We start from the raw sequence: 41,318 nt of genomic DNA on the forward strand, positions 1-41,318 counted from the left end.
TGCTGGAGCGTTACGGGAAGGAGGTGAATATCAAAGCGTGTATGCATGAGGCGCTGGGACACCCCATGCAACACGTAATTGGGACATAGCCATAAAAAAACAGGGCCCGCAGGCCCTGTGTCATCAGATGAGGCTGGTTGCCTGCTCCAGCCAGGCGAGATCTTCGCCCTCGAGCAGCGGGCTCAGGCGGCGGAACACCTCGACGTGGTATTCGTTGATCCAGCGGAATTCGGCCGGGCTCAGCAGGCTGCGGTCGATCAGGCGGGTATCGAACGGCACGTAGGTCAGCCGCTCGAAGCCCAGCATCGGCAGCTCGCCAACCTGTTCCAGCTCGGTCACCACCACCAGGTTCTCGCAGCGGATACCGAAGCCATCTTCACGGTAGTAGCCCGGCTCGTTGGAGAGCACCATGCCCGGTTGCAGGGCGACCATGCTCCCTTTCGGCGCGATGCGCTGGGGCCCTTCGTGGACGCTCAGGAAGTGGCCGACGCCGTGGCCGGTGCCGTGGTCATAGTTGTAACCGGCTTGCCACAGCGGCATGCGGGCCAGCACGTCGAGCTGGATGCCGGCGGTGCCGCGCGGGAAGCGGGCCTGATCCAGCGCGATATGGCCCTGCAGTACGCGGGTAAACATCGCTTTCTGCTCGTCGCTCACCTCTCCCACCTTGATGGTGCGGGTGATGTCGGTGGTGCCATCCATATACTGGGCGCCGGAGTCCAGCAGATAGAGGCTGTCCTGGCCAAACGCGCGCGGGGTGCCGTTAGTGTGGTGGTAGTGGCACATGGCGGCGTTGGGGCCGAGTGCAGAGATGGTATCGAAGCTCGGCTCGACGTAGTGCTCCTGCTCGCGGCGGAACGCCTCGACCTGATCGGCCAGGGTGCCTTCATCCACTCCTTCGAACTCGCCGGAGGCGACCAGCCGATCCAGCCAGGCAAAGAAGCGGGTCATGGCCACGCCATCGCGCAGGTGAGCGGCACGCATGCCGGTCAGCTCGATCTCGTTCTTGCACGCTTTCGGCAGCATGGTGGGGTCCTGCCCTGCCACCAGAATGGCACCCGCCTCTTCCATGATGAGCTGGGTCCAGGCGTTGGCGCTGTCCGGATCGGCCAGCACCTTCTGCTGATCTTCACCGATGCGTTGCAGCACGTCGCCCAGCTTATCGATGGGGTAGACGGAGACATCCTGGCCAACGTGTTGGGTGAAAGCGAAGCAGTCAATTTTGTCGGTATCGACGAAGAAATCCATGCTGGTGTTGGCGTAGAGCACAGCAAAGCCCAGCACCACCGGCAGCCGGTCGATATCGCGGCCACGCAGGTTGAGCAGCCAGTTGATGGGCTCGGCCTGGGTCAGCAGCACGGCATCCAGCCCGCGCTTGCGCAGGTCGGCCGCCAGCTGTTCACGTTTGGACTGGCTGGACTGGCCTGCCAGCTCCTCGCTGTAGAGGATGACCGGGCTCTTGGTCGGCTCCGGGCGATCGCTCCAGTACTGGTCGATGGGGTTCTGCTCGACGCGGATCAGCTCTATACCGCGGTCGGCCAGCACCGCCTTGGCATTCTTGTACCAGGTCAGGCTGTGCAGGCGGGCATCGAAGCCGACCCGGGAGCCTGACGGCAGTTGCTCGGCCAGCCATTGCACATGAGGATTCTCAATGAGGTGGAGGAATTCGAACAGTTCGGCGGGAGTTTGCATCCGCGCCTGCACCGTATAGCGACCATCGACAAAGAGGGCTGCTCGCTGGGCCATGATGATGGCGACTCCGGCAGAGCCGTTGAAACCGGTGATCCAGTCAAGCCGCTCGGCATAGGCGGGGATGTACTCGCCGAGGTGCTCATCATCGTGGGGGACGATAAAGGCGTCCAACTCCTGCATGGCCAGCTCGGCCCTGACTTGGGCGACGCGGGTTTCAATTATCTCGAAATTATTCATGTCGTTAGTGCCAGATGGTTGCTATATGAGTGTTCAGTTTTTATGGCCGCTGGCCAGGATCCGCTTGATCGACTGGCCCGCCGCTTCGATATGCTGCTTGAGCAGCACCACCGCCTCGTGCTTGCGCCGGGCGCGGCACAGTTCCAGCAATTGGGCGTGTTCACGCTCCGCCTTGTCCACGCCGTCGCTGGCAAAGAGCAGCTCGAAGCGGACATAGCGGTCACAGCTCAGATTGATCTGGGCGATGAGATCCAGTGCCTGGGGGCGACCGGCTGCCTGATAGAGGGTGGCGTGAAAGCTGTGGTTCAACTCGGCCCAATGTTCAATCTGGGTGCCTGACTCCAGGGCGTGATCAAACTGGGCGAGGATCGCCTCCGCTTGTGCGAAGGTGGCTTCCGTCATCTTGTCGACGGCGTGAAACAGGGTATCGGCTTCCAGCAGCGCTCGCAAATAAAAGAGCTCTTCGATGGCCGAGGCGTCCAGCATGGTGACCACGGCGCCGCGATGGGCTTCGAACTTCACCAGCCCCTGCGCTTCCAGCTGCATCAGGGCTTCGCGCACCGGGATGCGGCTCACGGCCAGCTCTTTGGCAATGGCATCCTGACGCAAGGGGGCGCCAGCGGGGAACTCCCCACGGAGGATCCGGCCACGGAGGTTTTCCATCACCATCTGGGTTCGGGTCTTGTAGGGTGGGGTCATGGTCGGGTCACGATTGGGCGTTACAGAATTGTATATTGTATAAAGTTTGGCTGAATCTAACCTGTCACAACAGGCAAAGGCAAGGTTTTGGCCCCTTTAACGGGGACGATGGCGGCGTTCGGGGCCGCCATAAAAATAAAAATGCCGATCAGCATGGCTGACCGGCATGATGTCACTGATACGACGCGAGCCTGTTACAGCTGCGGACCTGCCGCTACCAGACGTTTGCCCTCGTCGTTATCGGTGAAGCGCTCGAAGTTCTTGATGAAGCGCTGGGCCAGATCCTGCGCCTTGGCATCCCACTCGGCCTTGTTGGCGTAAGTGTCGCGCGGGTCGAGGATGGCCGGGTTCACGTCGTGCAGTGCAGTCGGCACTTCCAGATTGAAGATCGGCAGCACCTTGGTCTCGGCCTTCTCGATGGAGCCATCCAGGATGGCATCGATGATGGCGCGGGTATCCTTGATGGAGATGCGCTTGCCGGTACCGTTCCAGCCGGTGTTGACCAGATAGGCCTCTGCACCGGCGGCTTCCATCCGTTTCACCAGCTCCTGACCGTACTTGGTCGGGTGCAGGGAGAGGAAGGCTGCGCCAAAGCAGGAGGAGAAGGTCGGAGTCGGCTCGGTGATGCCGCGCTCGGTACCGGCCAGTTTGGCGGTGAAGCCAGACAGGAAGTGGTACTTGGTCTGCTCCTTGGTCAGTTTGGAGACCGGGGGCAGCACGCCGAAGGCGTCAGCAGTCAGGAAGATCACCTTGGTGGCGTGACCTGCCTTGGAGACCGGCTTGACGATGTTGTCGATGTGATGAATGGGGTAGGAGACGCGGGTGTTCTCGGTCTTGGAGCCATCATCGAAGTCGATGGTGCCATCGGCAGCAACGGTCACGTTCTCCAGCAGCGCATCGCGACGGATGGCGTGGTAGATGTCCGGTTCAGCCTCTTCGGAGAGCTTGATGGTCTTGGCGTAGCAGCCCCCTTCGAAGTTGAACACGCCGTGGTCATCCCAGCCGTGCTCGTCATCGCCGATCAGCTGACGCTTGGGATCGGTGGAGAGGGTGGTCTTGCCGGTGCCGGAGAGGCCGAAGAAGATGGCGACGTCGCCGTCCTGACCCACGTTGGCGGAGCAGTGCATGGAGGCAATGCCGCGCAGGGGCAGGAAGTAGTTCATCATGGAGAACATGCCCTTCTTCATCTCACCACCGTACCAGGTGCCACCGATGAGCTGCATCTTCTCGGTCATGTTGAAGGCAACAAAGTTCTCGGAGTTGAGACCCTGCTCTTTCCAGTTCGGGTTGGTGCACTTGGCACCGTTCATCACCACGAAGTCGGGTTTGAAGGTTTTCAGCTCTTCATCGCTCGGGCGGATGAACATGTTTTTCACGAAGTGTGCCTGCCAGGCCACCTCGGTGATGATGCGCACGGCCAGGCGGGTATCCGGGTTGGCACCGCAGAAACCGTCGATCACAAACAGGCGCTTGCCGGAGAGCTGTTTGGTGACCAGCCCTTTCAGATGTGACCATACTTCGGGGGTAATCGCTTTGTTATCGTTTTTACCCTGGTCAGACCACCACACAGTATCCTGGGTAGTGGCATCTTTGACGATATATTTATCTTTCGGGGAGCGACCGGTGAAGATTCCGGTGTTTACATTGACGGCGCCCAGCTCGGTCACCACACCGCGCTCGAACCCTTCCAGGTCAGGGCGTGTCTCTTCCGCGAAAAGCTGCTCGTAAGAGGGGTTGCGAACGATTTCTTGGCTGTTTTTGATGCCGTACTGGTCCAGTCCTAATTGTTGGGCCAGGGTGGGTTCTGCCACGATTGTCATTGTATTCTCCTGGGTTCAGAGGTTGGTAGGGTTCTATCTGACGGTCATCCTATCACTTAGGTGGTAGAGTTTAGCGATCGCCATCAAACTTTATAAAATAGGGTGTTTTTTTGTTATTAAAGTTAAAGGCGGGTTTTGCCCGCCTTTAATTAGTGTAACTTGTTTGCATCATTGCCGGGAGCCCTGCTGAACAGGGTTTCGACATCGATCCCATTAAATTGGTACTGGGCGCCGCAATAATCACAGTGCATGTCGATCTTGCCGAGTTCCTGCACCATCTCCATTACCTCTTCCTTTTCTATCTGCAGCAGGGCCCCTTCGCAGCGCTCGCGGGAGCAGGTGCAGCGGAACTCGACCGCCTGCGGATCGAACACCCGTACCTTGTCCTGATGGTAGAGACGGTAGAGGATCTCCTCGGCTTCCAGACCGAAAAGCTCTTCATCCTTGATGGTGCTGGTGAGCTGGGTCAGGTGATCGAAATCGTTGCTGTGATCCTCGCTCTGGGCGGGCAGCTCCTGCAGCATGATGCCGGCAGCGCGCGGTTCGCCTTCGTGGTAACCGGTGCGGATCCACAGCTTGGTGGCCAGCTGTTCGGAGCGGGCAAAGTAGTGCTCCAGACAGCCAGCCAGGGTGTCGGCGTCCAGCGCGATGATGCCCTGATAGCGCTCGCCCTGCTCCGGGGTGATGGTGATGATCAGCTGGCCGTTGCCAATCAGGCTCTGCAGCTTGCCATCGCTCGGCAGCTCGCCTTCATAGCGGGCCACGCCGCGCAGCTGCTGGTTGTTGTCACCGTTGATCACGGCCAGACGCACCGGGCCATCGCCCTGCAGTTGCACCGTGATGGAGCCTTCAAACTTGAGGGTGGCGGTCAGCAGGCTGGTGGCGACCAGCAGCTCGCCCAGCAGTTTTTGCACCTGCACCGGGTAGTTCTGGGCTTCCACTACGTGGCGGTAGGTGTGATCCAGCTGGACTAGCTCGCCACGCACTTCGTACTCTTCAAACAGATAGCGATACAGCAGATCTTGGTTGCTCATCATGTATTCCTGGCTTTTCGGTGAGGTAAATCGGGCGGGCTGGGGTTGATGCCAGCCCGGTATCAAATCGGGGTCGGTCAGTATTGTTTGACCTTGAGCAACTGGCGTCGCTCCTGCTTGTCGGGGCGGCGCTCGGGGCTGGGGGCAAACTGGCTGTTGAAGCGGCGTGCCTCGCTGTTCTCGGCCCGTTTTTTCAGGCTCTCGGCGGTCTCTTCATAGAGCTGCTGGGCCAGCGGGGCCGATTTGCGCTGCTCGCTCAAGGCCAGCACCCGCACTTCGCGTTCGTCCTGCCCCTGCCAGAAGCGGATCAATGCACCCACTTCCACCTGTTTGCCCGGTTTGCTGCGCTGACCATTGTAGTGCACCTTGCCCCCGTCTATCTGATCCCGCGCAATGGAGCGGGTCTTGTAGAAACGGGCTGCCCACAGCCACTTGTCGAGACGAACCTCGAGGGCACTTTCTGCATGATTGGGCATGAACAGGCTCCATAACGGGGAAAAGAGGTGGTCGATTATACCAGAGCACGGGGTCGGGATAGAAACCGGGCCGCCGCCGCGCGGGGCGCAAACCATGTCAAGGTGATGCAACATATGGGCAGTTTGCTGATTCACAAGGGAAAGCCGCTGCTTTATCGGGTATTCATGGGGCAGGGAGGGGCCTCCATACCGCGCATATAAAGCTGCCGCCCCGATTGGGGGCGGCAGCGTTCACATCCGTTGACCACGGCTCAGTCAGAAGTGATCGTGCTGATCCGGCTTCTTCTGGTCGTGCGGCCCTTCGCTGTGGGCGATGGCGGTGCGGATGAGGTCAACCCCGGCACGGATAATCAGTACCCCCATGTTGACCAGCTTGACGCAGACCCACATGAAGGTGATGAGCAGGATCAGCTTGAGCACGGTCTGGAAGGCTTCCAGGAAGTTCTGCTCCAGCTGGGCGGTCAGGCCGTTGGCGCTGGTCATCAGCCAGGTGTAGACCTCGCGCACGAACGGGATACGGCTTGGCATCTCCAGCACATCCAGTGCGGCAGGGAGCGCCTGGAAGATGACGATGCTGCCGAACAGGATCAAAATGACACCGATGGCGATGCCGAGGAAAAAGCCGAACTGTCTCATGGAGGGCTCCAGCATTTGCTGCATGAAATTGAAGATAGCCGCCAATAGTAGGGAGTGCCCTCGCTCATCGCAATCTTCCGTGCACCGCCATCGCGGCGGGAACGGCGGCGATCCGGCCGCGACCATTGCCCAACTATCTGATTTCTGGGAGGCTTGTCGCCATTGTGCATAGGGAACGCAAATTGATGTCGAGAACCCTCTTTTTACTCTTGCTGGCGCTGTTTGCCGCTCTGCCAGCCCTGAGCGCCGAACCGGCGGCACCGACGGCGGCGGCCTGCGCCATTCGTCATCAGGATCAACTGCTGCTGGTGCAGGATCGCATCTCCTCCCGCTACAGCCTGAGCGGTGGCTATATAGATGGCGGTGAGAGCCCGCAGCAGGCGGCGCTGCGCGAACTCTATGAGGAGACCGGCCTGCGGGGGGAGGTGGTGCAGGAGCTGGGTCGCTGGCAGCGAGCGGTTATCTTCGCTTGTCGCACTCTGGAGCCTATCATCGCCCAGCAAGATTCCGATTTTGTCTCGCTGCTGAAGGCCCCCAATCTGGGCGGGGAGATCCTTAACGCCCGTCTGATCGCGGTGGACAAGCTGCCCCGCGAGCAGCGCCGCTTCCCCGATCAGCTCGACTGGCTGCAAGCCCGGCTTGGCGAGCTGCCCGAGAGCGAGGTGCGCTGGCAGGCCGATTTCGTGGCGCAGAGCAATGCGCTGCATCAGGCCGAGATCCCGCTGATGCTGCGCCTGCAGCAGTGGCTGGGGCCCGATGTCTGGTGGCTGTCGGTCAGCAATCTGTTTGGTTCAGGCGGCTTTCAGCTTGCCCTGATACCTTTGCTGCTCCCGCTGCTGGGGTGGCCACGGCTGCGCCAGCTGCTGTTCGCCATGCTCTGGCTTGGCTTGCTGGTGCAGGCAAGCAAGGAGGGGATTGGCTGGCCGCGCCCCTTCCATCTGCAACCTGAACTGGCGACTCACAGTGCTCAGGGCTTTGGCATGCCGAGCGGCCACACTGCCTCGGCCCTGCTGTTCTGGGGGGCGCTGCTTGGCTGGCTCTGGCCTGCCCGGCGGGGGCTGGCCTATTCGCTGGCCTTGCTGCTGGCGCTGACCACAGGTCTGGCGCGGGTCTGGCTCGGGGTGCACTTTATCTCCGATGTGGCGGCGGGGCTGCTGATTGGCTCCTTGCTGCTGGCGGTTCGCCCATACTGGCGGCTGGATCAGCGCTCCTCGGTCTGGGGCGTGCTGATCGCCGCCGCACTGGTTTGCGCTGGCCTGAGCCAGTCGGCCCATCTGGCCGGGATCGGGCTGGCGGCGCTGGGCCTCTGGCTTGGAGGGCGGGTCACGCTGGTGCGCGATGGTTATTCTCCGTGGCTGACCGGCGCCGTGGTGCTGGCGGGCATGCTGTTGATGGTGGCGGGCGCGTGGGCATTGCCGCTGCTGACCAGTAGTTCGCTGGCTATCCTGCTTGGTCAGTTTGTGCTCTTTTTCGGGCTGGGGCTCTGGTTGAGCGCTGGCCTCTGGTGGATACTATCTCTCTTGAAACAAGACTCTCGACCCAGGGGCGGATGCCCTGACAGGGAAACCCTATGAACATGAAAAAAGTGGATTTGGCCAAGATAACCCTGGGGGTGCTGTTTATCAGCATCCTGATTATCTCCTGTTTCCTGGTGTTGCAGCCCTTTCTGCCCGCGCTGGTGTGGGCCACCATGATCACCATCGCCACCTGGCCGTTGATGCTGATGGTGCAGCGGGTGTTGTGGGGCAAGCGGTCGCTGGCGGCCCTCTTTATGACGCTGGTGCTGCTGCTGATGTTCGTTATCCCGCTCTTTATGACGCTGGCCAATGTGGCGGAGAAGGCCCCCATGCTGATCGAGCTGGGCACCAGTATCAGCCACTCACCGCCGCCGGAGCTGCTCTGGCTGCAACAGATCCCGCTGGTGGGCGACAAGCTCTATGGCTTCTGGCAGCAAATTCTGGCGAGCGGTGGTCAGGTGCTGTTTGCCAAGCTGGCTCCCTACTTTGGCCAGACCGCCCGCTGGCTTGCCGCTCAGGCGGGCAATCTGGGGCTGCTGTTCGTTCACTTCCTGCTGACGGTCGGTATCTGCGGCCTGCTCTACCACTCGGGTGAAGTGGTGGCGACCGGCATTCGCCGCTTCGCCCACCGTCTGGCCGGGCAACGGGGCGACAACGCCACCGTACTCGCTTCACAGGCGATCCGTGCCGTGGCGATGGGGGTGGTGGTGACCGCGCTGGTGCAATCCTCGGTAGCCGGTATTGGCCTGCTGATTGCCGGTATCCCCTACGCCATGGTGCTGGTGGTGGTGATGTTCCTGCTGATCGTCGCCCAGATCGGCCCCTTCCCGGTGCTGCTGGCCTGTATCGGCTACCTCTACTGGAGCGGCGACACCACCTGGGGCACCTTCCTGCTGGTCTGGTCACTGTTTGCAGGCACCATGGACAACTTCCTGCGCCCCTTCCTGATCAAACGTGGCGCCAACCTGCCGCTCATCCTCATTCTGGTGGGGGTTATCGGCGGCTTGCTGGCGATGGGGATCATCGGTCTGTTTATCGGCCCCGTGGTGCTGGCGGTGGGCTACACCCTGCTGGATGCCTGGATCAAGGAAGATGACCAACCGGCGGCCGCGGCGGTTGAAGCGCCCAAGGCCGAGTGACGATTCAGTAAAAAGACGATTCGGTAACAAGACGATTCAGCCATCCATCGCTGATGCCAGGAGCCGCCCATAAGGGTGGCTCTGTTATTTGTGGTGATTGCGATTATGGCTATTTGTGGTGATTGCGATTATGGCGATAGTGTCAGGCTGGTAGATCCGCGCCAACCTGCACATCCCACATATTACCGTCTCATGTAGGTTCGATTAGCGAAACGTAATCGGACGATCGAGATGCCGCTGTTCCGGTATTTCCGTGAGTCAGCGGCATCTGGCAGAGGGGAAATGCGGGTGACTTATGGCGGTAAAGCAGAGCGGGCAAGCGGTATAAGCTGAATTTATGGGTTTGTGTTAAATGCCCCAATTTTTGCTTATACCGATGTCTGTCCAGCCCCTACGCCACGATTTGGCCCGTTACAGGCCTGTCACCGGCAATGGCCGATTTGTGCCAACCCGTATGCACCCTATATTGCCGTCCCACGCAGGTTTGATTAGCGAAGCTTGATTGGAGAATCGAGATGCCGCCGTTCCGGTATTTCCGTGAATCAGCGGCATCTGGCAGAGGGGAAATAGGAGTGGGCGTTATAGCGGGGGAATGGATTGACGCGAACGTCCGATTACGCCTGACGGCTAATCGAACCTACGGGCTAGGTGATCTTGTTCAATTCGTATTTCAGGCCTTCAAAAGCTTCAGAGAAATACTGGGCTTGATTCTTTATGTTAAAAATCGCGTTTTGCTCGTTAGGATACTCTGGAAGCATAAAAATATTATCTAAGTGAGCAATCATGCTTTGAAATTTTGTCGATGCCTCTTTGCATTCATAAGATGATAACCCAATAGACACTCCTTTTTCATAAATGTCATTAGCTATAGACTTGTTTGTTTCGATAAACTGACATAACTCCTGAAATAGCACATCTGTGCCTGAGTACAACTTAAATACGTGCTCTAGCTCAGCAAACAAATGTGATGATTTAATGAGCGCATCATTAACGAACTGAATAAATGTTTCTTTGGGCATCTCATTTTTATGATTGTATTCAGCTGTTGTTAAGTACATAGAGTTCCAGACAACATTTACCCCATCGCCTATCTCTTGCCCATTTTGAGAGGAAGGTCGGAATTTTTCTTCAAGATCACGATCTATCCACTCTGATTTACACAGATAGTTATTATTTCGTTCATCTTGAGGAGTTGGATAAATAAACAGCCAAACAACATCTGCCGGTTTGTTTTTCCAGGCGAATCTTGTGTGTTCACTTCGGTGATATTCGCACATTTTTATCTCTTCGTTTAAAGTGCGAATGATTGTAAGTAACTCAGCTTGACTATGCTCTTTAGACAATGTGACTCGTGCAGAATATCGTTTTGCACCACCAAGACTGTTATCTGATATTTTATTGATGGTGTAATCTGGGATGATTTCAACTAGCTTTGCAAGACGACGTAAGTCGTTGTTCATACCCGCATTTACTTCTTGCTGAAAAGGGATAATAACTTTCCAAGCTTTGCCTGTATAGCTAATAGTATGCTTAGTTATTGCTTGCCAGTATGCAATGTTATTGTCGATGTCACACAAAACAATTAAAACAGGCAGTGAATGATTAAGCCAATATTCTAAGTGTTCCATTTCGCCACGGTAGACGTAACCATCTTTTGTCGTTTCTTTAAACCAAGATGCACCCGATTTAATTTGCAATGCAATTAATCTTCCCGAAGCTAAATTTTCGTCAACTAGCTCAACGTGAGCATCTATCCCACAATCAACAATTGGTTGTTCCCGAAAAATGTATCCACATCTTTCGAAGAGTAAACCTGTGGTTTGAACCCCGATACGATCTGTTTGAGAGCTGCGACTATATTTCATTGCTTGAATTTTCCAATGATATCGAAAAGCTATATAACACCACTTCGTCCTGCTTCCAGCGAAAAGTTATTTTCAATCACAACATCGCAGCCAACCTCAGGGGTTGAACGCATTCGTTCAATATTCCCCTTTGGCACTGATTTTTTGCTGTTGAGCCAAAATACACTTCTGGAGCAGCAATGGAAAGTGCTATCCCGTCTCAGCTACTTGAATAACTCGGGAGTGTGATCGAGGTGACACGCCATATGGCGTAGTGGCCAATATACAGGGCTGCTGATCAGGAGCTTGTGGTTAACAGAAAGAGGCATGGATAAATAACCCGGGGCGTGGCAACGCCCCGGGTTATCAGTGGGTAGGAAAGGGTCAGACTGGCTGGTGGAGGGTGATGCAGTGAATACCGCCACCACCGGCGGCGACCGGATCGATATTGATCTGCACGATGTCGCGGCCGGGGTAGAGGCGGGTCAGCAGCTCGTGGCAGTAGCTATCGGCGGCCTTGTCGCCAAACTCGGGGGCGATCACCGCACCATTGATCGGCAGATAGTTGATATAACCGGCGGCAAAGTCGCGGCTGCGGCTAAAGCGGTTGTCCCGCCCATCGAGCGGGGGCGGCAGCACATGCAGCTCCAGCTTGTTGCCGTCCGCATCGGTGGCCTGCTTGAGGATGGCCAGATGCTGGCGGGTCACCTCGTAGTCGTGGGACTCCGGATCGTTGTCCAGATTGACCACCACCACCCCGGGGCGGACAAAGCGGGCGTAGAAATCGACGTGGGCATCTGTAATGTCCTTGCCCTTGATGCCCGGTAACCAGATGATTTTGCGCAGCCCCAGATTGGCTTTCAGCTCCGCCTCCAGTTGCGCCTTGCTCACCCCCGGGTTGCGGTTGCTGTTGAGCCAGCAGCTCTCGGTCATGATGGCGGTGCCGTTGCCATCCACCTCGATGCCGCCCCCCTCGCCAGTCAGCTTGCTCTGCAGATAGTGAGCATCCGCCTGCTTGCTGACCAGCTCGGCTACGCCCGCATCCTGTTCGTGCTCCTGCTTGTCGCCCCAGCCGTTGAAGTTGAAATCCACCAGCCCCAGTTCCCCTTCGCCGTTCTGGACGAAGACGCCACCGGTATCGCGCAGCCAGATATCGTCCAGCTCGGCGACGATAAAGCGGGTGTTCTGCTCGCCACAGAGCTTGCGGGCCAGCGCCTCCTCCTCTTCGCGGCAGAGCACACTCACATTGGTGTAAGGGGTCATGGCTTTAACCAGCCGCCCTATGGTGGCCTGCACCTCTTTGTAGTCGCGGCCCCAGATATCGGCGCTGGCGGCAAAGGCGACCCAGACTTGCGCCTGAGGGCCAGCCTCATCGGGCATATGGAACGGCTCGCCGCTGGCAGCATCCTCATCGGCATTGCTGCTGGCCGCGTGGGCCTTGCCCGGCAGGTTGCCGAGCCCGGCCAGCGCACCGATGGCCGCCAGCTGTTTCAATACGTTGCGTCGGGATGGCATCAAAAAACTCCTTGGCTAAGTGCTCTCTTTGCGGTGGCCGAATGACCGGGAGTGACCCGCGCTGTTAATCCAATCGCGCTGAGTAATAGACTATCCGTGCTCATGGCGGCGAACAAACGATCGATGTCCCATAAAAGGGATAAGTGCAGCCAATCAATGGCGCTCAAACCATGGCCCCGCAGGAGCATCAGGAGAGGTAAGGAGTGCCGCGCCTTCTGCCACTGGCTCGGCCAGCAATTGGCTGACGTGAACCCGAGCGGGAGGAGGGTGGGGTTGCCACCCTCTGAGGCAGGTCACTGAATCGGGGGCGCTGGCGTGGTTAAATGGTCGGCTCACATCTTGCCGGATATTGCTGTGACCATGCCATCTGACCTTCAGCCGCTGCTTGCTTGGCCTGACTATCTGCAGGCATCCTGGCTGCGCTGCGCCCACCAGACCAGTGCCAGCCTCTGGCATCCGCCCCACAGTGCCAAGGGGCAGACCTTGCAGAGCCTGCGCCAGCGCAAGCGCGACCTGCTCACCACCGGCGAGATGGCCCTCGAGGACCTCTACGAATTTATGGAGGGGCGCCCCTGCGCCCTGCTGCTCACCGACGAGAGCGGCTGCCTGCTGGCCCAGACCGGCCACCCCGGTACGCTGGCTGAGCTGGCGGTTCTGGGGTTTGGCCCCGGCGCCTTTTTCAGCGAAGGGCGCATCGGCACCAATGCCATCAATCTGGCGGCGCTGGAGGGAGTGCCGCTCTGCGTCAGCGGCCCCCAGCACTTCAACCAGACCCTCCACCCGTGGCACAGCTGCGCCAGCCCGGTCTACAACAGCAATGGCCGTCAGGTCGCCATCATCGCGTTGATCTGCAAGATGGAGGAGGCGAGCGCTGGCGATCTGGCGCTCACCGTCAGCGCCGGGCGCGAGCTGGCCCATCTGCTGCAGATGGAGACCCTGATGCAGGAGTCCCAGCATCACCTGAGCGAACTTTACGCCCTGCTCGATGGCATGGATGACGGTGTGCTGGCTTGGGACCCGCAGGGTAGGCTGCGCTACCTCAACGCGCTGGCGGCACAACGGCTGCGGCTCGATCCCGCGCTCTGTCTCGGCCAACCGCTGGAGCAGCATCTGCTGTTGCCGCAGCGGTTGCAGCTGGCCATCAGGGGGCAGACGCCGCTGAGTCATGTGGAGGTGACGCTGGAGCGGCTCGGCGCGCAGGAGGGGGAGTTTATCAATGCGCTGGTGAGCCTCAAGCCGTTGCCGGGGCCGGAAGGGGTCAGCTTTATCGCCCTGCTGCACCCGGTCGATCGGCTGCGGGCGATTCATCAGCTGCGCCAGACGGTGCCCGAGCTGTCGGCGCTGGTGGGGGAATCGAGCGCCATGCGCAAGCTGCTGCGCTACGCCCGGCAGGCGGCCCAGAGTCAGGGGCCGATCCTGCTGCGCGGCGAGGAGGAGGTGGGCAAGGCCCAGCTGGCGGAGGCGATCCACTTTGGCAGCGAGCGGGCCGCCGGGCCGCTTATTACCCTCAACTGCAAGGCGCTGCCGAGCGAGCGGATGGCGCTGGAGCTGATGGGGTCCGACGAGGCGGGGCAGGAGCGGGCGGGCAAGTTCGAGCTGGCCCACGGTGGCACCCTGGTACTGGAGCAGGTGGAGTGCCTCTCCGCCCCCATGCAGGCGGCGTTGCTGCAACTGCTCAAGACCGGTCGCATCCAGCGCTTCGATTCGGCCCGCATCCTGCCGCTCAAGGTGCGGATCATTGCCACCAGCAGCGCCCCGCTGGAGCAGCTGGTGCAGGAGGGGCTTTTTGGCCGCCAGCTGCTCTATGCCTTGCAGGCGTGCGAGCTGTGGCTGCCGGGGCTGCGGGAGCGCGCGGCGGATCTGCCGGGCCTGATCAGCCAGCAGTTGGCGGCGCAGGGACGCGAGCCGGTGCGCCAGTTCAGTCCGGCGGCCCTCGATTGCCTGCTCGCCTATCCCTGGCCCGGCAATCTGGGGGAGCTGCGCAGTGCCGTCGAGCATGCGCTGCTTCACGCTGGTCAGGGGCCGATCCCGCCCGAGGCGCTGCCCGCCGCCATTCGGCACGGTTATCAGCAGGTGGCGGACGAGGTGGTGGGGCAACCGCTGCTCACGCTGGCGGAGCTGGAGCGGCAAGCCATCCTGCGCTGCGCCCACGCCTGCAAGGGGCAGGTGAGCCAGATGGCCCAGCATCTTGGCATCAGCCGCACCACCCTGTGGCGGAGGCTCAAGCTGCTCGAGATCGATCCCGCCGATTATCACGGCTGATGGTGAGCCGTCGCCAAGAGGCCCGCAGAAAACGACAAGGCCCCGCAGATGCGGGGCCGTCTTATATGGCAGGGTCAGTGGTGGCGCAGTTACAGCCCCAGCTGGTGGGCGGTGACGATGGCCGCCAGCACATCCTCGGCGGTGACCTTGAACGGCATGTTGTGGATGGTCTCGCCCTCGGCGGTGGAGGCTTTGGCCACCTCTATCAGGCGCGCCATATCCAGCTCCTTGACCCCCATCATATGCAGGTTGGTCGGCAGGCCCACCGAGCGGCAGAAACCCAGCACGGTCTCGATCTCCGCCATCGGGGAGTTCTCCAGCACCAGCTGCACCAGAGTACCGAACGCCACTTTCTCACCGTGGTAGAGGTGGTGACACTCGGCCAGCTGGGTCAGACCGTTGTGGATGGCGTGGGCGGCGGCCAGTCCGCTGCTCTCGAAGCCGATACCGCTCAGGTAGGTGTTGGCCTCGATGATGTTCTCTACCGCCTTGGTGCAGAGTCCCTGTTCCACCGCCAGCTTGGCCTTGTAGCCGTCGGCCAGCAGGGTCTTGTAGCATAGCTCGGCAATGGCCTGCGCCGCCAGCGTGGAGGCTCCACCGGCCATGGTCTGGCAGCCGGAGACCTTGTTGGCGCGCGCCTCGAAGTAGGTGGAGAGCGCATCCCCCATGCCGGAGACCAACAGCCGTACCGGGGCGCGGGAGACCACGCCGGTATCCATGATGACCATGTTGGGGTTGGTCGGGATCATCAGGTATTCGCTGAACTGCCCTTCCGGGGTGTAGATGACCGCCAGCGCGCTGGTGGGGGCATCGGTGGAGGCGATGGTGGGCACTATGACCACCGGCACCTTCTGGTAGAAGGCGACCGACTTGGCGGTATCCAGCGTCTTGCCGCCGCCGATGCCGATGATGACGTCAAACGGGGTCTGCTTGCAGCGGGCCAGCAGGCGGTCGATCTCGGGGCGGGAGCACTCGCCGTTGAAGCAGTCGAACTCGGGCTTGATCCCCGCGCCGTGGAAGCTGGTGGCCACTGTATCGCCTACCAGCTTGGTGACGAAGGCATCGGCCAGGATCAGCGGCTTGCTGCCGAGCGCTTTAACGTAGTTGCCGATATTGGCGAGGGCCCCGTTGCCTTGCACGTATTTGCTGGGGCTGATGATAATGCGGTCCATATTTTATCCCTCTCTCTAGTTCATAAGACTTCTTTTGAAACTAACAGGGGCGAAGGGGCGGCAGTGCCGGGGACTCCTTCGTCTTGAATGAAGCTGCACAGGCTCAGCGAGCGAATGCAGCCCTTGAAACAGTGGTGTGCGGCGTTAGTCGCCGAAGCGCTCGGCTGCCAGTTGCTGGAAGCAGGCCAGGGCGGCGTTGGCATCCTCCCCGCGTGCCAGCAGGGTGAGCTGATCGCCCTGACGCACGTTGAGCATGGCGAGCCGGGTCAGGCTACGGGGATTGGTCTCTTTATCCCCCCTTTGCAGCTTGAGTTCAGCGGCAAAGGGCTTGAGGGCGGCCACCAGTCGGGCGGCGGGGCGCACATGCAGGCCGTGGGGGTTATCCACCACCACCTCGCAGCGCAGCCAGCCGTCGTCGGCAACGGGGGCTGTCTCGGAGGCGGTCTGCGCTTGGCTGGCAGGCAGCATCGCCTGTTTCGGGCCCAGCGCGCCGAGCGCCTCGGCGGCTACCTCATCCAGCGTCAGGCCGGAACCGGCCGCCACCACGGCGGCCAGCGTGCCCTCGACCAGCGGGGCGGGGCAGAGCCGCACCCGTGCGCTCAACTCCGGTGGCAGCAGTTCGAGGGCGGTTTCGGCGCTGAGCAGGGCGCTGCCCAAGTCCATCAGCACCAGCACGCCGCTGCCGTCGTCCGCCTCTTCAATCGCACTCATCACCGCGATGGCATCGGTGCCGATGGGGTGGTCGGGGTCATCGACCCCGGCCGCCAGCAGCAAGCGAGCCGGACTGCCGAGCTGGTCGGCCAGCGCTTTCAATCCGGCAGCCAGCATGGCGCTGTGAGAGACAACTACGATTCCGATCATGTCACAACCTCGCTCTGTCACGCAGGGCGGTCAGCAGCAGCAGGGTCGAGGTGGCCCCTGCATCCTGATGGCCGATGCTGCGCTCGCCAAGATAGCTGGCGCGCCCCTTGCGGGCCTGCATCTGGATGGTGGCCTCGGTACCGGCTGCGGCGGCTGCCACCGCCTTGTCCAGCGCTTCGCTGATCGACAACTCTTGCTGCTGCGCCTGCTGCAGGGCGGCCAGTGCCGGCCACCAGGCATCGCACATGGTCTTGTCGCCCGGCTCGGCACGGCCACGGGAGACGATCCCCTCGATGCCATCGCTCAGCATTTTGCACAGCTGGCTGAGGCTCAGGCTCTGGCAGGCGTCGCTGCTGGCCGCGGCTCGGATAAAGAAGGTGCCGTAGAGCGGGCCGCTGGCGCCGCCGACCGAGGAGAGCAGGGTCATGCCGGTGGTTTTCAGTACCTGACCGATATCCTTGTCCGCCACTGCGGGCAGCTTCTCGGCCACCTTGGCGAAGCCGCGTTGCATGTTGAGGCCGTGGTCGCCGTCGCCGATGTCGGTATCCAGCGCGGTGAGGTAGTCGCGCTGCTCGGTAAAGATGTGTTCGCAGTCGAGCAGCCAGTTGACGATTTGGTGTTTGCTTAGCATGGCTATCGGCACTCCTTAGCAGCCGCGACGCAGGGCGGGGGTGTGAACGGGGGCATCCCACAGGGTCATCAGTTCGTCATCCACCTTGAGCAATGTGATGGAGATACCGGTCATGTCGAGGGAGGTGCAGTAGGGGCCGATCAGGTTGCGCACCAGATGGATGCCCGCCTCCTCGCACAGGGTGGCAAGGCGACCATAGACGCCATAGAGCTCGGAGATGGGGGTGCCGCCGAGGCTGTTGACCAAGGCGATGACCCGATCGCCCTTGTTGAGTGGCTCGATAAAGGTGTGCTCTTCCTGCCAGCTGCCGCTGGTGCGATCCCAGTGGCGCAGGGTGCGGCCGTAGGGGGTGTTGTCAGCAAGCTCGCTGAACATGTCGTCCACCAGGGTATTGAGGTTGGTGAAGGGGCGACGCTCGATGCCAGGCTCGCCGTGGATACCGACGCCGAACTCCATCTCGTTGTCCGCCAGGGTGAAGGAGGGCTTGCCGGCGGCAGGCACGGTGCAGGCATGCATGGCCACGCCTATGGTACGGCTCTGGTTGTTGATGCGACGGGCCAGCGCCTCGCAGCGCGCCAGATCGTAGCCCGCCTCGGCGGCGGCACCGACCAGCTTCTCGCACAGCACGGTCGTGGCGACGCCACGGCGGCCGGCGGTGTAGAGGCTGTCTTTGACCGCCACATCGTCATCGATCAGGGCGAAGCCCACTTTTACGCCATCGCCGTGCAGCAGCTCGACCGCGGTCTCGAAGTTGAGCACGTCGCCGGTGTAGTTCTTCACCAGAAACAGCACGCCCGCGCCGCCATCAACGGCCTGACCGCACTCGTACATCTGATCCGGGGTCGGGGAGGTAAAAATCTCGCCGGGGCAGGCGCCATCCAGCATCCCCTTGCCCACCAGACCACCGTGCATCGGCTCGTGGCCGCTGCCACCGCCGGAGACCAGCGCCACCTTGCCCATCACGGGGGAGTCGGCGCGGGTGATGTAGTGGGGTTCGATACGTACCTTGAGCTCGGGGTGGGCGGCTGCCATCCCCATCAGTTGTTCACGGACCACGGCATCGACGGCATTGATCAGTTTCTTCATGGCTCACTCCTTGGCTTGCCACCGCACGGGTGGGCAAATGGTTGATGGAGCCAGTCTAACGGGATAAATCGGGAGAAAAATGACGGCCTGTTCGGTTCGGATTTGAAACAGCAGAGGGGGTATCAGTGTTTCAATCTGAAACTACGCAGGGCTGGCGGGCGGGAAACTGTTAGCTGACTCACAGCCATGAAAAAGGGCCCCGCAGGGCCCTTCGCTACAACCGTACGGGTTAGATGGCCCAGCCACCGGCGTAGAAGACCACCAGTGCCACGGCGATGATGACGGTGCCGACGTTCAGCTTCTTCCACTCGGCAGCAAACAGGCGACCGATGACCAGTGCCACGAAGCCCAGCATGATGCCGGTCACGATGTTGCAGGTGAGCACGATAAAGACGGCGCACAGCATGCCGGAGAGCGCATCGACCGAGTCGCTGAAGTCTAGCTTGGTGACGTTGCCCAGCATCAGCAGACCGACGTACATCAGGGCCGGTGCGGTGGCGTAAGCCGGTACCAGATAGCTCAGTGGGGAGAGGAAGATCATCAGCAGGAACAGCACGCCGACCAGCGCTGCGGTCAGACCGGTTTTGCCACCGGCCGCAGTGCCTGCGGCAGACTCGATGTAAACGGCAGCCGGAGCACCACCGACGGCGCCCGCCACCATGCTGCTGACGGAGTCGGCAGTCAGGGCCTTGCCGCCGCTGATGATGTGGCCACGCTCGTTGATGAGGCCTGCCTGACCGGCCACGGCACGGATGGTACCGGTGGCGTCAAACACGGCGGTCATCACCAGCGCCAGTACGGTCGGAATCACCACCGGATTGAGGGCGCCCAGCAGATCCATGCTGCCTACCAGCGAGCCTTTCTCGCCAGTCAGGCTCGGCATGGCGAAGAAGCCCTGCCAGGTTACTTTCGGGTCGAAGATAAGGCCGAGGATGGAGATGGCGATGATCACCATCAGGATGCCGCCCGGCACCTTGCGACGCTCCAGACCGAAGATCGCGGCCAGGCCCAGCACCGTCATGATGACCGGGAAGGCGGTCACTTCACCCAGTTGCACCGGCAGACCGGCCCCTTCGTTCTTGATCACCATGCCAACGCCGTTGGTGGCGATCAGCAGCAGGAACAGACCGATACCGATGCCGGTACCGTGGGCGATGCCGGAGGGTAGGTTATCCAGGATCCACTGGCGCACGCCGGTGACGCTGATCAGGGTGAACAGCACACCCATCAGGAAGATGGCGCCCAGCGCGACCGGAATGCTCAGCCCCTGACCCAGTACCAGACTGAAGGCGGTAAAGGCGGTGAGGGAGATGGCGCAACCGATAGCCATCGGCAGCTTGGCCCACAGCCCCATCAGCAGGGAGCCGAAGGCGGCGATCAAACAGGTGGCCACAAACACCGGGCCCTGCTCAAAGCCGGCAGCACCCAGCATGTTCGGCACCACAATGATGCTGTAGACCATGGCCAGGAAGGTGGTCAGCCCCGCGACCAGCTCCTGACGCACGCTGCTGCCGCGCGCAGAAATGGAAAAATAAGAGTCCAGAAAGCCGCCAGTCCCTGTTTGGGCGGCCATATCTTGCTTTGCCATAACTAATCCTGAAAGTGTGAAGGAAATCGTTTGCGTTGGTGGCGCGCAAAATAGCAAGAATCTGTGACAAAAGCAGCGGATAACTGGAATTTTTCCTCAAGATCTCTGCATGGGAAGCCATTCGAAGCTTGTTTGGAGACTCAATTGATAAGAGACAGCGAAAAACAGCTCGGAGCTGGTGAGGGACGGGGAGGGGATGGCGGTGAGCAGATAGCAAAAAACCCGCCTTGGCGGGTTTTTTCATTCAGACCGGACGGTTGCCCGGGCGTGAATTACAGAGCTACTACGTTGGCAGCAGCCGGGCCTTTCTGGCCTTGCTCGATGGTGAACTCAACGCGCTGACCTTCGTCCAGGGTTTTGAAACCCGGGGTCTGGATGGCGGAGAAGTGAACGAACACATCTTTGCTGCCATCAACCGGGGAGATGAAACCAAAACCTTTTTCGGAGTTGAAGAACTTAACGGTACCAGTCACTTTAGACATAATAATTTCTCTTTAATTTAGTGTTAGAAATGCCATCAGATGGCAAATTTGATTTTTCGTCAGCAATACGTATGGGGAGCACTAAAGAAGGAGAATTATTTGATAAGAACTATCCGAGGATAACGCTTATGCTAATCACTGCTTTACTAAAATGACTGCCTAACATAATCAGGTCTGAACTGCCGAACTATCGAGGGCGATTAAAACACGCTCTCATTTTTAAAGCAAACATTATCTCGATATTAATGTTTTGTAACAGCTAAAAATATCATTTTTTATAGTAAACATGATGCATTTCAACGACATAGAAAAATCAGTGCAGACTCATATCACCCTGTAGCAAGCCGGATTCGGCTTTGTTGTCCTGACTATGTTGCCAGTTCTGGCAAAAAATATGAGAAAAAATGAAAAGCTGGCGATCGCCGGGGATTGTCCGTTTGCGTTCTATCTAACCCACAATGTGAATCGACCCTCAGCTGCTGCAATTAGCGCTTGAGAAGCAAATCTACGGCAGTATCAAATCGGGATCATCTGGGTATCACTCAGACATGCAAACGCCCGCAGGCCTCAGGTGCCAGCGGGCGTTTTTAAAGAAGGGGGGGATCAGCGCTTGCTGCGAAACTTGTTGCTGACCGAATCGATCCAACTGAAGGTTTCCGGCAGCACCTGATTCTTGGCGCGCTCTTTGGCTTTCTCGCGAGCCAGCTTGGAGGCAGCCTTGGCCGCTTCGGCGCGGTCGGCCACAATTTTCAGGCGACCCTCTTCGCGGATCTTGTTCCGCTCTCCGTTGGTCAGCTGGTGGTCTGCATTGGCTTGTGCCTTTTGCAATAACAAGGCTATCTCGGCTTTTTCGGCCTCGGTCAGATCTTTCATTTCCAGCTTTTTCACGGCGCGCTCCTGCGGCAGGGTGGTTAGACACCCTAACACAGTTGTGCCGATCACTTCTTATGCAATCGGCTTTCCGGCAGTAAAAGTGCGGGTTTGTGCCAACTTTCCGTTATTTCGCTGCCACTTTCCCGCCTGTTTGCCACATTTCAATTTATGGCGAGCGGTGAGGGCATCTCTTGCTCCTCCGGCTCGACGTGGATAAGCACGATGGCGTGGGGCAACTGCTCCATGATGGCGTGTTCGATGCGATCACAGATATCGTGGGCTTCGCCGATGCTCATCTCAGGGGGCAGGGTGAGGTGGAAGTCGATATGGCGACGACGACCGGCACGACGGCTGCGCAGATCGTGAAAACCGCTGGCGGCAGGGCAGCATTCGGTGATGATGCGGCTGGTCATCGCCAGCTCTTCCGGGCTCATGCTCTGGTCGATCAGCGGCTGGAAGGCCTCGTTGAGCATGCTGATGGCCTCTCTGAAAATAAAGATGGCGACCGCAATGGCCACCAGCGGATCGAGGATGGCGAGTGAATGGCCGAACAGACCGGCCAGCCAGATCCCGCCAAGACCGACGGCGACACCGGCTGAAGTGAGCACATCCGCCTTGAGATGGAGCGCATCGGCCGCCAGCGCGACCGACTCTTCTTCTCGGGCCACCTTGTAGAGGTAGGCAGAGACGCCGCTGTTGACCAGCGCCGAGATCACCATCACCAGCACGCCCCAGCCAATGCTTTCGATCGGGCTGGGGGTGATCAGCTTGTCGACGGCTTCGAAGATGATCCAGCCCGCGGCCAGCAAGATAAGCAGTGCTTCGATGACGCCGGAGACATTTTCAATCTTGTCGTGACCATAGGGGTGCCGTTCATCGGGCGGGAGATCGGACTTTTTCACCGCGAACAGGGCTATCAGGGCCGCCACCAGATCCATGGCGGAGTGGATCGCTTCCGAGATGATACTGACCGAGCCGCTGGCGAAACCAGCCACCACTTTCATGATGATCAGACTGATATTGGAGCAGACCGACACCATGGCGGCTCTGGTTTTTCTGTTCATGTCACAGCTTCCTGAATAAAAACGGATATTTCGGTGCGGCGCGCATTATATCCGGCTGACCGCAAATAACCTATTCGGTGTTGTAACCTGATGTTTCTGGTGATGTTGCGAATGCTTATTAAAATGGCGTCCACTTGAGTGGTGATAAATAATGAGAGGGGTTTATATTTATCCGTGGGAATATATTGAGAGCGATACATTAATATGAGCGGGACAACATTTAATAATGCGAATTACTCTTTTTTGGTCTTTCCTGTCGAGGTTGTGTGGCATCAGTGCCCCGGCGGCTGAGGACTGCATTTTTTGGGCGAGAATGAGGCTGGATCCGGATGCCACTGGAGGGTATGCTGGGTCTGGTGATGGGCTTGCACCATCTCACCAAGCGTACTGAAGTTGATGATTCGGATGGCATGCTGGCTCCCATGAGGATCCAACTGTCTGGGTAACATTTTTGGAGTTTGATGATGAGTAACAAAGAACATCACAACGGCAAAGATGCCAAGAAAAAACCGCAGATGTCACTGAAAGAGAAACGCGAAGCCAAACGTCAGAAAGCAGATCTGAAAAACGGCAGCGCAATGAAGTAACGCTCCTTTACTGCTGTTCCTTCGGAGCCAGTACAAAGCCAGCCCTTACCGGCTGGCTTTTATGTTTGTGGCTCACGGCGTGGCGCCGTAAGCCGCGAAAATCTGGTGATAACGACCATCCTGACGCATCGCCTCAAGACGCTTATCAAACAGATTGCGTGCATCGGCCGTTCGGAAGGCAAAGTGATAGATGGTGGGCGGGAAGAGGTCTGCTTGCCTGACCTGATTGCGCTCGTAGTGCTCGCCTGCTTGGGCGGTGGCGATCAGCTGGTCGAGGTAGTAGTAGAACACCCGCTCCTCCAGTACGACTGCATCGACCCTGCCGCGCATCAGCTGATGTACCTGCACCTGCTGCTTGGCTACCTCCTCATAGTGGGGATTCTGGTTGACCATGGTGGCGAACGCCTCCCCAAGGATGGTTCTTGCCCGTTGAAAGGCGGTGACCCGTTTTGAATGCAGGTCGTCCAGGGTACTGATGTGGGTGCTGCGCAGGGTGAAGATCCGGTTATGGAAGGTGATAACGGGCTGGGTCAGAACGTGCGGATCAACCATACCGGGTCTGACGTTGATGATGGCATCCAGCTTTCCTGAATCGAACAGGCGGAAGGTACGTTCTAGCGGCAGAAATTCAAAGCTGGGCTCATAGTCACTGCCAGCGAACGCCTCTTTCAGCAGATCCAGCTCGATGCCATTCTGATTACTTTCGATCACGTATGGAGGGATGGCAAAGCTGACCCCGACCTTGAGTGGCTTGGCCAGCAACTGGCCGGACAGCATGCTGGTCAGCATTAGCAATAAAGGGGTGAGCAGTTTCATTGCACTTTTCACAAAGCGTTCCTGTCGAGAATATCCATCATTGTAGGGGAGGCAGTCATAAAACGTCTTATCCCTTTCGGGGCTGAGTGCATAAAAAAAGACCCTGAGTTATCAGGGCCTTTTCAATATTCTGTTCTTAAAACGGGATGTCGTCGTCGAAATCCATCGGCGGCTCGTTGTAGACCGGCGGGGCAGACTGGGGCTGCTGGGCCGGACGGCCGTAGCCACCCTGCTGCTGCATGTTTTGCTGCGGTGCGGCGGCCGGACGCTGTTGGTTCATCGGCTGCTGCATGGCTTGCTGCGGTTGACCCCAGCCACCTTGCTGGCCACCCATGTTCTGGCCCATGCCCTGACCGCCTTGCGGACGGCCACCCAGCATCTGCATGACGCCGGTGAAGCTGTCGACCAGCACTTCAGTGGTGTAGCGCTCCTGGCCACTCTGATCCTGCCACTTGCGGGTCTGCAGTTTGCCTTCGACATAGACCTGGGAGCCTTTCTTCAGGTACTCGCCAGCCACTTCGGCCAGCTTGCCCATGAAGACGACGCGGTGCCACTCGGTGCGCTCTTTCTGCTCACCGGTCTGCTTGTCGCGCCAACTTTCAGAGGTGGCCAGAGTAATGTTGGTCACAGCACCGCCACTCGGCATGTAGCGTACTTCCGGGTCTTGCCCGAGGTTACCGATCAGAATGACTTTATTGATGCCTCGACTGGCCATAATCTCTCTTCCACCTTTATATTCCGGTCAGGCAAGGCCTGGACCCACTAAATAAGTTACCGCGCTTTTTTCATGACCATGTCGTTATCATATTGAACAGCATGGTTTTTCTATAACCGTTGCAGCAATCAGAGTGCTCGTTTCGCGTGTTCTGATTCAGGTTTAGCCCCCAATAGTAACAGTTGATCACTCTGCGGGCGAGCGCTTGCTGGTGTGGATTGGGGGCAAACTCGCTGCCTTGGTCAGGGTGTGACGAAGGGGCTATCCATCGTAAAAACGGATAGCGGCGATAGATAATGCCTGTCTATTCATCCAGTAGTCTCTATGCCATACTGACTCGCTCAGGTTTCCGTATCGAGCGTGCAACAAGATGGAAAAGATCGTGGTCCGGGGTGCTCGCACCCACAACCTCAAGAACATCAATCTGACTCTGCCCCGCGACAAGCTGATCGTGGTCACCGGCCTCTCCGGTTCGGGCAAATCCTCTCTGGCGTTCGATACCCTCTATGCCGAGGGGCAGCGCCGCTATGTGGAATCGCTCTCCGCCTATGCCCGCCAGTTCCTCTCCCTGATGGAGAAGCCGGACGTCGACCATATCGAGGGGCTTTCGCCCGCTATCTCCATCGAGCAGAAATCGACTTCCCATAACCCGCGCTCGACCGTCGGTACCATCACCGAGATCTACGACTACCTGCGTCTGCTGTTCGCCCGGGTCGGTGAGCCACGCTGCCCGACCCATGCCATTCCGCTCGCCGCCCAGACCATCAGCCAGATGGTGGATCAGGTGTTGGCTCAGCCGGAGGGGAGCAAGCTGATGCTGCTGGCCCCGGTTGTGCGCGATCGCAAGGGTGAGCACACCAAGCTGCTGGAGAACCTGGCGGCCCAGGGCTACATCCGTGCCCGCATCGATGGCGAGGTGTGCGACCTGTCTGACCCTCCCGCGCTGGAGCTGCACAAGAAGCACACCATCGAGGTGGTGGTGGATCGCTTCAAGGTGCGCGATGACCTGGCGCTGCGTCTGGCCGAGTCGTTCGAGACGGCGCTGACCCTCTCCGGTGGCATCGTGCTGGTGGTGCCGATGGACGGGGAGGAGGGGGTTTCCCCCATGACCTTCTCCGCCAACTTCGCCTGCCCGGAGTGCGGCTACTCCATGTCGGAGCTGGAGCCGCGCATCTTCTCCTTCAACAATCCGGCCGGTGCCTGCCCGACTTGTGACGGCCTCGGGGTGCAGCAATATTTCGATCCGGCCAAGGTGATCGGCGATCCGGCCATCAGTCTGGCCAATGGCGCGATTCGTGGCTGGGACAAGCGCAGCTTCTACTACTTCCAGATGCTCAAATCCCTCTCCGAGCACTACAAGTTCGATCTGGAGACGCCGTGGGAGGAGCTGCCGCCGAAGACTCAAGAGGTGATCCTGCGCGGCTCCGGTCGCACCGAGATCGAGTTCCGCTACATGAACGATCGCGGCGACGTGGTGGTGCGCAAGCACCCGTTCGAGGGGATCCTGCACAACATGGAGCGGCGCTACCGGGAGACCGAATCCAACTCGGTGCGCGAAGAACTTTCCAAATACATCGCCAACAAATCCTGTACCAGCTGCGGTGGCAGCCGACTGCGGGAAGAGGTGCGTCACGTCTTCGTCGACAACCGCAACCTGCCGGCCATCGCCGAGCAGTCCATCGGCGATGCGCTCGCCTTCTTCGAAGGGCTGAATCTGACCGGCCAGCGCGCCCAGATTGCCGAGAAGATCCTGAAAGAGATCGTCGAGCGGCTTGGCTTCCTGGTGAACGTGGGCCTCAACTACCTGAGCCTGTCGCGCAGCGCCGAGACCCTCTCCGGCGGTGAAGCGCAGCGCATTCGACTGGCCAGCCAGATCGGTGCCGGTCTGGTCGGCGTCATGTATGTGCTGGACGAGCCCTCCATCGGTCTGCACCAGCGCGATAACGAGCGGTTGCTCAAGACCCTCACTCATCTGCGGGATCTGGGCAATACCGTGATCGTGGTGGAGCATGACGAGGATGCCATTCGCCTCGCCGACCATGTGCTCGACATCGGCCCGGGAGCCGGGGTGCATGGCGGTGCCATCGTCGCCCAGGGCACACCGGAGGAGATCATCAATAATCCCGAGTCACTCACCGGTGACTACCTCTCCGGTCGCAAGCAGATCGCCATTCCGGCCGAGCGCACCCCGCTCACCGGCAAGTGGCTAAAACTCAAGGGGGCGAGCGGCAACAACCTGCGTAACGTTAACCTGGATCTGCCCATCGGGGTGATGACCTGCGTTACCGGCGTCTCCGGCTCCGGCAAGTCGACCCTGATCAATGACACCCTGTTCCGCATCGCCCACCGCGAGCTCAACAAGGCCACCGAGTCCACCCCGGCGCCCTATCGCAGCGTGGAAGGGCTTGAGTACCTGGACAAGGTGGTGGATATCGACCAGAGCCCTATCGGCCGCACCCCGCGCTCCAACCCGGCCACCTATACTGGCCTGTTTACCCCGATCCGCGAGCTGCTCTCCGGCACCCAGGAGGCCCGCTCGCGCGGTTACCAGCCGGGCCGTTTCTCCTTCAACGTGAAAGGGGGCCGCTGCGAGGCGTGTCAGGGGGATGGCGTTATCAAGGTGGAGATGCACTTCCTGCCGGACGTCTACGTGCCGTGCGACGTCTGCAAGGGCAAGCGCTATAACCGCGAGACTCTGGAGGTAAAGTACAAGGGCAAGAACATCCACGAGATCCTCGAGATGACGGTGGAAGATGCCCGGGAGTTCTTCGATCCGGTACCCGCGGTGGCGCGCAAGCTGCAGACCCTGATGGATGTGGGCCTCTCCTATATCCGCCTCGGCCAGTCGGCCACAACCTTGTCTGGTGGTGAGGCGCAGCGGGTCAAGCTCGCGCGGGAGCTCTCCAAGCGGGATACCGGTCAGACTCTCTACATTCTGGACGAGCCGACCACCGGGCTGCACTTCCACGACATTCAGCAGTTACTCAAGGTGCTGCACCAGCTGCGGGATCGGGGCAACACCATCGTCATCATCGAGCACAATCTGGATGTGGTGAAAACCGCTGACTGGATCGTCGATCTGGGGCCAGAGGGCGGTGCCGGTGGTGGCCGGATCCTGGTGACGGGGACACCGGAGGCGATTTGCGACAATGAAGAGTCTCATACAGCACGTTTTCTGCGGCCGCTGTTGACGCGATAAGCCGTTATAATCGAGGGGCCTTTGGCCCCTTTTTTTATAAAAATCGGGAGCATGGAGGCGCGGCTCGTGTAATGCGGGCAGGCTGGGTATCACGCATCATGGTCATGGATATATCGGGTTATGGCTCAGGCTCCGCGCACGATTGATCATCAGTTGGCTTACTCCATGCTCCCCATCTGGCTGGGGGCGATCCTGCTATTACTGATCCTGCTGGCCTGTGCCCAGCTACCGGCGGCCACCCGGATTGAAGAGCAGCGGATGAAGGAGCATTTGCTGCGGGTGAGCAAGGCCGTGCAGACCGACGTTGCCGCTTTGGATGCATTCAGTCGGGATTGGGGCATCTGGGATGATAGCCACCGTTTTGTGGGCAACAAAAACAGGTCGTACATCGAGTCCAATCTGTTCAATGACATGCCGATGCGGGATTTTAGTCTCAACCTGATGAGCTTCATGGATCTCACCGGCTACGAAATCTGGACGCGTACTCTGCTGCCCGATGCGCCCGGGATCAATCCTGATCAGTTTCCCTATTTCCTCGACGAGCTGAAAAAACAGCTCAAAGAGCAGTCTATGGCGCAGGGTGTGGCCAACCTGCATGGCATTCGAGCCTCCCAGTGGGGGCCACTGATGTACTCCTGGCAGCCGATCAGAAACAGTGACGGCTCTGCGCCGTTCAACGGTTTTTTGTTGGTGATGCGTTGGCTCGATACCGCTTATCTCGAGCAGGTATCGCAGCGTACCGAGCTGCCACTGGCGATCTCCCATACCAATCTGGATGTCACCGCCTCCTTCAAACCGTTGAAACCGCAGATGACCTATCGCCTTATTGACTTGGGTCTGAGTCGGCTGAGGGGAGAGGTGCGGCTGCTCAACAGCGATAGCCTGCCAGTGTTGACCCTGGTCATTGAGGAGGATCGCAAAGTATTGGGCAGTGTGTTGGAAGGGGCACTCTGGACGTTTATTGGCATGCTGTTTATCAGTTTTGTCTGCGTCATGATCGCCATGTACCGGCTCAACAGCATTGTTCTGACCCCTCTGCAGCAACTGGTGTCGGCGTTGCAGCGCTTTGGTGATCGGCCAGATGCCACCTTGATCCCTTATATCGACAGCAGTGCCGAGATGGCAACCCTGAGTGGCAAGTTCAGGGAAATGGCCAGCAAGGTCAGTCAGCAACATGATGATTTAATAGAAAAATCGAGTCAGATGGAGATGGCGGCGTTGACCGACCCCTTGACCCGTTGCTTCAATCGCCGCTATCTGGATGGCTGGTTGAAGGCGAATCGGGCCAAGCCTTGTCTGCTGTTATTGCTGGACCTTGATCATTTCAAGCGGATCAATGATCGATTTGGTCACGACATCGGGGATCTGGTGTTGACGCAGTTGGTAGAGCTGTTGCGCAAACTGGTGGTGAGTGACGTCGAGCCGATTATTCGACTGGGGGGAGAGGAGTTTTTACTGCTGTTGCAGGTGGATAACGAACAAGAGTTGGCACTGCGTGCTGAATACCTCAGGCTTCGTGTGGCCCAGCACCGCTTTGGTTGCGAGGATAGGCTACTATGGCTGACGGTGTCGCTGGGGTACTGTCGCTATCCGTTGCATCCGGAGTGCCCGGATTCCTTCTGGAGTCACAGTTTCAAACTGGCTGATATGGCGCTCTATCAGGCCAAACTGGGGGGGCGTAATCGGTGGTGCGGTTATAGCGGTTTCCCGTCACCTCGCGATTTGATGGGCTTGACCCCGGAACAGCTTGCCGAAGGGGGGCGGGTTACCCTGCAGCACTCTGCAAACCCGGATTAACCCTGCCGTACCAATACCAGATAGGCCAGGGCGACAATAAAACCGAGCAGGATAAAGAGAAAGGATCCAATTCCCCACATGGCCGCGAGAAAGGCCCCCACCTTTTGCCATCTCGACTCATTCTTCATAAATAAACCATTACTTCATAATAACTTGTGTGGCACAAAAATACGCTTGTTTGCCCATGTTAACAACAATTAATCGTTGTCCTGCACGGCTGTAAGATGTTGCTTGCATGCCTCTTTTGGCGTTAGGCGCAGGCCTTCCTGGATGAGTACGTGGCTTGTTATCTGGGGTGGCTGCAAGATTGGGATGGGGCGCAAAGATGTCACGGCAATAGATTTATTTCTGCGTAACATTTGTCTCAAGTCAATAACCTGGTGTTTACAAGGGCATATAGTCAGCGGGCTTACAGCATCAAATGAAAACAAAAAAAGGGATTACGTGATGAAAAAATTACTTCCTCTGATGATTGCCGCTGCAGTGATCTCTCCTTTCGCCATGGCCCATCAGGCTGGCGATATTCTGGTTCGTGGTGGTTTGGCCATCGTTTCTCCTCAGGAGAGCAGTGATGATGTGCTTAACAGCGGCGAGTTTCAGATCGACAGCAATCAACAACTTGGCCTGACCCTCGGTTATATGATCACCGACAACTGGGGTGTTGAGTTGCTGGCTGCAACCCCGTTCTCCCATCGTGTGAGCACTGCTGGGTTGGGGGAAATTGCTAAGGTTAAGCATCTGCCACCTACATTGATGGCCCAGTACTATTTTGGCGATGCCAAGAGCAAGGTTCGCCCGTATGTTGGTGTGGGCGTGAACTACACCACTTTCTTTGATGAAAAAGCGGTCGGTGCATTGGCACAGCTGGGTGACGTCAACGTGAGTCTGGATGATTCATGGGGTCTGGCTGGGCAGGTTGGTATCGATATGGCGATCACTGACCGCTGGTTTGTAAACGGTTCAGCCTGGATCATGGATATCGATACAGATGTGAACGTCGATGTGAATGGCAGCCGTGCTGCGACCATTAAGACTAACATCGACCCGATGGCCTTTATGGTGGGTGTTGGCTACCGCTTCTAATGATTCTGACTGCGGTTCTGAAAGGATCGAGGAAGATAGCAAAGTACGTCTCTTTCAGCCCGGCTTGTGCTGGGCTTTTTTTGTTTGGCTGATTTTGTCTGGACTGTGATCCAACCCGATACAAATCAATTAAATACCTGCCCCTATATTTCAGTTATTCGCCACCCCTGCCGATAGTGACTATGTTCACGTTACCTTCCCCCCAATGAGTGAGGATGTCTCCATGGGTTTATCTATCGTGCAGCGGATCATCGCCGGATTCGTGTTGATGCTGCTGTTGCTGATCCTGCTTGGTGTGATCAGTACTTTTAAAATCAAGGGTATAAATGACGGCCTCTCTGCCGTTTCTGATCGGGCAACCCCGCTGGTCGTGGCTGTCGCCGGTCTCAAGGGGACACTGCAGGATAGTAACCGCTGGGTGCTGGTCTACCGCACCAGTGAAGATGCCGCCCAGTTGCCGCAGCTGGCCAATCAGTTCAAGGAGCAGCAGAACCGCTTCGCCCAGCTGAGTCAGGAGATGGGTAAATTTACCGATGTCGCAGATGCTCGTGCCCGCTTCCAACAGGTCGAGAGTGCTACCACCCAATTTTATGGCTTGGCGGATCAGGTGTTGGCCCAGCATCGGCAGTGGGTCACTGCACTGGAGCAGCGCCACAAGCTGGAGATGGAATTTATCCGTCTTGAGGATACCTACCAGTGGGCGGCGGATCTGCTGCTGCAACAGACCGCCAGCAAGCGCTCAATGCGCAACAAGGCGGAGCTCATTACCTCGGGTATCGCTCGCGATCTGAAGAATATCCGCCGTGCCGATGCCAAAACCGACCTGAACGAGTTGGAAAAGGTGTTGAGCAAGGACATCGAGATGGCCCGCAAGCGGTTGGAGCGGGTACTGGTGCCCGATGATGTGAAAGCGCGCTTTGTCTCCAATCTGGATCGGATGCAGGAGCTGGCACTTGGCACTCAGGGCTTGCTGGCAACCATGCGTCAAGCCCAGCAACTGGAGCTGTCGCTGGCCACGCAAAATCAGCAACTGGATGCCAGTCTGGTCAACAGCCTCAATTTGCTCGATGAGATGGGCAAGTCCGCCGGTGCCATCGCCAGCGATAGCCGGATCAATGCCGATGCAGCGGTCAGTAGCGCCAGCTTCTGGATCCTGGTGGTTGCCGCGATGTCGGCCGCTGCGGCGCTGGTGATCGGCTATACCACGGCGCGCAGCATTCAGCGTCCGTTGCAGATGATCAACAAGGAGCTCGATTACATGGCGGCCGGTGACATGACCCGCCGCATCAACTACCGCAGCAGTTGCGAATTTGGCAGCCTCTCCCGATCTATCGATACGCTGGCGGGCAAGACCGGCGAGCTGCTCTCGCAAATCAATGCGGGTTCCCGCCATCTGGTGGATGAGGCGAGCCGCGCCGCCGAGATTAGCGAGCGCGCCATGTCCCGAGTGCAGGAGCAGAAGAGCCAGACCGATCAGGTGGCCGCCGCCATTACCGAGCTGGAAGTGAGCGCCACCGAGGTTGCCCGCTCTACCGATGGCGCCAAGCGGGAAGTGGATCTGGCCGATGAAGAGGCGCGCAGTGGTCGCCAGAAAGTGGCTACTACTCGCCAGATCACCGAGCAGCTGGCTGGCGCCATGGAAGAGGCGGTCGGGATCACCTACAAACTTGGGGAATTCAGTAACAACATCGGCAGCATTCTCGATGTGATCCGCAGCATTGCCGAGCAAACCAACCTGCTGGCGTTGAACGCCGCCATCGAAGCGGCCCGTGCTGGCGATGCTGGTCGCGGTTTTGCGGTAGTGGCCGATGAGGTACGGGCGCTGGCCAATCGCACCCAGACCTCGACCGAAGAGATCCAGGAGATGATTGAGAACCTGCAAAGCTCCAGCAAGCATGTGGTTGAAGTGATGGGGCGCAGCCAGGAGCAGACCCAGAGCTGTGTCGAGCAGACTCGCGAGATGGATGTGGCGTTGCAATCCATTGCCGATCGGATGGGGGCCATCAAATCGATGGCTGATCAGGTGGCCCATGCTGCGCAGGAACAGATCTCCGTCAGTCAGGGTGTCGCTCGTCATATTGCCGGTATTGCTGATGTGGCATACGAGACCGAGCGGGAGGCGCGTGAATCCGCCAGCAGTAGCGAAGTGCTGGCCGACCTGGTCGCCAAACAGCAGCAATTGATCGCACATTTCAAGGTCTAGGAGGGCTTATGTCTAAAAAGTGGATTGGAGCCCTGAGTCTCCTGTTGTGTGGCCAGCTGATGGCCAGCGAGCTGGTGATTGAAAGCTGGCGAATCGATGACAAGGCGTTGTGGGAGCAGAAGATAATCCCGGCGTTTGAAGCGGCGCACCCCGGCATTAAGGTGAGTTTTCACCCGGTGCAGAACGTCAACTATATGCCGACTCTGCAAGAGAATCTCAAAGCGGGCAAGGCGGGGGATCTGATCACCTGCCGTCCATTTGATGACTCGCTCGCCCTGTTCAAAGCGGGCCATCTGGCCGAGCTGACCGAAATGGCAGGGATGGAGAACTTCCCGAGTTTTGCCCAGTCGCCCTGGCAGACTGATTCCGGAGCCCAGACCTTCTGTGTGCCGATGGCCTCGGTGATCCATGGCTTCTTCTATAACAAGAAAATATTCAGTGAGTTGGGACTGACATTACCGCAAACCCGCGACCAGTTCTTCGCCGTGCTGGACAAGATCAAGGCCGACGGTCGCTATGTGCCGCTGGCCATGAGCGGTTCCGAGAGCTGGGTTGCCTCCGAACTGGGGTTCCAGAACATTGGCCCCAATTACTGGAAAGGGGAAGATGGTCGTCTGGCACTGATCGGCGGGCAGGAGCGGTTGGACAACCCGCCATATGTGAAGGTGTTCGACGAGCTGGCCCGCTGGCGTTCCTACCTTGGCGAGGGGGCCGAGAGCCGCGATTATGCGACCAGCAACGAGCTGTTCACCTCGGGCAAGGCTGCCTTCTACGTAGCGGGCTCTTGGGAGATTGCGCCCTTTACTGGCAAGGTCGATTTTGGCGTCATGCGTCCGCCGGTGGCCAAGCAGGGGGATGGCTGTTTCTTTACTGACCACACCGATATCGGTATGGGGATGAACCCGGCCAGCAAGAACAAAGAGGGGGCGATGGCCTTCCTGCAGTGGCTGACAACGCCGCAATTTGCCGAGCTCTATACCAACTCGCTGCCGGGATTTTTCTCCCTCTCCAACCACTTCTTCGATGTCACCAATCCGGCGGCCAAAGAGATGATGGAGTGGCGCGATCAGTGTGACTCGACCATTCGGGTCGCGACCCAGATCCTCTCCCGTGGTACGCCCAAGTTGGGGGATGAGCTGGCCGAGGTGAGTCAGGCTGTGTTGCTTGGCAAGATGGAGCCCAAGGCTGCCGCGGATCGACTGGAAGGTGGCTTGAAGGGCTGGTATGCCCCTCATCAGGGTAGCAAGGCCAAGAGCGCAGATTGTCAGTGTGATGTCGTTGCCCCGGCCCCAGTTTCAGCGCCGGCGGCACCGGCTGTGAGCGAAACGCCAGCCGTGGTGGCACCCACGGTGACTCCTGCAGAACCTGCATCCGCAGCGACGGCGCCAGTCCCCGCTCCTGCGGCTGAGGTGGAGCAGGCGCTCTCGAACGAGCTGGAAGCGCCGCAGCAATAAATAAGTCATCTGCCTAAAAACAAGCGGGAGGCATCAGCCTCCCGTTTTTATTGATGGCTTGCGGTTATTGCGAATGACGCTATTGTGCGTCGTGCGGCCAGCGGCAGAGGCTGCCGATGCGGGCAACCGGTGCAAACCCCAGAGAGCGGTAAATGCGCTGGGCATGGTAGTGCTCGTCGGCCACGATGATCAGTTGGTTGGCGCGGGCCAATCCTGCGCGAGCTACCTGACTGAGCAGTTGACGGCATAGCCCCTTGTTGCGCCAAGCCTGGTGAGTTCGTACCAACTGGAAGCGCCCAAGTGTGCCGCAGAAGAAGAGACCACAGCTGGCGACCAGTTGCCCCTCTTGCCAGATCCCCCACCAGTCCCCGAGCCCATCGGCAATCATGGCCTGATAGAGCGCCTGACGGGATTTCAGATAGGGGAGATAGCTCTGTTCCGAGTGTCCCTCATCTCGCTCATGGAGTTCGAAGTCGAGCCACTCAGGCCAATCAGCAGTTATGAAGGGACGGGCCTGAACCTTGTCCATGTCGCCGTCAGGAAGTGGGCAGCCCTGCTCATCCAGCGCCAGCACCACGCACTCCATATATTGGTATCCCGTTGCGACAAAACCGGCGATCCGGCTGTTTTGCCCGGCTGCCAGTGGCCATTGAAAGGTGCGGTGGCGCACTCTGGGATCCTGGCCGATCAGCTGATCAAACGCGGCCTCCAGCCAGCCTTTGTCACGGTCGCTGGGCGGGGTGGGGAGCAGCAGGTAGTTGCCGAAGTAGTAGTCGGGAGCATCCGGCGTGCGAACCGCCCAGAACTGATCGTGCCGAACAACCTCGCCCTGATAGCGATCGAACAGCAAGTCGGTGGCAAAGCCGGGGTGGGTATCCATGATGGTGCTCCTGCAAAGACTCATTCTGTTATCGGCAGGAGTGGGAAATAGATGAAAAGGGGCCGGAGAAACCTCCGGCCAAACAATCACACGCAGATTCAGAACGTCCAGGACGATCTGCCCCCATCATAACTCGACTGGGGTGATTTTGGGATGGGCACTTTTCGGTTACGTACCGTTAATTTTGTAAATATGAAGTTCGTCGGATCGGATGTGAGGTAAATCCCTGTTGACTTTGTATCGTTTTCCTCATAAATATAAAGACGTTTAGACGTCCAAACATCCGTTTTGGCGTAGGCAGATGGATTGCAGGACAGGGAGAAGAGCAGATGGGATTTCACAGTGCACGTCAGGTTGAGGCACTCAACCAGAGCTTGGCAGATTTGAATGGCGATATATCGGTCAGTTTCGAGTTTTTTCCGCCCAACAGTGAAGGGATGGAGAATACCCTCTGGCAGTCCATCGAACGGCTGAAAGTGCTGGAACCCAAGTTCGTCTCCGTCACCTATGGCGCCAACTCCGGCACCCGAGATCGCACCCACAAGGTGATCAAGGATATCAAGGAGCGGACCGGCCTGATTGCGGCGCCGCACCTGACCTGTATCGATGCCAGTCGCGATGAATTGCGTACCATCGCCCGCGATTACTGGAACAGCGGTATTCGTCATATCGTGGCTCTGCGCGGTGATTTGCCGCAGGGGTTGGACAAGCCGGATATGTATGCCACCGATCTGGTTGCCCTGCTCAAGTCAGAGGCCGATTTCGATATCTCGGTTGCCGCCTATCCGGAAGGCCACCCGGAGGCCAAGAGTGCGCAATCCGACCTGCTCAACCTCAAACGCAAGATCGATGCCGGTGCCAACCGTGCCATCACCCAGTTCTTCTTCGATGTGGAAACGTACTTGCGCTTTCGGGATCGTTGCGCCGCCATCGGTATTGATGCCGAGATCGTGCCGGGGATCCTGCCGGTCTCCAACTACCAGACCCTGGCCAAGTTTGCCGGTTTTACCAACGTGAAGATCCCGCGCTGGATGCATCAGCGTTTCGAGGGGCTGGATAACGATCAGATGACCCGCAATCTGGTGGGGGCGAGCATCGCCATCGATCAGGTGCGCGTGCTGAGTCAGGAAGGGGTGAAGGATTTCCACTTCTATACCCTGAACCGCTCGGAGCTGACCTATGCCATCTGCCATACTCTGGGGGTTCGTCCCAAGGGCTGACCTGTGGTCACCGTGATAAAAGCAAAAAGCCAATGAGTTGCTCATTGGCTTTTTCGTTATGGCCGATTATCAAGGTCTGGTCGGGGCGATCTCTTTTGGCTCGAGATCGATAACCGCATTACCGGCAGCCCCCGGATACTGGTGATAGACCTGATCCTGCTCCAGGGTGTAGAAGGTATCCAGATAGTCGTCGTTGTTGGTCATCCAGGAGTCGGGCAGCGCCTTGACGATGCGACCGCCGAGATCGAGGAAGGGCAGCGCTTCCGGCACTCCACCCGCAGTAAAGCCGAGTTTGAGGGCTTCAATCAGCAGGGCGCTCAGCTCCTTGTAGTTGACGTTGTCATCCTGCTCCATCATCACCACGTCGACGGCACCCCAGCGATAGCGATCCCAGTAAACCAGGATCTGGTTGGGGGTGTAGTCTGTGTTGTCATAGTCGAGGTAGGGCATGTCGACAATATCGACTACTGGCTCATCCCGACTGGGATTGACCCCTGCGACCACCGCATACACTTCGGCCGCGCCGAGCAGCCAGGGCTCCTGATCATCCTTCAGTCTGATCTTTTTCAGGATACTGGTCTTGAGTGGCGCTGTGCTGGCCGCCACTCGCGGAGCGCTTTGCAGATCCGCATCGGCCAGCGCCTTGCGCATCACCTTCAAGCCTGCGTTCTTGGCTTTGACGGGATCGGCTTCGACTACCAGAACCGGCCGGGCCGGTGCCTTGTCCACATCCAGATAGACGGGATTGCCAGCGCTGTCGAACGCTTCAATGGCGCTCCAGCTCTTCTCATCCCCGCTCGGAACATAGGCGACCAGCGGTTCGACCCCCTGCTGCAGCGCGGCGGCCTGATCGGTGTTGGCCAGCCGCAACTGCATCAGTTGCTTGACCTCGCCATCCAGTCCTTGCCGGCTGATTGCCGCCTGGTTGGCATCGCTCGCCTGCCGCTTAAGGCGCGGGCTGGCCTTCTGCAGCAGGTTGGGAAGCGGGCTCTGGTATTGCTGATTGCTCAGCAGGGGCAGCAGGTTTTTCTGCTGAAGTGCGAGCTGGCGAGCCAGCTCTCGATCCGTATCGGCAGCCTGGACGCTCGTAGCACCCAGTATGGCCAGTAGTAACAAGACAGCCTGATTTTTCATTTTTATACTCCGTTGCATGGAACCTGACAGGGCACCATGTCCGGGAAGATTGGTACCCTGGCACCACTAGAAGGAAATTAGTTTCACTTGTGAATCATTTTATCTGGATAGTGTGCAGAGGCTCACGGTTTGAGGTTCAATTGATTCCTTTGTCGATATGATTGGAACTGATAGATAGCCAGACCAATCAGCAGACCCCAGCAGGCTGCCGCGATGCCGAGCAGGCTGATCCCGGACGCGGTAATGATAAAGGTGAGCAGCGCAGCTTCTCGCGCTTCATCCTGTTGCAAGGCAGAGTGCAGGCTGCTGCCGATGGTGCCTAGCAGGGCCAATCCAGCGACGCAGGTGACAAGGGCTGCCGGAAAGGCGCTAAACAGGGCCGCGACGGTCGCGCCGAAGCAGCCGGTCACGAGATAAAAGCAACCCGCCCAAACCGTAGCAGGCCAGCGGCGCTTGGTATCCGGGTCGACCTCTTTGCCCATGCAGATGGCGGCAGTGATGGCGGCCAGATTGAAGGCATAGCCGCCAAAAGGGGCGAGCAGCAGGCCAGTCAGGCCGGTCCAGCTGATCAGCGAGGAGGTGGCAGGCTGATAGCCGTGGGCCCGCAAGATGGCAATTCCCGGCATGTTTTGCGATGTCATGGTGACAATGAACAGCGGCAGCGCGATACCAAACAGAGCATCAAGGGAGAAGGCTGGCCATGTCCAGAGCGGGCTGGCGAGTTGCCAGTGTAGAGTTGCCAGCTGCAAATCCCCCCGCACGCTGCAGATCAGCATCCCAACTCCCAGTACCAGCACCATGGTATAGCGGGGCCAGAGATGACGACCCAGCAGGAAGGCCAGCAGCAGGGTGCCAAGCAGCAAGGGATCTTGCGGGGCGACCTTGAACAGATCCAATCCGAATCTGAGCAGCACGCCAGCGAGCATGGCGGCGGCCAGTGGAGCCGGGATATGTTTCATCAAACGGTCTAACCAGCCGCTGATGCCACACAGAGTGATCAGCAGGGACGAGATCACAAAGGCGCCGATGGCTTCCGCCAGAGTGAAGTTGCCCAGCGTGGTGATCAGCAGTGCCGCGCCCGGTGTGGACCAGGCGGTTAGTATGGGTATGCGGTAATAGAGAGAGAGGCCGATGCAGCTCACCCCCATGCCGATCCCCAGCGTCCAGAGCCAGGAGGCAACTTGGGCAGTATCAGCACCCGCTGCCGTGGCGGCCTGGATGATCAGGATGACGGAACTGGTGTAGCCGACCATCACGGCGATAAAGCCTGCGACCAGATGGGGGAGGGCGAAGGGCATGACTCTTCCTCTTGGCGTTGTGACGCGCTGTGCGTTATTACGTACAATACTGCTTTGACTATATCGCTGTGCGCTATAGCGCACAGGGCGCATCGTGCAAGAGTAATAAAGAGGCAGTTATGCAAGAGATGAGTCAGCATCTGGCTGCTCGACTGAAGGGGCTGCGCAGCGAGCGCGGCTGGAGTCTGGATGCCGCCGCGCGCGAAACGGGTGTCAGCAAGGCGATGCTGGGGCAGATTGAGCGGGGGGAGTCCAGCCCGACGGTGGCGACACTGTGGAAGATTGCGACCGGTTTTCGAGTCTCATTTTCCAGTTTCATCGAGCCCACGCCAGCCGCCCAGGAAGAGGTGCTCTATCGCACCGCCGATGCCATTCGTCAGCAGCCAGCGGGAGAGGGCATGCAAGTGGCGCCGCTCTTCCCTTATGAAAAACGGTTTGGCTTCGAATTGCTTGAACTGACCTTGTTGCCGGGTTACCAGCGTGAATCCGAGCCCCATGAGCCGGGGGTGACCGAGCATGTCATCGTCATCAGCGGCATGATGGAGGTGCTGGTGGAAGGGGAGTGGCGCTCACTGGTGCAAGGGGAGGCGGTGCGTTTTGCTGCCGACCGTCCCCACGGTTATCGCAATCTGGGCATAGCCCCGGCGATCTTCCACAACCTGATCCACTATCCGGTGGCAACACCCTGAACATGTTCCGCAGTCATCAACCCGGTCGACCATCTGCTCTGGGGCGGATCAGTATCGGGGTATAGACCCAGACAAACAGACCATAGGCAGCGATCCAGGCAAGCGCGCTGAGGTTCCAGCCATGCAGGGTATAGGCAGGCCAGAACAGCGGAATCACCACCCGCATTGTGGCGGCGGCGATAACCAGGGCGAATGCGCCAGTGATCCTGCGTCCTACCTGCAAGGCTCGACCGCTATGGCCGAGGGAGACTCGTGCAATCATGCCCAGGATCATGGTCCCCATACAGCCTGCGCTGAGCAGGTGGCTGGCCATCGACAACGTGATGGGCAGACCCGCGCTATGTGCCGCAAGGGCGAACAGGCCAAGAGGGATAAACAGATAGGCGAGATGGAGTGACCACAGCAGGGGATGCGCAAGGGTCGATGGCAGATGCCAACGTAGTTGCCGCCACAGATGCAAACTCGCTGCCACTATATAGAGAGGCACTATATATATGCTGGTGATCCATTGGGTGGGGAGCAGCAGCCAGCACAGCAAGATAAGCCACAGTGTCGCGAGCGCCGCCCGCTCCAGCCAGAGCTGAGGTGCGTTTTTCTCCTGACCGGTTGCTCGGGCGGTGAAGAACGGAATCACCCTTCCACCCATCACGGCGATCAGGGTGGTAAACAACAGCACAGTGGTAATCAATAGGTGCTCAACGGTGGTCCAATCGACCTGCCATAACCAGCTGGCGCCATTGAGCAGGGTCAGTATCAGCAACAGGGGCACGAAGAAGAGGTTGCGCCATTGCCGGGTTATCAAGATAGGCTTGGCAAGGAACCAGGCGCAAAGCGGCAGCCAGAGCAGGTCTGATACCATCAGGATCATGTTTTCTTCACCCAGCCAGGGTAACAATGTCCTTGGCAATATCCACAACCCCACCACCATTGCCAATGGCCAGCTCCGAACACCGGGATGGGCCGTCCAGTTCTGTACCGCGGTGAGCAGAAAACCTGCGACGATGGCAGCCCCGAAACCAAACAACATCTCATGACCATGCCACCAGATCGGGTTGGCAATCCCGGGCAAGGTAAGCCAACCGTTGAGCTGCCCCAACCAGAGCAACATGCCGACGGCAGCAAACAGAGCACCGAACAAGAAGAAGGGTCGGAACCCCAAGCGGAACAGCGGGACGATTTGCTCTTCCTTATGGCTATCGAGGATTTGATGCATGAGGGCATTCCAATTAAACATTTGAGATGGCAATTATAAATTGGCTTTTCAAATGTTCAATTTAAATCCGGCAATAGTCAGAATTGATGCCATTTCGAGCAAAAAAAGAGGTGGTTGCTTGATATCTGAGCGAACGAACTTTTTTGCTGAAAAAGCCCTTGTCATCCCGGCGCGGCTCCCTATAATGCGCCCCTACCAGCACGGCGGAACACGCCAACCTGATGAGCCAGCTTCCTTGTGAAACAGGCGCCGAAAGAAAAGCGAAAACAATCGCTTGACTTTCGAAGTGAGGGGTGTAGCATACGCCTCCTCAACGCGACAAGCGTGACGCTCTTTAACAATTTGAATCAAGCAATCTGTGTGGGCACTCACAGCATCGAACATCAAAAACAATTTTTGATTTTC

At 58.5% G+C, this 41,318-nt stretch carries 35 protein-coding genes; 11 read left to right on the forward strand and 24 right to left on the reverse strand.

The genetic code is table 11. From position 1 onward, the window contains the following. Nucleotides 1-123: 123 nt before the first annotated feature. The 6 genes from ACW5W8_RS16420 to ACW5W8_RS16445 all read right to left on the reverse strand — a co-directional run bounded on the left by ACW5W8_RS16420 (nt 124) and on the right by ACW5W8_RS16445 (nt 6,591). A complete protein-coding gene (locus ACW5W8_RS16420) occupies nt 124-1,926 on the reverse strand; it encodes an aminopeptidase P family protein (RefSeq protein WP_498628815.1) in 1,803 nt (600 codons plus the stop codon). Between the two features lie 33 nt (nt 1,927-1,959). After that, entirely contained in the window at nt 1,960-2,625 is a 666-nt protein-coding gene (locus ACW5W8_RS16425; RefSeq protein WP_042062182.1) for a GntR family transcriptional regulator, read from the reverse strand. Nucleotides 2,626-2,819: 194 nt separating this feature from the next. After that, complete coding sequence (gene pckA, locus ACW5W8_RS16430) at nt 2,820-4,445, reverse strand: phosphoenolpyruvate carboxykinase (ATP) (RefSeq protein WP_498628817.1); 1,626 nt, start codon at nt 4,443-4,445, stop codon at nt 2,820-2,822. 149 nt (nt 4,446-4,594) lie between these two features. Next, complete coding sequence (hslO, locus tag ACW5W8_RS16435; RefSeq protein WP_033137965.1) at nt 4,595-5,479, reverse strand: Hsp33 family molecular chaperone HslO; 885 nt, start codon at nt 5,477-5,479, stop codon at nt 4,595-4,597. Nucleotides 5,480-5,556: 77 nt separating this feature from the next. Continuing rightward, nucleotides 5,557-5,955: a ribosome-associated heat shock protein Hsp15 gene (gene hslR, locus ACW5W8_RS16440; RefSeq protein WP_005340141.1), complete on the reverse strand. Its 399-nt coding sequence runs from the start codon at nt 5,953-5,955 to the stop codon at nt 5,557-5,559. A 255-nt stretch (nt 5,956-6,210) separates the two neighbouring features. Beyond that, nucleotides 6,211-6,591 (reverse strand): hypothetical protein, encoded by a 381-nt coding sequence (locus ACW5W8_RS16445; RefSeq protein ID WP_005340143.1) that lies wholly within the window; start codon nt 6,589-6,591, stop codon nt 6,211-6,213. A 185-nt stretch (nt 6,592-6,776) separates the two neighbouring features. On the opposite strand from ACW5W8_RS16445, the gene ACW5W8_RS16450 reads away from it, so the two are divergent. Together ACW5W8_RS16450 and ydiK are read left to right on the forward strand one after the other, a co-directional pair. Next, the gene (locus ACW5W8_RS16450; RefSeq protein WP_498628822.1) at nt 6,777-8,165 is read left to right on the forward strand and encodes a bifunctional NUDIX hydrolase/phosphatase PAP2 family protein; all 1,389 of its coding nucleotides are present in this window, start codon (nt 6,777-6,779) and stop codon (nt 8,163-8,165) included. Further along, nucleotides 8,162-9,247, forward strand: coding sequence for an AI-2E family transporter YdiK (gene ydiK, locus ACW5W8_RS16455; protein WP_498628824.1), 1,086 nt, complete (start codon nt 8,162-8,164; stop codon nt 9,245-9,247). Before ACW5W8_RS16450 ends, ydiK begins: the two co-directional genes overlap by 4 nt. Before the next feature lie 644 nt (nt 9,248-9,891). Here the strand turns inward: ydiK and ACW5W8_RS16460 are convergent. Both ACW5W8_RS16460 and ACW5W8_RS16465 read right to left on the reverse strand, forming a co-directional pair. Then, a complete protein-coding gene (locus ACW5W8_RS16460; protein ID WP_498628826.1) occupies nt 9,892-11,112 on the reverse strand; it encodes a DUF4365 domain-containing protein in 1,221 nt (406 codons plus the stop codon). Nucleotides 11,113-11,475: 363 nt separating this feature from the next. Continuing rightward, entirely contained in the window at nt 11,476-12,606 is a 1,131-nt protein-coding gene (locus ACW5W8_RS16465) for an agmatine deiminase family protein (protein ID WP_498628828.1), read from the reverse strand. A gap of 360 nt (nt 12,607-12,966) precedes the next feature. On the opposite strand from ACW5W8_RS16465, the gene dhaR reads away from it, so the two are divergent. Then, complete coding sequence (gene dhaR / locus ACW5W8_RS16470; RefSeq protein ID WP_498628830.1) at nt 12,967-14,868, forward strand: dihydroxyacetone kinase operon transcriptional regulator DhaR; 1,902 nt, start codon at nt 12,967-12,969, stop codon at nt 14,866-14,868. Nucleotides 14,869-14,957: 89 nt separating this feature from the next. Here dhaR and ACW5W8_RS16475 read toward each other — a convergent pair whose 3' ends face one another. The 8 genes from ACW5W8_RS16475 to ACW5W8_RS16510 all read right to left on the reverse strand — a co-directional run bounded on the left by ACW5W8_RS16475 (nt 14,958) and on the right by ACW5W8_RS16510 (nt 22,625). After that, complete coding sequence (locus ACW5W8_RS16475; protein ID WP_498628832.1) at nt 14,958-16,040, reverse strand: glycerol dehydrogenase; 1,083 nt, start codon at nt 16,038-16,040, stop codon at nt 14,958-14,960. Between the two features lie 144 nt (nt 16,041-16,184). Beyond that, nucleotides 16,185-16,901 carry a dihydroxyacetone kinase phosphoryl donor subunit DhaM gene (gene dhaM, locus ACW5W8_RS16480; RefSeq protein WP_498628834.1) on the reverse strand — a complete coding sequence of 239 codons (717 nt, stop codon included), beginning with the start codon at nt 16,899-16,901 and terminating at the stop codon, nt 16,185-16,187. Between the two features lies 1 nt (nt 16,902). Beyond that, complete coding sequence (gene dhaL / locus ACW5W8_RS16485; protein ID WP_498628835.1) at nt 16,903-17,532, reverse strand: dihydroxyacetone kinase subunit DhaL; 630 nt, start codon at nt 17,530-17,532, stop codon at nt 16,903-16,905. A 15-nt stretch (nt 17,533-17,547) separates the two neighbouring features. Then, nucleotides 17,548-18,618, reverse strand: a complete 1,071-nt coding sequence (dhaK, locus tag ACW5W8_RS16490; RefSeq protein WP_252413103.1) for a dihydroxyacetone kinase subunit DhaK — start codon at nt 18,616-18,618, stop codon at nt 17,548-17,550. 229 nt (nt 18,619-18,847) lie between these two features. After that, nucleotides 18,848-20,206 (reverse strand): NCS2 family permease, encoded by a 1,359-nt coding sequence (locus ACW5W8_RS16495; RefSeq protein ID WP_042032197.1) that lies wholly within the window; start codon nt 20,204-20,206, stop codon nt 18,848-18,850. Between the two features lie 272 nt (nt 20,207-20,478). Further along, the gene (cspE, locus tag ACW5W8_RS16500; protein ID WP_156854046.1) at nt 20,479-20,688 is read right to left on the reverse strand and encodes a transcription antiterminator/RNA stability regulator CspE; all 210 of its coding nucleotides are present in this window, start codon (nt 20,686-20,688) and stop codon (nt 20,479-20,481) included. A gap of 603 nt (nt 20,689-21,291) precedes the next feature. Further along, nucleotides 21,292-21,576 carry a DUF3811 domain-containing protein gene (gene yjbD, locus ACW5W8_RS16505; RefSeq protein WP_005340165.1) on the reverse strand — a complete coding sequence of 95 codons (285 nt, stop codon included), beginning with the start codon at nt 21,574-21,576 and terminating at the stop codon, nt 21,292-21,294. Nucleotides 21,577-21,722: 146 nt separating this feature from the next. Beyond that, the gene (locus tag ACW5W8_RS16510) at nt 21,723-22,625 is read right to left on the reverse strand and encodes a cation diffusion facilitator family transporter (protein WP_498628838.1); all 903 of its coding nucleotides are present in this window, start codon (nt 22,623-22,625) and stop codon (nt 21,723-21,725) included. 461 nt (nt 22,626-23,086) lie between these two features. Between ACW5W8_RS16510 and ACW5W8_RS16515 the strand changes: the two genes are divergently transcribed. Beyond that, nucleotides 23,087-23,212 (forward strand): hypothetical protein, encoded by a 126-nt coding sequence (locus ACW5W8_RS16515; RefSeq protein WP_257686581.1) that lies wholly within the window; start codon nt 23,087-23,089, stop codon nt 23,210-23,212. 72 nt (nt 23,213-23,284) lie between these two features. Here the strand turns inward: ACW5W8_RS16515 and ACW5W8_RS16520 are convergent, their stop codons facing one another. Continuing rightward, nucleotides 23,285-24,028, reverse strand: coding sequence for a substrate-binding periplasmic protein (locus ACW5W8_RS16520; protein ID WP_498628863.1), 744 nt, complete (start codon nt 24,026-24,028; stop codon nt 23,285-23,287). Between the two features lie 136 nt (nt 24,029-24,164). After that, nucleotides 24,165-24,743 carry a single-stranded DNA-binding protein gene (locus ACW5W8_RS16525; protein ID WP_498628840.1) on the reverse strand — a complete coding sequence of 193 codons (579 nt, stop codon included), beginning with the start codon at nt 24,741-24,743 and terminating at the stop codon, nt 24,165-24,167. A 370-nt stretch (nt 24,744-25,113) separates the two neighbouring features. Between ACW5W8_RS16525 and uvrA the strand changes: the two genes are divergently transcribed. Further along, complete coding sequence (gene uvrA / locus ACW5W8_RS16530; protein WP_498628842.1) at nt 25,114-27,942, forward strand: excinuclease ABC subunit UvrA; 2,829 nt, start codon at nt 25,114-25,116, stop codon at nt 27,940-27,942. A gap of 120 nt (nt 27,943-28,062) precedes the next feature. Next, complete coding sequence (locus ACW5W8_RS16535) at nt 28,063-29,739, forward strand: diguanylate cyclase (RefSeq protein WP_498628844.1); 1,677 nt, start codon at nt 28,063-28,065, stop codon at nt 29,737-29,739. Here the strand turns inward: ACW5W8_RS16535 and ACW5W8_RS16540 are convergent. Further along, nucleotides 29,736-29,867, reverse strand: coding sequence for a hypothetical protein (locus tag ACW5W8_RS16540; protein ID WP_498628846.1), 132 nt, complete (start codon nt 29,865-29,867; stop codon nt 29,736-29,738). The genes ACW5W8_RS16535 and ACW5W8_RS16540 overlap by 4 nt on opposite strands. Nucleotides 29,868-30,186: 319 nt before the next feature. Here ACW5W8_RS16540 and ompW point away from each other — a divergent pair, with 319 nt between their 5' ends. The 3 genes from ompW (at nt 30,187) to ACW5W8_RS16555 (ending at nt 34,479) form a co-directional block, all read left to right on the forward strand. Next, the gene (ompW, locus tag ACW5W8_RS16545) at nt 30,187-30,822 is read left to right on the forward strand and encodes an outer membrane protein OmpW (protein WP_498628865.1); all 636 of its coding nucleotides are present in this window, start codon (nt 30,187-30,189) and stop codon (nt 30,820-30,822) included. Between the two features lie 223 nt (nt 30,823-31,045). Next, nucleotides 31,046-33,025: a HAMP domain-containing methyl-accepting chemotaxis protein gene (locus ACW5W8_RS16550; RefSeq protein ID WP_498628848.1), complete on the forward strand. Its 1,980-nt coding sequence runs from the start codon at nt 31,046-31,048 to the stop codon at nt 33,023-33,025. An 8-nt stretch (nt 33,026-33,033) separates the two neighbouring features. Further along, nucleotides 33,034-34,479, forward strand: coding sequence for an ABC transporter substrate-binding protein (locus ACW5W8_RS16555; protein ID WP_498628850.1), 1,446 nt, complete (start codon nt 33,034-33,036; stop codon nt 34,477-34,479). Between the two features lie 79 nt (nt 34,480-34,558). Here ACW5W8_RS16555 and ACW5W8_RS16560 read toward each other — a convergent pair whose 3' ends face one another. Then, nucleotides 34,559-35,359: a GNAT family N-acetyltransferase gene (locus ACW5W8_RS16560; RefSeq protein WP_498628852.1), complete on the reverse strand. Its 801-nt coding sequence runs from the start codon at nt 35,357-35,359 to the stop codon at nt 34,559-34,561. A 329-nt stretch (nt 35,360-35,688) separates the two neighbouring features. On the opposite strand from ACW5W8_RS16560, the gene metF reads away from it, so the two are divergent. Next, nucleotides 35,689-36,579, forward strand: a complete 891-nt coding sequence (metF, locus tag ACW5W8_RS16565) for a methylenetetrahydrofolate reductase (protein ID WP_033138589.1) — start codon at nt 35,689-35,691, stop codon at nt 36,577-36,579. Between the two features lie 69 nt (nt 36,580-36,648). Here metF and ACW5W8_RS16570 read toward each other — a convergent pair whose 3' ends face one another. Both ACW5W8_RS16570 and ACW5W8_RS16575 read right to left on the reverse strand, forming a co-directional pair. Then, entirely contained in the window at nt 36,649-37,713 is a 1,065-nt protein-coding gene (locus ACW5W8_RS16570) for a DUF3103 family protein (RefSeq protein WP_139403460.1), read from the reverse strand. A gap of 122 nt (nt 37,714-37,835) precedes the next feature. After that, a complete protein-coding gene (locus ACW5W8_RS16575) occupies nt 37,836-39,011 on the reverse strand; it encodes a benzoate/H(+) symporter BenE family transporter (RefSeq protein WP_498628855.1) in 1,176 nt (391 codons plus the stop codon). Nucleotides 39,012-39,130: 119 nt separating this feature from the next. On the opposite strand from ACW5W8_RS16575, the gene ACW5W8_RS16580 reads away from it, so the two are divergent. Next, nucleotides 39,131-39,700, forward strand: coding sequence for a helix-turn-helix domain-containing protein (locus ACW5W8_RS16580; RefSeq protein ID WP_498628857.1), 570 nt, complete (start codon nt 39,131-39,133; stop codon nt 39,698-39,700). Between the two features lie 16 nt (nt 39,701-39,716). On the opposite strand, the gene ACW5W8_RS16585 is transcribed toward ACW5W8_RS16580, so the two are convergent. Together ACW5W8_RS16585 and ACW5W8_RS16590 are read right to left on the reverse strand one after the other, a co-directional pair. Then, nucleotides 39,717-40,913, reverse strand: a complete 1,197-nt coding sequence (locus ACW5W8_RS16585; protein WP_498628859.1) for an NnrS family protein — start codon at nt 40,911-40,913, stop codon at nt 39,717-39,719. Nucleotides 40,914-41,105: 192 nt separating this feature from the next. Beyond that, a partial coding sequence (locus tag ACW5W8_RS16590; protein ID WP_498628861.1) for a hypothetical protein occupies nt 41,106-41,318 on the reverse strand: 213 nt, incomplete at its 5' end.

The sequence above is a fragment of the Aeromonas aquatilis genome, assembly GCF_054052405.1.

What these genes read in the sequence shown, in the direction of transcription:
- ACW5W8_RS16570 (WP_139403460.1), bottom strand. Translation starts at nt 37,713, where the DNA reads ATGAAAAATCAGGCTGTCTTGTTACTACTGGCCATACTGGGTGCTACG.
- hslR (WP_005340141.1), bottom strand. Translation starts at nt 5,955, where the DNA reads ATGCCCAATCATGCAGAAAGTGCCCTCGAGGTTCGTCTCGACAAGTGG.
- ACW5W8_RS16495 (WP_042032197.1), bottom strand. Translation starts at nt 20,206, where the DNA reads ATGGCAAAGCAAGATATGGCCGCCCAAACAGGGACTGGCGGCTTTCTG.
- ACW5W8_RS16555 (WP_498628850.1), top strand. Translation starts at nt 33,034, where the DNA reads ATGTCTAAAAAGTGGATTGGAGCCCTGAGTCTCCTGTTGTGTGGCCAG.
- ACW5W8_RS16585 (WP_498628859.1), bottom strand. Translation starts at nt 40,913, where the DNA reads ATGCATCAAATCCTCGATAGCCATAAGGAAGAGCAAATCGTCCCGCTG.
- ACW5W8_RS16550 (WP_498628848.1), top strand. Translation starts at nt 31,046, where the DNA reads ATGGGTTTATCTATCGTGCAGCGGATCATCGCCGGATTCGTGTTGATG.
- ACW5W8_RS16420 (WP_498628815.1), bottom strand. Translation starts at nt 1,926, where the DNA reads ATGAATAATTTCGAGATAATTGAAACCCGCGTCGCCCAAGTCAGGGCC.
- hslO (WP_033137965.1), bottom strand. Translation starts at nt 5,479, where the DNA reads ATGAGCAACCAAGATCTGCTGTATCGCTATCTGTTTGAAGAGTACGAA.
- ACW5W8_RS16520 (WP_498628863.1), bottom strand. Translation starts at nt 24,028, where the DNA reads ATGAAACTGCTCACCCCTTTATTGCTAATGCTGACCAGCATGCTGTCC.
- ACW5W8_RS16540 (WP_498628846.1), bottom strand. Translation starts at nt 29,867, where the DNA reads ATGAAGAATGAGTCGAGATGGCAAAAGGTGGGGGCCTTTCTCGCGGCC.
- ACW5W8_RS16535 (WP_498628844.1), top strand. Translation starts at nt 28,063, where the DNA reads ATGGCTCAGGCTCCGCGCACGATTGATCATCAGTTGGCTTACTCCATG.
- dhaL (WP_498628835.1), bottom strand. Translation starts at nt 17,532, where the DNA reads ATGCTAAGCAAACACCAAATCGTCAACTGGCTGCTCGACTGCGAACAC.
- metF (WP_033138589.1), top strand. Translation starts at nt 35,689, where the DNA reads ATGGGATTTCACAGTGCACGTCAGGTTGAGGCACTCAACCAGAGCTTG.
- ACW5W8_RS16510 (WP_498628838.1), bottom strand. Translation starts at nt 22,625, where the DNA reads ATGAACAGAAAAACCAGAGCCGCCATGGTGTCGGTCTGCTCCAATATC.
- ACW5W8_RS16445 (WP_005340143.1), bottom strand. Translation starts at nt 6,591, where the DNA reads ATGAGACAGTTCGGCTTTTTCCTCGGCATCGCCATCGGTGTCATTTTG.
- cspE (WP_156854046.1), bottom strand. Translation starts at nt 20,688, where the DNA reads ATGTCTAAAGTGACTGGTACCGTTAAGTTCTTCAACTCCGAAAAAGGT.
- ompW (WP_498628865.1), top strand. Translation starts at nt 30,187, where the DNA reads ATGAAAAAATTACTTCCTCTGATGATTGCCGCTGCAGTGATCTCTCCT.
- ACW5W8_RS16425 (WP_042062182.1), bottom strand. Translation starts at nt 2,625, where the DNA reads ATGACCCCACCCTACAAGACCCGAACCCAGATGGTGATGGAAAACCTC.
- ACW5W8_RS16515 (WP_257686581.1), top strand. Translation starts at nt 23,087, where the DNA reads ATGATGAGTAACAAAGAACATCACAACGGCAAAGATGCCAAGAAAAAA.
- ACW5W8_RS16525 (WP_498628840.1), bottom strand. Translation starts at nt 24,743, where the DNA reads ATGGCCAGTCGAGGCATCAATAAAGTCATTCTGATCGGTAACCTCGGG.
- ACW5W8_RS16575 (WP_498628855.1), bottom strand. Translation starts at nt 39,011, where the DNA reads ATGCCCTTCGCCCTCCCCCATCTGGTCGCAGGCTTTATCGCCGTGATG.
- uvrA (WP_498628842.1), top strand. Translation starts at nt 25,114, where the DNA reads ATGGAAAAGATCGTGGTCCGGGGTGCTCGCACCCACAACCTCAAGAAC.
- ACW5W8_RS16560 (WP_498628852.1), bottom strand. Translation starts at nt 35,359, where the DNA reads ATGGATACCCACCCCGGCTTTGCCACCGACTTGCTGTTCGATCGCTAT.
- dhaR (WP_498628830.1), top strand. Translation starts at nt 12,967, where the DNA reads ATGCCATCTGACCTTCAGCCGCTGCTTGCTTGGCCTGACTATCTGCAG.
- ACW5W8_RS16460 (WP_498628826.1), bottom strand. Translation starts at nt 11,112, where the DNA reads ATGAAATATAGTCGCAGCTCTCAAACAGATCGTATCGGGGTTCAAACC.
- ACW5W8_RS16450 (WP_498628822.1), top strand. Translation starts at nt 6,777, where the DNA reads ATGTCGAGAACCCTCTTTTTACTCTTGCTGGCGCTGTTTGCCGCTCTG.
- dhaK (WP_252413103.1), bottom strand. Translation starts at nt 18,618, where the DNA reads ATGAAGAAACTGATCAATGCCGTCGATGCCGTGGTCCGTGAACAACTG.
- ACW5W8_RS16465 (WP_498628828.1), bottom strand. Translation starts at nt 12,606, where the DNA reads ATGCCATCCCGACGCAACGTATTGAAACAGCTGGCGGCCATCGGTGCG.
- pckA (WP_498628817.1), bottom strand. Translation starts at nt 4,445, where the DNA reads ATGACAATCGTGGCAGAACCCACCCTGGCCCAACAATTAGGACTGGAC.
- ACW5W8_RS16475 (WP_498628832.1), bottom strand. Translation starts at nt 16,040, where the DNA reads ATGGACCGCATTATCATCAGCCCCAGCAAATACGTGCAAGGCAACGGG.
- ydiK (WP_498628824.1), top strand. Translation starts at nt 8,162, where the DNA reads ATGAACATGAAAAAAGTGGATTTGGCCAAGATAACCCTGGGGGTGCTG.
- ACW5W8_RS16580 (WP_498628857.1), top strand. Translation starts at nt 39,131, where the DNA reads ATGCAAGAGATGAGTCAGCATCTGGCTGCTCGACTGAAGGGGCTGCGC.
- dhaM (WP_498628834.1), bottom strand. Translation starts at nt 16,901, where the DNA reads ATGATCGGAATCGTAGTTGTCTCTCACAGCGCCATGCTGGCTGCCGGA.